The organism is Alsobacter sp. (assembly GCF_059501845.1).
Window position 1 is genome coordinate 1,846,893 of the sequence record NZ_JCACDK010000018.1, and the last position, 54,964, is coordinate 1,901,856.

Below are 54,964 nucleotides of genomic sequence, written 5' to 3' on the forward strand. Positions count from 1 at the left end.
GTGAGCGTGTGCTGGCCGAGCTTTTCCGGCGTGCAGCGGCGGGTCGTCAGCTCCCAAAGGGTCGACTTGGCGCCGTTCTCGCAGAACTCGAAGGGATTGGGACGGGCAGGCTTCGTCCACGCGCACGAGGTGCACATGAACCCGCCGGGCTTGTTCTGCCGCATCAGGGTGCGCCCGACCGCGGGCGTGTCGACCTCCTTCAGCAGCGTCTGGCTGATGCCGCGGACGGAGCCCCAGCCTCCGGCGGGGCCGTCGTAGTGCACCGTTTCGAGGGTCTCGTCTTCGGCCGGGTGGGAAGGGTCTTCGCGATGGGTCATGGCATCAACTCGCGTCTGTGAGAATCGAACGAACGGCTGCCGACGGCGTTCCAGGAGGGTCGATGAGCCGCAGGGCCTGCCTGCCGGCATGTACAGCGGGAGACCCCGTGGGCCTGCGCCTTGCGCTGCTCTGTCCGCCCCTCAGGGGGCATCTCGATCCCACGCTCGTCCTTGCCCGCGAGCTTGCCGCCCGCGGCCACGACGCCGTGCTGCTGCTGCCCCAGGGCGTCGAGCTTGCAGTCGAGGCGCCGGTTCGCGTCCACCACTTGCGGGGTCCCGGACGCCCGCCGCACGGCGAGATGCTGCGGAGGCTGGCAAGGCCGGCGCTGCCCTTCGGGATCATGCGGATTGTGCGCGACATGCGGCTGTCGCTCGAGGCGGCGTGCGACGAGCTTCCTGCACTCCTCGACCGGCTTGGCTGCGACGCATTGCTGTGCGACGAGCTGGAACCCGCCGGCGGCCTCGTCGCCCGCCGGATCGGCATGCCCTTCGTCTCGATTGCGACGGCCCTCCCTCTGTCCGCGGAACCAGGGGTTCCTCCGGCCTACGTCCCCTGGGATTTCGACCCGTCGGAAAGTGGACTGCGCAGGACCGCGGGAGCACGTAGGATCGGCGACGGGCTCATGTGGCCGCTGCATTCGGCCATCCGGAGCCGGGCACGAGCCTGGGGTCTGGGGCCGATCACGACGGTCGAGGATTGCCTGTCACCCCTGTTGCGCGTTACGCAAGGAGTTGAAGAGCTGGACTTCCCCGCTCGCCCCCGGGGACTGGTCTATGCCGGCCCGTTCAGGCCGGAACGTTCCGCGCCTGCGGCAGATCTGACTATTCCCGACGGCCCGGGACCGCTCGTCTTCTGTTCGCTGGGCACGCTGCAGGGGGCCCGGTTCCGGCTGTTTCGCGCTGTCGCAGAGGCCTGCGCGGTGCTCGGCCTGCGGCTCGTCATCGCCCATGGCGGACGGCTCACGGGCACGCAGATCCGCTCGCTGCCGGGCCGCGTCACGGCGCACGCCTTCGTCGACCAGACGGCCGTGCTCGACCGCTGCTTCCTGGCGGTCTGCCATGCGGGCTTCAATACCGTGTTGGATGCCCTCTCCGCCGGCGTTCCGGTTGCCGCCCTGCCGATCGGCTTCGAGCAGCCGGGAACGGCCGCCCGCATCCGGCACGCCGGCGTGGGTGAAATCGTGTCGCCGATGCACCTCGGAAAGCTCCGCGAGACCATGCGCCGCGTGCTGGACGAACCCGGGTACCGCGCGCGTGCTGCCGGCCTGGCTTCTGCAATCGCGGCGACCGGCGGCGCGGCGGCCGCTGCCGACGCGATCGAAGCTGCTCTCAGCGCAGCGACGGAAGCCTCCACCACGGCACCGATGGCTGTGCGTGATGCTCGTGATGATAGCCGAAGTGGAAGCAGGTGATGAGCGACAGCCAGGGCGGAAAAGCGTTGCTGCGGGCGTTGTGCCTGTCGCCGAACGGGTCCTCTCCGTGGCGGTGCGGCAGGTAGGTGCCGAACAGGAAAAGCTGCACCGACGACAGGATCGCAGGCAGTGCCCAGAAGGTGAGCAGGTTCGCCGGGCTGGCGCCCAGCACCAGGATGTAGGTCCACACGACCGCCGCGAGAACAGCGAACTCCCGCCAGCCGAAATACTCGCGAAAGAAGCTGACGTACCAGGGCCAGAAGGCCGAGGGATGGTTCTCGTCGAAATCCGGATCCAGCGCTGTCCCGGCGTGGCGGTGATGGGCGAAGTGCTTGGGAAGCAGCTTGTCGTATGAGAACCCGGCGTAGAGCGCCAGGCAGATCCGGCCGACCCAGCGGTTGAGCCCCGGCCGGAAAGGCGCAAGTGACCCGTGCATCGCGTCGTGCGCGACGATGAAGAGCCCCACATTCAGCCAGCATTGGACAGCCACCAGCAAGGGTGCCGCGAGGATCCAGCCGCCTGTCAGCGGGTAGAAGAACACCCCGGCAACGTGCAGCACAGCCCACGCGCACACCAGCGTGCCAGACGCCACGAGTCCGACCATTGCCTGGTGCTCCGGGCGGAGCCGGCTTCGGTCACGGGTTTGTTCCGTAGCGTGCGCTTGGGTCATGACCTGTTGGCGTGCTCAGAGTTACGTCGCTCTGATTTTAGAGCACCCGCCACAAAATTCGAGCCATCCAACCAGTCGTTTCCAAGAACAAACGGAAGCGCTGCCGTATTCGCGATCGACTGCGTACGATTTCCGCGGCGGATTGGCGCAGACGAAACGATTGTAGGCGGGAGTCATTGAGCCATCGGACGGGTGCATCGGGAAAGGGCCGGAATGCACTTGGCAGCCCCCGAGAGAAAGGGAACGCATGTCCGATACCGTCATGCTGGACACCTCCATCGTCCGCCACAAACAGGCGATGCCGGGCCAGGCTGCGGATTCTGCGACCGTAATCTCGCGTGCGCAGGCGGACATCGAGGCGCGCCTCTCGGCTTTGTCCATTCAGGACGGCGGCTCCGGCCAGCTTGGCGAAGCCATGCGCTACAGCCTGCTCGCGCCGGGGAAGCGGCTGCGTCCACTGCTCTGTGTGCTCGTCGGACGCGGGACGGGCGAAGCCGCGCGCGCGGCCCTGGACGCCGGCTGCGCCATCGAGATGGTGCACACCGCCTCGCTCATCTTCGACGACCTTCCCGCCATGGACGATGCGAGGCTGCGCCGCGGCCGTGCCTGCACCCATGTCGTGTTCGGCGAAAGCACCGCGATCCTGGCCGGCATAGCCCTGATGAACCGCGCCTTCGGCATCGTCGCCGGGCTGCGGGGCGTCGGGGACGGTGTCCGCAACCGTCTCGTACGCGAACTGGCCCAGGCTATCGGCCCGGGTGGCCTGTCCGGAGGCCAGCAGCGCGATCTCGCCGAACGGGCAGATTGCGGCGACCTCCGCAGCATCGAGGCCCTCAACCATTTGAAGACCGGCGTGCTCTTCGTCCTTGCGGCCCGCGCCGGCGGGCTCGCTGCCGGCGCCAGCGAAGCGGATATCGATCGGCTGGAGCGGTACGCCTGCCATTTCGGGCGCGCCTTCCAGAATGCGGATGACCTGCTCGACCGCGTGGCCGAGCCCTCGCTGGCTGGCAAGGACACCGGCAAGGATGCCGGCCGCCCGAGCCTTGCCTCCCTCGCCGGGCCTGCCGAGGCGCGGCGGCGCATTCTTGCGGATCTCGCGGAAGCAGCAGAGGCGCTGTCCGGGTGCAGGTTCGACGGCGGCCCCCTCTTGGCCTTGCTCGACCGTTTCGCCAGGAGCCTGCCGGCATGATCGGGGCGCTGGCGGCACTCGGCATCGTCGTTGCCACCGTCGTGGTGATGGAGGTCGCGGCGACGCTCATCCACCGCCATGTCATGCATGGCTGGGGATGGGGGTGGCACAAGTCTCATCACGAGCCTGGCGACGAGACGCTGGAGCGCAACGATCTCTATGCGGTCGTCTTCGCCGGTATTTCCGCGCTCCTCTTCATCGCCGGGGCGACCTGGGAACCTCTCTGGTGGGTGGGCGTCGGCACCGTCGTTTACGGAGTCCTCTACTTCGCCGTGCATGACGGGCTGGTGCATCAGCGCTGGCCGTTCCGGCACGTGCCGCGCCGCGGCTACCTGAAGCACCTCGTGCAAGCGCATCGCCTGCACCACGCGGTCCGGGCCCGGGAGGGCTCCGTCTCCTTCGGTTTCCTGTTTGCTCCGCCCCTCGCGTCCCTGCGCGCCCGGCTGCGGCAGAACGGCCGGCTTCCGGCCGGCAATGCAGCGGACGGGGAGGCCTGAGCCATGCCGACGGACATCAAAGCCGACATTGTCCTCGCGGGCGGGGGCCTCGCCAACGGTCTCCTTGCCTACCGGCTCTCGGTCACGCGGCCGGATCTCTCGATCCTGCTCCTCGAGCGGGACGAGGAGCCGGGCGGCAACCACACCTGGTCCTTCCATGCCGCCGACCTCGACACCAACCAGCACGCCTGGATCTCACCTTTCGTCACCTGCCGGTGGGGCGCGCAGGAGGTGCATTTCCCCAACAGGACGCGACGCCTCGCCGCCGGCTACCGCTCGATCGCGTCCGAGCGGTTCAGGGTCGTGCTGCGGGACAGGTTGCGGGACCGCATCGTCACGGGCGCAACCGTCGAGGAGTTGTCGGCGACGGAAGTCCGTCTCACCGATGGCCGCCGGATCGGTGCGCGGGCCGTCGTCGACGGCATGGGCCGGCCGCCCGAAGGACGGTTCATGCTGGGGTACCAGAAGTTCGTCGGGCTGGAGCTGGAACTCGCCGAGCCGCACGGCCTCGACGCGCCCATCATCATGGACGCCCGCGTCGAGCAGCAGGACGGCTACCGCTTCGTCTACGTCCTGCCGTTCTCGCCGAAATCGGTTCTCGTCGAGGACACCTACTACAGCGATGCGCCGGACCTCTCCCGCGACGTCGTGCGCCAGCGCGTGCGCGACTATGTCTCGGCTCGCGGCTGGCCGGTTCGCCGCATTCTGCGGGAAGAAGCAGGAGTGCTGCCCATCGTCATGGCCGGTGATTTCGAAGGCTTCCTCACCGACGGAACGCCGGGCGTGGCCCGCACGGGTCTTGCCGGCGCCTTCTGCCATCCCGTGACGGGCTACTCTCTGCCGGACGCCGTGCGGGTGGCCGATCTCGTCGCCGGGCTCTCCGACCTGTCCGGGCCCGCGATCGCCCAGGCGGTGGAGGCCTATGCGCGCGAGCGCTGGCGGCAGCAGCGCTTCCTGCGGCTCCTGTCGCGGATGCTGTTCCTGGCCGCCGATCCCGGCCAGCGCAGGCGGGTCATGGAGCGCTTCTACGGTCTGCCGGAGGCGCTCATCTCCAGGTTCTATGCGGGGTCGCCCACGTTTGGGGACAAGGCTCGGACGCTCAGCGGCCGGCCACCCGTTCCAATACGGCGGGCACTGCCGCTGCTTGACGAGGCGGCCGTTATGCGCCGGGCGGGGGTGGGACGATGAGAAAGCGTGCAATCGTCGTCGGATCGGGATTCGGCGGCCTGGCTCTCGCGATCAGGCTTCAGGCCTCCGGGGTGGCCGTAACCCTGCTGGAGAAACGCGACCGGCCCGGCGGCCGTGCCTATGTCTACGAGGATGCGGGCTATACCTTCGACGCCGGCCCGACTGTCATCACGGATCCGACCTGCCTCGAGGAATTGTTCGAGACCGCCGGGCGCCGCATGTCGGACTATGTCGATCTCGTGCCGGTGGAGCCGTTCTACCGGCTGCACTGGGACGACGGCACCCGCTTTGACTACGTCAACAGCCAGGACGAGCTGGACCGGCAGATCGCGGCCATCTCGCCTGAGGACGTTGAGGGCTATCGGCGCTTTCTGGCCTATTCTTCCGAGCTGTTGGAAACCGGCTATCTCGGCCTCGGCCACGTGCCGTTCCTCGACTTCCGCAGCATGGTGAAGGTGGCGCCGGATCTGATCCGCCTGCAGAGCTACCGCAGCGTGTACGCGCTCGTGTCGCGCTTCATCCGTCACGAGGCCCTGCGGCAGGCTTTCAGTTTCCACACGCTGCTGGTGGGCGGAAACCCGTTCTCGACGTCCGCCATCTATGCGCTGATCCACGCGCTCGAACGGCGGTGGGGCGTGTTCTTCCCGCGCGGCGGAACCGGGGCGCTGGTGCGGGGCCTCGTCAGGCTTTTCGAGGATCTCGGCGGCACCGTGCGCCTGGAGACCGCAGTCCGCCGCATTCTCACGCAGGGTGACCGGGTCAGCGGCGTCGAAACGGAGCACGGCGAAATGCTGGCCGCCGACATGGTGGCCAGCAACGCGGACGTGATGCACACCTATTCCGAGCTTCTCGGGCATCACCGCCGCGGCCAGAGCGAGGCGACGCGCCTGTCGTCGAAGCGCTTCTCGAACTCGCTGTTCGTGATCTATTTCGGCGTGCGCCGCGAGTATCCCGATCTCGCGCACCACACGGTCCTCTTCGGTCCGCGCTATCGCGCCCTGGTCGATGAGATTTTTGCCGGGCCCGGACTGCCGGAGGACTTCTCGCTCTACCTGCATTCGCCGTGCGCGACGGACCCCTCCCTCGCTCCACCCGGCTGCAGCGCCTTCTACGTGCTCTCGCCCGTTCCCCATCTCGGTGCGGCGCCGATCGACTGGTCGGTGGAGGGCCCGCGCTACCGCGATCGAATCCTCGACCACCTCGAACGCCACCACATCCCGGGCCTGCGGGACGCGATGGAGACCTGTCGCATCTTCACGCCCGAGGACTTCCGCGGCGAACTCAACGCTCATCTCGGCTCTGCTTTTGCAATGGAACCCATCCTGACGCAGAGCGCGTGGTTCCGGCCGCACAACCGGGATGCACGGCTCGGCGGCCTCTATCTCGTGGGCGCGGGTACCCATCCGGGGGCCGGCATACCCGGCGTCGTAGGCTCGGCCAAGGCAACGGCGGGGCTGATGCTGGAAGAGGCTGCCGCTGTGCCGGCGAAGATCCCGGCATGAGCGGCGACCTCACGCTCGATGCAGCCGAGACCGCCCTCCGTCAGGGGTCGAAGAGCTTCGCCGGAGCATCCCGCCTGTTCGACGCCCGGGTGCGCCGCAGTGCAACGCTGCTCTATGCGTGGTGCCGCCACTGCGACGATCTCATCGATGGCCAGTCTCTCGGCCGCGACAGCCCTTCATCCGGCTCGGCGACCGGAAGTCTCGACGAGATCCAGCGCGAGACCCGAGCGGCGCTGGCGGGCAGGCCCCGGCCGGGCACTCCGTATGAAGGGCTGGCCGAGGTCGTGCAGCGTCATCGGATTCCTGTCCGCTACCCGCTCGATCTCGTGGAGGGCTTCGCGATGGACGTAGGGGGCCGCCGGTACGACACCATCGAGGACACCGTCACCTATTGCTACCATGTGGCCGGCGCTGTCGGGGTGATGATGGCCCTGATCATGGGCACGCGCGACGAGGAGACGCTCGACCGCGCCTGCGACCTCGGCATCGCGTTCCAGTTGACCAACATCGCACGCGACGTCGCCGACGATGCGGCGGCCGGCCGCGTCTACCTGCCCCGTCGCTGGCTCGCGGAGGACGGCGTTGCTCCGGAGGCCCTGGCGCGTGCCGGGGAGGCCGTCAGGGCGGGACGCACGATCGGCCGGGTTCTCGACGAGGCAGAGCGCTACTACGCCAGCGCCTCGGCCGGCATCGGCCGCCTGCCGCTGCGCTCGGCGCTCGCCATCGCGGCGGCGAGGGAGATCTACCGGGCGATCGGTGTGAAGGCACGCACCGCGCAGCCGGCGGCAACGGGCACCAGGGTCTCGACAACCAGGGGCGAGAAGCTCGCGCTGGGTGCGATGGGGTGCGTGAAGGGCCTGGCGCTCTTCGCCGTTCCGGCGGCAGCCCCGCGTCCTGACGGGCTATGGACCCGGTCGGATGCGCTTCCCGCCCCCACGGTCCTCATTCGGGGGCGTAGGGCCGCGCCAGCTTCACAGCATCCCGGTTCAGCGTCAGGCCGAAGCCTGGCGCGTCAGTAACGGACACCCTGCCGTTCACCGGCACGGTCTCGCCCGCGAAGAGCGCCCCGAACACGGGTGCGACCTCGTCGCCTCCCGGCGAGGTGTTCACGTATTCGCTGAACGGAATGTGCGGCTGCGTGACCACGAAATGATACGAGTACGGGCCAGACCCGTGCGGCACGACCGGAATGTCGTAGGCCGAAGCCATGGCGGAGACCCGCAGCGCTTCCGTGAGCCCGCCCATCCACATGAGGTCGGGCTGCAGGATATCGATGCTCCGGCCCTCGATGAGCTGCCGGAAACCGTAGCGGGTGTACTCGTGCTCGCCCGTCGTCCAGCGTGTGTCGGGACAGCGTGCCTTGAGAATGCGATGGCCCTCGATATCGTCGGGTGGCAGCGCCTCCTCGATCCAGTGGATGCCGAGCGACTTCAGGGCACTGGCGAGGTCGACGGCGTAAGGCACGTCGAGCGACATGTAGCAGTCGACCATCAGCGGGAAATCCGCACCGACGGAGGCCCGGTGCGCCGCGAGGAACTCGACGTTCCGGCGCAACCCCGCCGGGCCCGCCTCCGGACCCTCGGGCAGGGGCACCTTGGCGCCGAAGAAGCCCTGTGCCTTGGCGACGGCGGGCTTGGGGCCCGTGCAGTAGAGGGCGAGGTCGTCGCGGACTTTGCCGCCGATCATGGCCCACACCGGCTCCTGCCGCAGCTGGCCGGCGAGGTCCCACAGGGCGAGGTCAACCGCGGAGATGGCCGCCACCGTCAGGCCCTTGCGCCCGTAGGGCATCGAGGCCCGGTACATCTGGTCCCACATCCGGTTGAGATCGCGCGGGTCGGAGCCGACGAGGAAGCGGCGGAAATGCCGTTCGATCATGAAGCAGGCCGGCGGCCCACCGAGGCCCGTGGCGACGCCGACGAGGCCGCCCTCCGTCTCGACCTCGACCAGTATGGAGCCCAGCACCGCGATGCCCCAGGAGGTCCGGGACGGCTTGTAGGGCGGGTACGCCGACATCGGCGTGGCGATCAGCGTGTCGATGAGCCAGTGTCCCTCGTCGCGGTCGTGGTAGTCGCCACCCGCGCCGCGCGAGTCGATCAGGCTGGCTCTGACATCGATGATGCGGTCGCGGCGCATGGCGGTCCTACTGGAGGTTGACGAACATGCCGCCGTCGACGAGGAGCGGTGCTCCCGTGACGTAGGACGCCATGTCTGAGGCAAGGAAGACGACGCATTTGGCGATGTCGCGCGGCTCGCCGATCCGCCCCAGCGGAATGCGCTTGTCGAAGTAGGCGCGCTTGCCCGGTTCGGACAGATCCTCGCGGTTGATGTCGGTGAGGATGGCGCCCGGCAGCACTGCATTGGCGCGAATGCCATGTGGCCCAAGCGCGATGGCGACCGACTGCATCAGTGACAGCACGCCCGCCTTGGTCGGCGTGTAGTGCGTCTGCATGGCGCCGCCCACGAGCGCGCTGATGGACGAAACGGCGACGATGGCACCGCCGCGTCCCTGCTTCACCATCTGCCGCGCGGCGGCCTGCGTCGTGAGGTAGGCGCCGGTGAGGTTGACGTCGATGGTCTGGCGCAGAACCTGCTCCGGCATGTCGAGGAAAGTGTGGAAGGGGCAGATGCCGGCATTGGACACGTGAATGTCGAGGCCGCCGAAGTGCTCCATTGCGGCGGTGACCAGCGCCCCGGCGGTTTGCGCTTTTGCCACGTCGCCGTGGACCAGCACGCCGCGCCCGCCCGCCGCTTCAACCTCCGCCAGGGCTTCGGATGCGGCTTGCATCCCGCCGAAGCCTGCGTCCGCGCCCTCGAAATGGTTCAGGACGACGCTGGCCCCATGACGCGCCAGCTCGACCGCGGTCGCCCGGCCGATCCCGCGCGAGGCCCCGGTGACGATGGCGACCTTTCCTTCCAGCAGCATGGGCGCCCTCCCTTCGTTCACGCCGGCAGTGCGGGCAGGCCGGCGGCTTCCCGCAAGCGCGGCTCGCGAATGTCGAGTTCCCGGCCCGTCCACTCCGCGCCGCCGGGCCCGCACAGAAATGCGATGGCGGCGGCCGGCTCGGAGGCAGAGGCAAGCTGCTCGCGCTTCAGCCGGCTCACGGGATTGATCCCGGATGCGCGGATTTCCGCCTGCATGCCGGTGTCGACGACGCCGGGGGCAAAGCCGATGGCGCGCACGCCCAGCGGGCCGTATTCGAGGTCGATGGAGCGCGTCAGCATGGCGAGCCCGGCCTTGGCGGCACAATAGGCGGACCAGCCTTCCAGGGGCTTGTGTGCCGCACCGGACGACAGGTTCACGACGACCCCACGCCCGGCCGCAGCCATGGCCGGCAGCACGGCCATCGCGGCGAAGGCGGCACCCGCGAGCGTGGTCCTGATCGAGCCGGCGAAAGCCTCGGGATCCACGTCCGCCAGACGCCCGATGGGGGCGATCGCGCCGGCATTGTTGACCAGGACCGTCGGCGAGCCGAAAGCAGCGCCTGCCTTTGCGACAGCGCGCCCGACCGAGGCCGGGTCCGACACGTCGCAGGCAAGGGCGAGCGTTCCGCTCAGACCTGCGGCCACCTCCTCCGCGTCGCCGAGCCGCCGGGCGGTGACGACGACCCTCGCGCCGGCGGCGGCGAGCGCCTGGCAGACTTCAGCCCCGATGCCGCGGGAGGCACCGGTGACGAACGCCACCTCGCCGGACAGATCTGGCCGGCTCATCGCGCTGCCTCCAGGTAGTCGTGGATGATCCGCCCGGGCACGAGGGTGAAGTCGGCCCGCCAGTGCAGGCCATCCAGCATCTCCACCACCGGCAGCCTGTGCACCGGGGCTTGCGCGTTGGGCCGCAGCTCGACAGTGCATGGGCCGCCCCAGCACTCGTGCACGATGACGTCGGCCAGCCGCCGCGCGGTGAGCTGGCGGATGGCCGGGCGCCCGTCGATATGATCGACGGCCTTGAGGTTGATGTTCTCCGCGAAGTCGAAGTGCCGGTTCAGGCTGGCCAGGCTGTCGGCGGCCTGCTTGGCCGGCATGGTGCCCGTCAGCACGTCGATGCCATTGCGTTCGACGACGCCAACCAGGAGGTCGCCGCGCATTTCCAGCCTCGGCTGTCCCAGCTTCTTCGGCTGGCCATGCATTTCGCGCCCATGCGCGACGCCGACGTCCGAGGAGAGGAAGAGGTAGGGCGAATAGGATCCGGCAATGCCGGTGCCCGGCAGCCGGCATCCGATCGAGACGTTGCTCTCGCCGTAAGCCCCCAGCCAGTCCACGTCGCTCATGCGGTAGATATGGGCGAGCACCACGTCGGACGCGGGCTCCAGCGGCGGCGGGAGAAGACGTGCGACGGCTGCCTCCGTTGTCCGCCAGGCCAGCGTCAGCACTTCGACATTGCGGAAGGTGAAGGGGTAGGGCGGCACCATCGGCGCGTCCCACGGCGTCGAGAAGCCCGGCTTCAAAATGTCGTCCACCGTGACGCCGGACAGGCCGCCCTGGCGCAGATCCTTCGACACCGTCATTGCCGCGCTCCCGGAAAGCAGGCCGCGCCCCGGTCGCCGTTCGCAGCGCCGCTCATGCCAGCCATGCCCGCACCTGGTCTCGCAGCAGGATGGTCTCGGTGAGGACGTCGTCGTAAAGCGTGTCCATGTAGTCCTGGTGCACATACTCAAGGGAGAGCCGCCCGCCATAGCCCGCCGCCTTCAGCGTCCCCAGCTGCGCCTCGATGTTGATCGTACCCTGGTGGGTCTTGGTCTGCAGGGCGCCGGGCCGGGCCTGCCGCAGATGCACATGGGCCGCGTGGGGCGCGAGCGCGTCGATCTCGTCCTGCCGCCAGCCCAGGCAGGTGAAATGCGCGTAGTCGAGGGTGAGCTTCAGGCCCGGCACGCGCGACAGCAGGTCGAGCGTCAGGGCCGGGCTTTCCAGGAAGGAGTGGACGTGCGGTTCGATGGTGAGCTGCACGCCCGCCTCGGCCGCGGTGGGCAGCAGCCGGCGGAGACTTTCGGCCGATTGCGCGAGCGCCGCGGCGCGATCCTGGGAGGAATTGCAGATGCCGGGCAGCACGAAGACGGTCGGGATACCGGCGCGGCTGCAGAAGCGCACCACATTGCGCAGGTCCGCCTCGTTCTCGGCGCGGTGGGCGGGGTCGGCGAGGTTCCGGCCGGCCAGCGTCGAGCCGAACAGATGGTAGAAGTTGGGCACCTCGATGCCGAGCCCCGCAACGCGGTCAGCCGCCCGGTCGGGGTCGGCGAGCAGGGCCGCCTTGTCCAGGGCGGGCCCATAGAAATAGCCGAGGTCCAGCGCGCCGATGCCGAGAGCCTTCGAGATCGCGGCCGCTTCGTCCAGCGAGCAGGCGCGCAGCGACCACGAGGTCAGGGACAGTTTCATGGCTCGGTCCTCCTCATGCGCTTCGCCTCACACCGTCTCCAGCCTGCCACTCGCGGCTGAGCGGTAGAGGGCGTCCAGAACCTCGACAGCGCGCATTCCGACGATGCCCGGCGAGGGGTTCTCCACCGGCCGGGCAAGGCAGAGATCCACCAGCACCTCGAGCGGCTTCTCGCAGGAATAGGCGCCGCTGCCCGGCGGCATGTCGACGACTGTGTCGCGGCCATCCCTGCGGCGCACCTCCAGCCTCTCGCGCTCGATGTCGAGGAGCAGCATGCCCTCCGAACCGAAGATGCGCAGGTCGATCTGGAAACCGCGGTGCTTGGGCACGGTTGCCGCGCCGGAGATGCTGGCCGAGGCGCCATTCCGGAATCGGACCACCGCTGCGTCGTAATAGTCGACCCCGGACGGCGACGCGCCGGTGAGGGCGAAAACGGACGCGGGCTCCAGCTCTGCGATGCGAAACAGCAGCCCGAGCGCGTGCACGAGCTGGCCCCAGCCATAGCCGCCCGCATGCTTCGGGTCGGCCCACGTCGACGCGGGAGGGCGGAACATCGAGCCTTCCGTCTCCTTCATCGGCTGGCCGGCGAAGAGATCTTCCAGCGCCGATGCCATCTGCAGGACGACGTGCTCCACGCGGCCGATCTCGCCCGCGGCGACGAAGTCGCGGGCCCGTGAGGTCCAGTCCTTGAAGTTCCATCCGTAGGGGACGATCACTGCCTTTCCCGCCGCCTCCGCCCGTGCGACCAGATCCCGGGCGTCGGCGGCCGTGGTGGTCAGCGGCTTCTCGACGAGCAGGTGGCAGCCCTTGGAGAGCGCCAGGATGGCGTGTTCATGGTGGAGGTCGTGCGGCGACGAGATGACGACGCCGTCCATCGGCACGCGCTCCAGCATCTCCGCCGCGTCCTCGAAGCCCTGATCCACGCCGAAGGTCTCCTGGACGGCCCGCAGCTCGTCCCGGCCCTTGCGGCTGACCGCGACGATCTCGCAGTCCGGATTGGCCTTCAGCAGCGGCAGATGATTGACCACTGCCCACCAGCCGGCGCCTACGACGCCGATGCGCGCCTTGCTGCTCATCCTGCCTCCATGGCGTCCGCAGTCGACTGACGGACGTTCCTCATATGACCTTCCATGGCGCGGGCCGCGGCATCGGGATCCCGGGCCTCCAGCGCCGCGACGATGGTCTCGTGGTCGGCGAGCGACTGCCGCAGCACCCCGGGTGTCTCCGACGCGATCCGCCGGTATTCCATGCCGAGCACGTACAGGCCGTTCGAGGTGCGGCTCAGGAACGGGTTGCCGATCGACTCGGAGATCGTGCGGTGGAATTCGAGATCCGAAACGCGAAAGCCGAGCGGGTCGAGCACGAGGTTGCGCTGGGTTACGACCATGCCTTTGAGGCGCTCGATGTCCTCGGCGGACAGCCGCGTCGCCGCCATGCGGGCGATGCCACCGTCCACCAGCACACGCGCCTCGTAGAGCGCGTCGACATTCTGCGTGTTGAGCGTGATCAGGAACTGCAGCGGAGCCAGCAGCTCGGACGCGTCGAGCGAGGAAACGAAGATGCCCGCGCCCTGGCGCACCTTGAGCACGCCCAGGATCTGCAGCCCCCGTATCGCCTCGCGCACGCTGGGTCGGCTCACCTGCATCATGGCTGCGAGCTCCCGCTCGGTCGGCAGGACGTCCCCCGGCTTCAGGTTGCGGGTTCGCACGAGTTCGAGCAGGCGCTTGGCCACCTGCTCGGCGACGGAGTTCCTTTCGATGGGGCCGTAATCCTCGGCGATGCTCATCGTCAGTCTCCCAGCGCCCGGGTGCGGATCTGGTCCAGGCTCACGGCGAGCATCAGCACGATGCCGCGGGTGACGTCCTGCCAGAAGCTGGAGACGTTGAGGAGGGTCAGGCCGTTCGCCAGCGTCCCAAGGATGAGCACGGCGAGAAGGCTGCCCCAGACGCTGCCGCGGCCACCATAGAGAGAGGTACCGCCCAGGATGATCGCCGCGATGACGGTCAGGAGGTGCTGCCCGGCAGCGTTGGGCGCCGCCGCCCCGAGCATGGCGGCAAGCATGGTGCCGGCGAGCGCGCCCGACAGCGCGGAGACGACGTAGAGCGTCACGACCGTCCGACCGACAGGGATGCCGATCAGACGGGCCGCCTCGGCATTGCCGCCGGACGCATAGACGAAGCGCCCGAACCGGGTTCGCGTGAGGACGATCCAGACCACCAGGAAGACGACGAGCATGATGATCATGGGAATGGGCACGCCGCCCAGGCGGCCCGATCCGATCCAGTTGAACCCGTCCACCATCATCGGCTTGGTGAGGCCGCCGGTGAGGACGAGTGCCAGCCCGGAGATGATCGACATCATGCCCAGTGTGACGATCAGCGGGTTGAGGCGCAGCCGCGTGGTGAAGAACCCGTTCACGAGCCCGATGCCGGCCGCGAGCACGAGCGCGATGCCCACCGCTCCCCAGATCGGAACGCCGGCCGTGTAGAGGAGCGAGATCACGACCCCGGTGAACCCGGCCACAGCGGCGACGGAGAGGTCGAGGCCTCCGGCAATGATCAGCGGCGTTCCGGTCGCGGCCATCAGGCCGATGAAGGCGACGTTGCCGCCTATCGACAGCATGTTGCGCACCGACAGGAAAAACGGCGACAGGACTGAAAACACCGCCACGAGCCCGACATAGAAGACGAGCAGCAGCACGACGCCCGAGGACGGCCTGTTGAGCAGGCCAAGAAGCGGGGAAGGGGCGGGGGCGCTATCGGCCGTACGGGACATGGGCAGGGACCTCAGGCGACATCGAGTGCTGGGCGCGACGCGGTCGCGGCCATGAGCGTTGCCGGCGGCGTGCCCCGGTCGAACCGCCCGACGACATGGCCCCGGTCGAGCACGAGACTGCGATCCGACAGGCCGGCGATTTCCTCCACGTCGGACGACAGCACGAGCACCGCAAATCCACTGTCGGCCAGTTCGCGCAGGCGCGAATAGATCTCGCGTCGCGCTCCGACATCGACACCGCGTGTGGGCTCCTCGAGGATCAGCAGGCGCACGCCGTCGACGAGCCACCTCGCGAGGCAAACCTTCTGCTGATTGCCCCCCGAGAGCGTCCGGATCTTCTGCTCGGGCCCGCGTGTGCGGATGGAGAGAGTGCGGATCCAGTGCGTGGCGTGGGCGGTTTCGGCGGCGCGGGAGACGAACAGGCCAGACACGAAGCGGTCCTGAAAGGGCAGGGCGACATTTTCTCGGACCGTCAGTTCGCCGATGATGCCCTCCTTCTTGCGCTCGGCCGCGACGAAGCCGACTCCGGCGGCCTTGGCCTCCATCGGGCTCGCCGGCTGGAACGGCTTGCCGGCCAGGGTAACGAGCCCGGCGGGCAACCGGCCGAGAACGCCGTAGAGCGCGCGGCCGAGCGTCTCCACGCCGGATCCCACCAGCCCGAAGACGCCGACGATCTCCCCTGCGTTGACGGACAGCGAGACGTCGGAAAGGCCGAAGGCCGTGAGATTCCCGACCTCGAGCACGTTTGCGCCCGCCCCGGATCCGCCGCCCTCGAAGAGCTCCCCCATCGCGTTGCCCAGCATGGCGGCAAGCACGTCGGACCGCGACGCGGAGGAGGTGGCCCACGTGCCCGCGTTGCGCCCGTCACGCAGCACGACGATGCGGTCGGAGATCTCGAACACCTCGGCGAGGTAGTGGGAAATGTAGACGATCGCGACGCCCTGCTCGGTGAGCCGGCGGATGATGCGGAAGATGAGCCTCGCTTCGTGCTCCGTGAGGGCGGCCGTCGGCTCGTCCATTACGAGCACCCGTGCGGAGCCGGTCAGCGCGCGGGCGATCTCGACGATGCGCTGCTCGGCGACCGAGAGCCGCTTGACCGGCGTGTCCGGGTCGATGCCGCCGAAGCCGAGCTGGTCGAGGAGTGCCGCCGAGCGCGCCCGCATCGCCGCATCGTCGACGACCGGGAAGCCCAGGCTCCGGCGCATGGGCAGGTCGCCCAGGAAGATGTTCTCCGCCACCGTCATGTCCGGCATGACGGAAATCTCCTGCGGCAAGAGCTTCACGCCAGCGGAAACAGCTTCGGCGGGTACGCTGAAGTCGACTTCCTCGCCGTCTACCCTCACCGTACCGGCGTCACGATTGTAGACCCCGGTGAGGATCTTCATCAGGGTCGACTTGCCGGCGCCGTTCGAACCCAGCAGCGCGACCACTTCGCCCCGCCCGACGGAAAAGTCGACATCCGCCAGCACGGCCACGCCGCTGAAGCTTTTGCGGATACCGCTCATCTCGAGGCGTGTGGAGGCTGCGGCCATGGCTTGCCTGGGCTGGAGCGCGGGAAACGCCGCCGGAGCCGGCCGGCGGCGTTGTGTCGGCAGCAGGGTCAGTTCGCCGGGATCAGGTTCTCGAAGCCCTTGAGCTCCGGCGACTTGCGGATCTCGGCCAGATGCGTCTCGAACGCCTGCTGCGGGAAGCTGAACTCCAGTCCCTTGGCGTCCGAGCACTTCAGGTCGGGGTAGTACTTGCAGATGTTCGCCTTGGTCACCATCACGTGGTTGACCAGCACGGTGGCGGGTGTCTCGACCCCCGCGAGCTGGGCAAGGGCGAGCGGGAGCAGATAGTTACCGTACCGCTCGGGGAAGTACCCGACGGACGCGACGAAGGCGGGCTCGGCGACCAGCGTCGCACCCTCGTCGGCACCCATGCCGACGACCACGAGGTCCGCCTCGCGGCCGGCCTGCTTCACTGCGCGCAGAATGCCGGTTGCCGACTGGTCGTTGATGGCGGTCGCCATGATCGGCACGCCGGCCGGAATGCGGCCGAGAACGTTGTTGGTCTGGGCGAAGCTCTCCTCGAGCGTGTTCTTGGTGTCGATCTTGATGACGTGGTCTGCCGGGAAGCCCGCCACCGTGGATAGGAAGCCCGCAATCTGTCCGCCCGTGCGCATGGCCGGGATGGCCCCCGACTGCGGCAGCTCGCCGACGATCAGATAGCCCTGCTTCACCTTGTCGGCGCCCCACTTCTCCAGGGCGGCCTGTCCGAGATAGCTGCCCCCCATGAAGCCCGAACGCGGATTGTTGGCGCCGAAGAACGTGGCGCCCGGCATCGGGATGTCGATGGCGGTCACCTTGGTGTCGCCGTCCTTCATCTTGCTCATGATCGTGGCGCCGAAATTGGCGTCCGTCTGAAACTCGATGACGTAGTCGACACCGCGCTGCAGGAAGCTTTCGGCGTTGGCCAGCGCGGTGGCGCCGTCGAGCCTGTTGTCGGCGATCTGCAGGTCGATGCCGGCAGCCTTCGCGTTCTCCACGAGACCCTGTTCCACCTTGGCGCAGAAGGTGATGTCGCGCTGAAGATTGGCGAAGCCGATGACGAGCTGCTTGCCGTTGCGGGGCGGGTGCTTTGCCGCCGCGTCCTTCACCATTGCTGCGAGCTTGTCGGCCGGGATCTGCGAGCCGTCGTGCTTTGCCGCGTCGAAGCCGTGGAAATCGGCCGCGCCCGCGGCGCCCGTGATTAGGGCGGCAGCCGCAAGTCCGGCCAGGTGAATGGAAAGGCGTCTCGTCAATTGCATCGGTTCCTCCCAAACAGGGCCGGCCTTGTCGCATTGGCCTGACCAATTGTATAATTGATGCGGACGGTACACCCCCTCTGATAGCTTGCCAAGGGGAATGTCCGACGCTGCAGCAGGGGGAGCCAGGGATGCGGATCACGGCGATAAGGCCATTCGTGCTGCGCTGGCCGGAGCCCAACGACTTCGGGCACGAGAGGATGGCCGTGCTGCTCGCCGTCGACACCGATGCAGGCGTGACGGGGTGGGGCGAGGCCATCGCCATGTGGCCTGAGGCCTGCCGTGCGACAGTGACAATCCTGGAAGAAGGATTCGCGCCGATTCTGGCGGGACGCGACCCGACGGACGTCCAGGGCGCCTGGGCCGCCATGAAGGCCCACACCTGGTGGTACGGCGAGGGCGGCATCGCCACACTGGCGCTCTCGGCCGTCGACATGGCCCTGTGGGACATCGCCGCCAAGGATGCCGGGGTGCCGCTGTTTGAACTGCTTGGCGGTGCCGTCCACGACGGCCTGCCCGCCTGCGCCAGCCTGCACGTGAACCAGCCCACCGTCGACGAAAGCGTGCGCGAGATCGCAGGGCATCTCGCGAGCGGCTTCCGCTCCACCAAGCTCGGGCTTGGAAAGAAGGGCCTCTCGCGCGCCGGACGAGATCCCGACTACGACGTGGCGCTCGTGCACGCCTTGCGGGAAGCAGCCGGGCCGGAGCCCGGCATCATGGTGGACGCCGGGAACGGCACGGTGTGGGACCTCGACACGGCTATCCGGACGGTCCGCCGGATGGAGGAGGCCGGCATTTCCTGGATCGAGGAACCCTTCCACCCCGCGCGCGTGGCCGACCATGTCGCGCTGGCCAGGGCAGTCTCGACGCCCGTCGCCGCGGGCGAGCGCGAGTGGGCGGCAGCGGGCTACAGGCGCTGGACGGAGACCGGCGCCATTTCCGTCTACGGGATCGATCCCGCGCGCGTCGAAGGCGTCACCGGGTTCAGGGCCGCAGCGGAGGTGATCGAAGCAGCGCACGGCACGGTGAATGCTCATGCCTGGTCGACGGCCGTGTTGACGGCCGCCAGCCTGCACCTGTCCCTTGCGTTCCGCTCGGCCAGGTTGTTCGAACTGAAGCCACTGCCGGGGCCGATGCAGTTCGACCTCGTGGCCGAGCCGTTCTGGCACGAGGGCGGGATGGTTCGCGCACCGCTGCGTCCAGGGCACGGGGCGGAGCCCCGCGCGTCCGTGATCGAGCGCTACCGGGTCCCGCACTGAGCGCGTGCGGAAACCGCTCCCGTCGAGGTGGGGCGGAGACCGGCGCGTGCGGCCCCCGCATTCCGGTTGAGCTCAGGAGGTGGGCGGAACGGCAGCGGCCGTCGTGGCCGCATGCGCCGCGAGCGCCTCGCGCAGCTGGGCCTCCTTCGTCTCGTCGAAGGACGTCTGCATCAGCGTGCCGCCGACGCCGCGCAGGTCCGCGAGCACCTTGTCGGTCGTCATTTTCTTGATGAGGAGGAACAAACCAGCCTGGCCCGGCTGCAGTGCGCTCGCGGCATCCTTCATGAACTTGTCGTCGATGCCGACGTCGCTGAGCTTGCCGCCCAGCGCGCCCGAGGCCGCGCCGAGCGCCGTGCCGAGCAGCGGCATCATGAAGATGAAGCCGATCAGGGTGCCCCACAGCGCGCCGGACGCTGCCCCCGTTGCTGTCAAGTTGATCAGCTGATTGAGCTTCACGTGCCCGTTCGGATCCTTGACCACGACGACGGCATCACCAAGCTCGATCAGATACTCCTTCTGCATCGCCAGGACCTTCTGGCGGACTTCTTCGGCCTTCTGCTCGTTCGGGAAGGCGATGAAAACGAGATCGCTCATGAGGGTGCTCCGGTGTCGCGGACTTCATTTGCAGCGCTTGATCTGCGCTACCGACATGCTTCTAGAACGGCTGCGCCCGGCAGGAAACATGTCATCCGCACGGTGGCGGACAAGCTGCGCATTTCGCCTGCGGCGAAGCGGCCCGGAAGCAGTGCACGACCAATGCGCAGTCCAGGTGACGCGCTGCAGATCTCATCGTCGCGACCGGGCGCGCGGATCCCCTCGGCACTTCCTGACAGTGGATCAGGCGGACAAGGCAGCAGGTAAAACGCGCCGCCGGACCTTGAACCAGAGCGCGATGGCGAGCACCGGGACGGCGATATCCGTGATGAACGGCACGCCGGCATTCCCCGGCGCGAAGTTGCCGGTGGCCATCATCTGGTGGACATGACCGACGGCGTCGCCGAGGAAGAACACGGATGCGGCCAGGATAGCGGCCGCCTTGAATTCCATGCCGCGCCAGAACGCGACGATCGCCGTCACCCCGATGGCGAGGTCGGCCATGCCGACCTCGAACTGGAACGGACTGGGCTGCCAGCCGATATACGCGGCGGCCATCTCTCCGAACGCGACATGGTAGAAGGCCGACCAGAGTCCCGTGAAGCCGAAGGCGAGCAGCAGGGTCCAGTCCAGCAGCCGCGCGGGAAAATCGTGGACGCCCGGGACGGCAGCCGCCAGCACGAAGGCGAGCACCAGCATGATGGCGGGCAGGTTGGTGAGCACGAAGGTGATGGTGGCGGCGATCATGGGCAATCGGTCCACGGCGCCGAAGCGACGCCCGGGCCAGTGGACGCCACCGCAGGTTGAGGCAGCGTCAACAAGCGCGGGCGTGGCCTTGTCCTCGCCTCAGGCGAAAGCGCGTTTGAGCGCCGTCGCGATGTCCGGCACCACCTGCTTCAGCACGAGTTCGCCCTTCTCGGCGGTGGCGCTTGCCGCCGAGGAGAGGACGCCGTCCGGGGGGATCGGCCCGGTGTCGAAGGGGTAGGTATCGTAGGGCGGGAAGTCGGCCGGCGGGTGGTCGGGAATCCTGTCGGCGCGCACGAGATCCGGCCGCAGGTGGAGCATGACGGACGTCTCCATTACCGCCGCGTGCTCCAGTTCCCAGCTGGGCTTGCCGGTGGGGAACAGCGCCTTCTCGGTTTCGGGCGAGATCAGCTCCCAATAGCCGAGCTTGACGATCTTGAGGTCCTTTACGCCGAGCATCGCCTGGTCGCGCAGGGCGAGGTCGGCGGCTTCCACGAGGAACCACTGGTTCTCCATGTGGCCGTCGAACAGCACGACCTTGCGCACGCCATGCCGAGCCAGCTCGTTCACGACGTTGCGCACGAGCCCCACGAACACCGAGGCGTCGAGGCTGAGCGTCCCGGGAAAGTGGTTGCCGCCGCCCGACTTCGGCTGCGACTTGAAGCCGTAGGTGATCGGCGGCGCAACGAGTGCGCCGATGTGCTCGGCCACGCGCTCTGCCACCGCGACCGGCAGGACGACATCTGTGGAGAGCGGCAGGTGCGGCCCGTGCTGCTCGGTCGACCCCGTGGGCAGGAGCACGATGGGGTTTGTCTTCACCCGGTCGGCGAACTCGTACCAGGTCATGTCGGCGATGCGGAATGGCGCGGTCATCATGCGCCTCCTCAACCCGGCCACATGTCGCTGAGACCGACCAGCCGGTGAACGCCGATGTCGGTGGCGTTACAGCGGCGGTGGACCTCGTCGAAATAGGGCCGGAAGGCATGGTTCCTGGCCTCGACGCTGGCATGGTACTCGTTGAACGCGGGCATGAGCGTGCGGAGCTCGGCGAGCAGCTCCTTCTCGTCTACCCGCGTGAGCTTGCCGTCCTGCACCACGATCTCGCCGTTGACGAACACCTTCTCGATCGATGAGCCGTTCTCGCTGTAGACGATGTGGTTGAGCACGTCCTGGCGCGGCGTGAAGTTCACCGTTTCCATGTCGAGGACGAGCAGGTCGGCCCTCTTCCCGGCCTCCAGCGAGCCCGTCTCGTGGTCGATCAGCGCGCTCTTCGCGCCTGCAAGCGTGCAGGCGTGGAGCACTTCCTCCGAGGTCAGCCAGCGGCCGTAGTCGGGCGTCGTCACCTTGTGGATGAGCCCGCAGGCTTTCATCACGTCGAACATGCGCGGCGTGTCGTTGGTGCTGATGCCGTCCGACCCCAGCGCGACGTTGACGCCGGCCTCCAGCAGCTCGCGGACGGGAGCGACGCCGGCGCCGAGCTTCTGGTTCGAGATGGTGTTGTGGATGATCGAGACGCCCGCCTCGCCCATCAACGCGATGTCGTCGGGCGTCACCCAGATCGAGTGAGCGATGGCGATGCCGGGATGCATCAGGCCGAGATCGGCCATGTAGCGCATCAGGCTCTTGCCATAGAGCGCCGGCCCCGTGCAGCCCTGCACCTTCGTCTCGACGATATGGGTGTGGAACGGGACTTTCCACGCGCGGGCCAGTTCGTCGGCCGCCTGCATCAGCTCGGGCGTGCAGCGCTGCGGCGCCGAGGGCGCGACCATGAACCGGATCCGCCCCGACCGTCCGTGGAAGGCGGAATGCGCCTCCTTCGCGAAGGCCACATAGTCCTGCCACGTGGGAGGGGTCAGCTTGCCCACCTCCGCCTGCAGGTCGGCCGGTACGTAGTCCCGGGAGAAGGGGATCGTGTCGAGGAAGTTGCGGTCCATGACGTGGCCCGACACCGTCGCGCGGATGCCGATGTCGTCATAGGCCTGCACGGCAGCGCCGAGCTGCGCCAGCGATTGGCGCGGCGCCTCGAAGATGTCGTCGGTCAGGCAGGTGACGCCGGTCTTCAGTGCCTCGATAGCGACGAGCATGCTGCGCAGGTAGATCAGCCGGTCGCTGATCGCCTTCGCCCCGAGGATCGGGTAGGCGTAGAGCATCCAGATCTCGAGCGGCATGTTGTCGTAGCGGCTCTTGAAGAGCGCCTCGCCCGAGTGCAGGTGGGCGTTGACGAGGCCGGGCATCACCAGCTTGCCGGAGCCGTCGATCAATGTCGCGCCTGCGGGGGCCGTGAGCCCTGTCCCGATCGCCGAGATCTTGTCGCCCTCGATCAGGACGTCGCCGGTGAAGGGCGCCGACCCGTGCGGGCCGCCCATCGCCACGATCGTGGCGCCACGGATGAAATAGGCCATGTCACTCCCTCCCAGTCTCGTTGGCCGGCGACGCCGGCAGTCATTCAGGACGGCACGAAGAAGCCTTCGTCCGCCGACCACCGGGCGACGACGGGCTGCCCGACCTCGAGCGGCGTGGCCTCCATGTCGTGCAGGGATCTCTGCAGGCTGAGCTCCGCCCCGCCCTCCGTCTCGAGAAACACCGTCACGGACGAGCCCACGAACTCCACCGTCGTGATGCGCGCGGAAACTTCGTTTCCGCCCTGTCCGGCCTCGCCGGCGAGCCGGATCCGGTCGGCGGGCACGACGAGCGTCACGGCATCTCCGGCAGCGGGGGCATGGTCTGCCGGAGCGGGAGCCGTCACCGTCCCCACCGGGCCGGCGATGGTCACCTTGCCGTTCGCCACCTGCTGCACGGTTCCGGCCAGGATGTTGTTGCCGCCGACGAACTCGGCGACGAACCGGTTGGCGGCACGCCGGTAGATCTCCTGCGGGGAGCCGATCTGCTGGATGCGGCCCTCGTTCATGATCACCACGCGGTTGGCCATCGCGAAGGCCTCGGAGTGGCTGTGCGTGACGCAGATGAAGGTGATGCCGAGCTGCCGGTGCAGCCGTACGAGCTCCGCCTGCATGCGGACGCGCAGATGCGGGTCCAGCGCGCTCAGCGGCTCGTCCAGCAGAAGCATCTCCGGCTCCAGCACGAGAGCGCGGGCGAGCGCCACGCGCTGCCGCTGGCCGCCCGAGAGCTGGTCGACGCCACGATCGGCGAACTGCGCGATGCCGAGCCTCTCCATCCACTCGTCGGATTTCTGTTTCCGGACAATCGCCGCAACGCCGCGCTGCTTCAGCCCGAACTCGACGTTCTTGCGGACGCTGAGAAACGGGAACAGGGCGTAGCTCTGCCACACCAGCGGCGCGTCCCGCTTCCAGGGCGCCTCGTCGTTCAGGCGCCGGCCCCATAGCCGGATCTCCCCGGACGTAGGCTGGTCGAGCCCGGCCAGCATGCGCAGTGTCGTGGTCTTGCCGCAGCCGGATGGCCCCATGAGCGCGATGAACTCGCCCTTGGAGATGGAGAAGGTCACGTCGGCCACGGCGACGTGCTCGCCATAACTCTTGGCCACGCGGTCAATCTCGATCATGGGTGCGGCCATGGCGGTTCCCGGTTCAGGCCTGCCTGCGCACGACGCGACCGACGAAGCGGCTGCCGACGAGGAGCTGGGAGAGGACGATGAGGGTGATGCTCACCCCGAAGACGATGGCGCCGATGGCGTTGATGCGCGGACTCACCTGGCCCTGCAGCATGGCCAGCACGCGCACCGGCAACGTCTCGTTCAGGCCCGAGACGAACCAGGCGATCATGAACTCGTCGAACGACACCGCCGCCGTCAAGAAGACGGAGGCGAGGATGGACGGTGCGCAGAAGGGCACGATGACGCCGAACAGCGCCCGCCACGGTGTCGCCCCCAGGTTCCACGCGGCGCGCTCGAGATCGGGGTCGAGGTCGGCGAGGCGCATCCGCACCAGCGCCATGGCGAAGGGCGCAGCCAGCACGACATGGGCGACGACGATGCCGGTGAGGGTGCCGGAGAGGCCCACCCGGCCCTCGAAGGTCAGCATGGCGACGCCCAGGATGACCACCGGCACGGTGGGCGGCAGCGAGACCAGCGCCAGGTAGGCGGACTTGCCGATGAACTGGAAACGGTAGTCGACATAGGCCGCCGCGAAGCCCAGCACGGTGGCGATCGCCGAGGTGAACACCGCCACGATCAGGCTGTTCACGAGGCCGCGCTGGATCGTCGCGTCGGCGAAGATGGCCTCGTACCACACCAGGCTGAACCCGCCCCAGGGCAGGCTGGGGAAGCGGTCGGCATTGAAGGAGAACACGATCGTCGAGACGATGGGCGCGAAGATGAAGGCGAAGACCAGCGCCGTCCACGCGACGAGTGCCGTCTTGCGGAGCACGTCGCCACTCATCGCCTTGCTCCGGCGCGGCGATAGGCAAGGCCGAGCATGACGAGGATCACCGCCATCAGCGTGACGATCATGATGACGGCGACGACGGAGGCACGTGGCCAGTTGTTGCCGGACTTCACCTGGTCCGCGATGAGGATCGACAGTGTTGGAGGCTTCGATCCGCCAAGGTAAAGCGGCGCCACATAGTCGCCGAAGGCAAGCACGAAGGCGAAGGTTCCGGCGACGATGAGCCCGATCCGGGCGCTCGGAACGATGACGGTGAAGATCGTCCGCAGGCGCCCGCATCCCAGATTGTGCGCGGCCTCGATGATGATGCGCGGCACGTTGGAAAGCGCGAAGGTCTGCAGCAGAACCACCAGCGGTAGCACCAGCACGAGGTACCCGACGATCGTGCCTGTCGGTGTGTTCAGCACCTTGATCGGGCCGAGCCCGATGGGCTCCAGCAGCGTGTTGATGATGCCTTGCGGGCTGAAGAAAATCTGCGTGGAGTAGATGCGGACGGGGTAGCTCGTGAAGAACGGCACGACCAGCAGCAGGATCAGCGTACGCCGTGTCGCGGCGCCGAGCTTGTAGGCCAGCGTGTAGGCCACGGGGAAAGCGATGATGCTCGCAATGGCGGCGGTGAGCGCCGCCATCCAGAACGTATAGACGTAGGCGTTGCGGAAGAAGCCGGCGTTCAGGATGAAGATCCAGTTGGCCAGCGTGGAGTCGGGAGCGAGCTTGAAGCTCTTCACCGACCAGAACGTCATCACCACCAGGAAGCCCAGCGGCACGACGAAGAAGGCGAGCTGCCACAAGAGCGGCGGCGCCACGAACGCCGTGAAGAACTGGATGCGCGCGCGCTGCACGCCCGAGGGACGGGCAGGCGCGGCTTCCTGCGATTGCTGCACGACGACGGTCATGGAGTCCTTCGTCAGGGACGGAAGGGGAAGCGGCCCGTGGGCCGCCCCGCTTTGGCTTTGGTCGAAATCCCCGCGGGTCATTGCGAGGAGCCAGGCGACGAAGCAACCCGGTCGCGGGTTGCGGTCAGGCGAACAGGCCTGGGTTGCTTGGCTTCGCTCGCAATGACGACTACCGGCCTGCTTCGGCCAGCGGGAGCCTCGTTACATCGACTTGAATTCCGACCAGGTGTCGTTCCAGGCCTCGATGCTTTGCTTCACCGGCGTCTTGCGGATGAAGATCTTGCCATCCTTGTACTCGTCCATGACGTTGCGCTCGGTGAAAGTGTGGCGCAGCGTCTTGGCGTCGGCGGGGAACTCCTTGTTGAGCTGGTCCCAAGCCTTCTTGTTCGGGATCGACGCCCAGTAGGCCGGCATGCGGGCGGACCGGACCTGGCCTTCCACCGACGACATGTACTGGATGAACGCCTTGGCGAGGTCCTTCTTCGGCGAAGACGAGACGATGGACATCGACTCCGTCCACTGAACGCCGCCCTCGTCCGGCACCGTCGCGGTGACGGGAACGCCGTTCTTCTGCAGCAGCAGCACCACCCAGTCGCCCACGCCGGGGATGGCCGCGGCCGTGCCGTTGGTCAGCATCGAGAACTGGTCGGCCATCGAGTAGAAGCCGCTCGCCTGCGGCTTGAGCGAGAACAGCGTCTCCTTCAGCTTGGCGAACTTCTCGTCGGAGATGTCGAAGGGCGGCTTGTTGCCGTTGTACAGGCTGAGGCAACCCATCGTCGGCAGGTACCAGTCGAAGAAGCCGACCTTGCCCTTGATCTTGGGGTCCCACAGCACCTTGTAGGACTTCACGTCCGCCTCGGTCAGCACGTCCGTGCGATAGGCAATGCCGAGATAGCCGAAGCGGATCAGGACCGAGTAGAGCTTTCCGTCGGGCCAGTGGGGCTCGAATTTCTGGAACTCCGGCCAGTAGTCGCCCATGGCATAGTCGGCCGGGTTCATCTCGTCGATGAAGCCGCCCTGCTTCAGCATGGTGATGTACTCGGCGTCGGCGAGCACGACGTCGAAGGAGCCGGGAGGCGACTGGTTCATCAGGGCCAGCATCGGCTCGCCACCGACATACTCCTTGGCGACGACCTTGACGCCGTACTTGTCCTCGAAGGGCTTCACGACGGCGGGATCGCCATGGCCGGGCCAGGACAGCAGGTTCAGCACCTTGTCCTGCGGATAGGCCGTGGTCGGCAGCGCGGTGCTGGCCGCGGCGGCGCCGACGAGGCCGCCGGTCGCCTGCAGGAAGCGGCGGCGATTGATCGGGTGCAGCAGCGCGCGGAAGTCGGTGATCGGCTCGTCCTGTTCGCTCATGTCGTCATCCCCTCTCAGATTGACGGGTTTCGGTCTTGCTTCCGCGGTCTTGCGCCGCTTCACTGGAAGGTGCTGAAAGCCGGCGATGCGGCCCATTCGTCGAGCACGGCGCGGGCCTCGGCGGGCAAGACCCGCGAGGCCGGCAGGGACCGGCTCTCGACCTCGCTGCGGACCATGGCGCGCAGGGGCTCAAGGTTAAAACCGAGCTCCTCGCAGTCCTTCAGCGTGTTGGCGTAGTACATCTTCGAAATCTTCGCCCAGAACATCGCGGAGACGCACATCTCACAAGGTTCGCAGGTGGTGTAGAGCTCGCAGCCGCTGAGGTCCCACGTCTTCATGTTGCGTCCGGCGTCACGGATCGCCTCGACCTCGCCGTGAGATGTCGGGTCGTGATTGTTGACGACGTTGTTCACGCCTTCGCCGACGATGGCCCCGTCCTTGACGATGACGCACGCGAACGGTGCCGATCCGTCTGCGCGCATCTTCGCCCGGCTGAGCTCGATCGCACGGCGCATGAAGTCCTCGGGCGTGCTCATCGACGTCCTCTCTGCGTTGTAAAGTGGGGAAAATCGGCCCGCGTCAGGCCCTTCGGCCCGACCGCACCGCGAAGCTGTCCAGCGCCTCCGGGCGTCCCTCGAGGGTGAGCCGGGTGGCCACGCGAGGCGTTTCGGCGATGACTTTGCCGCGCCTGATGACGGCGAGGCGGGCCGGCCGCAGACGGATCGCCTCGAAGGGGTCCGCTGCCTGCAGCACGACGAGGTCGGCGTTCTTGCCCACCTCCAGCCCGTAGCCTTCGAGCCCCATCACCCTGGCCGGCAACTCGGTGATCAGCTTGAAGCAGTCGCGCATGGCGTCATGGCTGCTCATGTGCGAGGCGTGGACGGTCATGAAGGCAACGTCGAGCATGTCGGCGCGCCCCAGCGGGTACCAGGGGTCGAGCACGCTGTCGTGGCCCGTGGCGCAGATGCAGCCCGCCTCCATCAGCTCGGGAAGGCGGGTCAGTCCGCGGCGCTTCGGATAGGTGTCGAAACGGCCCTGCAGGAACATGTTGGCCAGCGGGTTGGCGATGACCGTCACTCCCGCCGCTGCCATCATCACGATCAACCGGGCCGCGTAGAAATTGTCCATGGAGTGCATGGACGTCAGGTGCGAGCCGGCAGCCCGCCCCTGCAGCCCGAGCCGCTTGGTCTCGAAGGCCAGCTGCTCGACATGGCGGGAGATGGGGTCGTCGTTCTCGTCGCAGTGCAGGTCGGCCATCAGCCCGCGCTCGGCGGCGATGGTGAGGAGCGTGGTGACCGACTGGCGCCCGAGCTCCATCGTCGGCTCGAGATGCGGAATGCCGCCGACCACGTCGACGCCCATGTCGAGCGCGCGCTTCAAATTGCCGGGTGTCTCGGGGGCGCCGAAGTAGCCCATCTGGGGAAAGGCGACGAGCTGCAGGTCGAGATAGGGCGCGACCTGCTTCTTGACGTCGAGCAGCACCTCGACCCCGGTCAGCTTGGGGTCGGTGACGTCGACATGGGTGCGAATGGCCAGCAGGCCTTGCGACACGGCGAGGTCGCAATACTCCAGCGCACGTTTGCGGAAGTCCTCGGCCGGAATGCGCGAGCGGATCGTGTTCCAGATCCTGATGCCCTCGGCCAGCGTGCCGGACTCGTTGTGGTGCCCGTCGAAACCCAGCGCCAGCGTCGCATCGAGGTGGAAATGCGCGTCGACGAATGGCGAGGTCACGAGGTGCCCCGTCGCATCGACCTCACGCTGTGCCGTGGCGTCGAGCTTCGGCGAAATCTCGGCGATACGGCCGTCCTTGACGCCGATATCGATGCCCGTGCGGCCGTCGGCCAGTGTGGCTCCGCGCACGATGAGGTCCAGCATCCAACCCTCCCAAGTTGCGATCACTCCTCAAGCATTTGGCATGCCAGAACCCGTGGCCGTGCCCGCAGGGGGGCTTACGGCCTGAGTCCATTTTTTGGAGTGGACTACAAACTGATCAGATGCCTAGGATTTCAGCAGTGTCAGCGTGTGGCGGTCACCGGTCAAGGCTTCGCTTGGGCCTGCGGCGGAATAGGAGCCATCGGCGCCGGTGCCGGCGCCGGGCTCAGTATCCGCCCCTGCCGCCGCCGCCCGTTCCTCCACCTCCCATGCCTCCACCTCCCATGCCTCCTGTCGAACCGGATGCAGGTCCCGCGGATGGCGGAGAGCTGGCACCGCTCATTGTCGGGGGCGAGGACGTGTTGCAGCCAGCAAGGGCAAGCACCATCACGATGGCGAATGCGCGCAGCATGGCGACCTCCTTCGAGGACTGCCGGGAAAGCCGGCTGAAGAGCCGAGGGTGAACCTCCGGCTGGGGCTTGGCGAGGCGCAGCCGCGCACAAGGACGTGACCGGCGAACTGGCAGGAGCCGCAAAGCTGGCCGCAGCCCCGGTCCCGGGTGTGAGCCTGCTTACAGCCGCGAATCCCGGCCTCGGCCAGTCTGGACCTTCGCCCGCCGGCCCCGCCATGGAGGCGGTGCGCCGGGCGACAGGAGAGCGACATGACTGAAGGATACAACATGCCGGGAGTGGTCCACGCTCCCGAACCCACTGGCGAGCATCACGGCGCACCCGGCATATGGGCCGGGGAACCGCATGACCCGATGCCGCACTTTCCCGGGCCCGATATGCCTGGTCTGCCGGTCGACCGCGGTGCGATCGTCGAATGGATGCACGACATGATCGAGGCCCGCCTGCCGGAGGGGTTCCCGCTTCCCTGGGACCATGGCGGCCCCTGCCACGACCCTGGCCCGGTGGTGGTGCCGGTGTGAGCCAGAGGGCCCTGCCGGCCAGCCGGCGGGGCCCGCCTGCCTCAGTCGCGCGTCGCCAGAATGCGCGTGCCCATCCAGCAGAGCGCGGCCTTGCCGAGGCCGACCGCGATGGTGAGTTCTTCGGCCGGGTAGTGAGGGCGTTGCGTCACTCCCAGCGCAGTGAGGGTGAGTGTGCCGACGCAGGCGACGAGCGCGAACAGGAACGCCCCGTTGAGCGCGGCGGCGACGAGCATCAGTGCCATCATGCGGTGTCCCTCCTGCACGGCCTTTGTCGAAAGCGTTCTGGGCCTCAAAATGGCCAAAGCGTGCAGCAAATCGGAAAGCAGGCACTCTGGTTCCATTCTTGCGCTCGCGGTTCGCCGGAGCATCCCGCCCTTGGATTGTCACCGGCAAGGAGCGCTCCTCTGATTGACTCCGCCGCCCCGACCTGTTCACATTATGTTCTCAATGTGAGTCCTGCCGTGATGCCGCAATCGAGCCTGCCCCCGTCCGAACTCTGGCCGACCGAGCAGGACATCGACGAGTTAGTGGAGGAGTTCGGCGGCGATCCGCGCGCGGCGATCAGGGCGCTTTTGCAGGACCTCGCCACGCTCGCCGACGACCGCGAGGCCAGCGTGTCCCGCGGCTATGTGCGCGGGAAGCGCTTCGGCATCCACGGCCGGCAGTGAGTGCTTGGTTCGCTCCCGGCGCGATCGTCTCAGGAACAGCCGAGCGGCCTCAGAGAGGGTTCTCCGGATGCGGCGCGCCGTCATAGGCGCCCCAGACGGATTGGTCGTACTGCACGACCGACCCCGTCATCAGCCCCGACTCCTCGCTCGCCAGGAACGCCACGGCGCGCGCCACTTCCTGGGGGTCGATGAGCCGCCCCCAGGGCTGCTTGGGGGCCGCCTTGTCCAGCCAGTCGTCGGGCGAGCCGTCGAGCTTCTGGATGCGCATCTCGCCGTCGCTCGCCATCCAGCCGATGTTGAGCTGGTTGACGCGAATGCGGTTGCGCAGGAGCGCATAGGCCGTGTTCTCGGTCAAAGTGGCCAGCGCGCCCTTCGATGCGCAATAGGCGGCGAGGAAGGGCTGGCCTGCCTTGGCCGACATCGAGCCGATGTTGACGATCGTGCCCTCCACCTTGTCGCGCCGCATCAGCTTGATGGCGTCCTGCATCAGGAAGAACGGTCCACGGACATTGACGTCGAACATCGCGTCGAAGAGTTCGGGCGTGGTGTTGAGGATGTTGCCGCGGTCGGTGATCGCGGCGGCGTTGACGAGCACGTCGAGCCGGCCGAACGCGCTGTCGGCGGCGGCGATGACGCGGCGGCAATCTTCCACCTTTCCCTGGTCGGCCTGCACGAAAACCGTGCGAACGCCGGTCTCCGCCTCGATCGAGCGGGCCACGGCCTCGCCCTTTTCCGTCGACCGTCCGCAGGTGATCAGGCCCTTGGCGCCGCGCTCCGCGAAGAGCCGGGCGATGGCCGCGCCGAGCCCTTGCGTGCTTCCCGTGACGACTGCGACCTTGTTGTCGAACTGCCCCATCTCACCCCTCCACCGTGTATCCGGCCGCCGCCATCACGCGCAGCAGCTCCTTGTGCCCGATCTTCGCCATGTCGAGGGGAGGAGCCTTCTTGGGATCCTGCTCGGCCTCCACGACGAACCAGCCCTCGTATCCGTGAGCGGCGAGGCGCTTCACGATCGCCTCGAAGTCGAGGCTGCCGTCGCCGGGCACCGTGAAGGCGCCTTTCACCACGGCGTCGAGGAAGCTCTCCCTGGACCGGTCGAGAGCGTCGATGACGGGTCGCCGGATGTCCTTCGTGTGGACGTGGCTGATGCGGGCATGGTGCTTGTCGATCACACGCAGCACGTCCCCGCCGGCGAAGGCCATGTGCCCTGCGTCGTGGAGCAACGGCAGCGCCTCGCCGGAGTGCTTCATGAGGAGGTCGACCTCCTCCTCGGTCTCGATCGCGGCGGCCATGTGGTGGTGGTAGGAGATCGGCATGCCCTGGCCGGCGCACCATTCGGCGAAGGCCGTCATCTTGCGGCCATAGGCCTTGATCTCGTCCTCTGTGAGCTTCGGCTTGGTCGCCAGCGGCCTGGAGCGGTCACCCTGGATGGAGCGCGCGGTCTCGCCATAGACGATGCAGGGGGCTCCGGCTGCCTTGAAGAACGCCATCTGTGCGGCGATGCGGTCCTTTTCGCGCTCGATATCCCCGTCGAGCAGGAGGCCGGAGAACCACCCGCCGCAGACGGAGATGCCATACTTCGCGAGGATCGGACCCAGCTCGGCCATGTCCATCGGGAAACGCCGGCCGGTTTCCATGCCGGTGAAGCCGGCTGTACTCGCCTGGCGCAGGCATTCTTCCAGCGAGACGTCGTCGGAGAGTTCCGCGAGGTCGTCGTTCCACCATGCGATGGGGGCAATGCCCAGCCTGGCCTTCATCCTTGCGTCTCCATCCCTTGTCGCGCCGGCTCGCCTGCAGGCCGCGGCCGTTCCGCGCGGTTGCTAGGATTGCCCGCGCGCCCTGTCAACGAGCGGCGCCGCTTCAGACGGCAGCCTGCGTCAGCTTCACGTTGAGGTAGTCGAGGATGCCCTCGGCGCCGCCCTCACGGCCCATGCCGCTCTGCTTGATCCCGCCGAACGGAGCTTCGGCGGAGGCGAGCGCGAAGCTGTTGATCCCGACCATTCCGGCCTCGATCCGCGCCGAGGCCTCGCGGGCCCTCGCCATGTCCCGCGTGAACACATAGGCGGCCAGCCCGTGCTCGCTGGAGTTGGCGCGCTCGTAGACCTCCTCGGTGTCGCGGAAGGGCGTAATGGCCGCGACGGGGCCGAAGTTCTCCTCGGCAAGGGCCATGGCGTCGTCGGGCAAGCCGGTGATCACCGTGGGTGAGAAGAAATGCCCCTTGTTCTCACCGGCCGGGCGGGCGCCCCCGTGCACGACCGTGCCGCCCCGCCTGCGCGCATCCTCGACCACGCGCTCGATGGCATCGACGCGACGCTGGTTGATGAGCGGGCCCATCTGCGTCGTCTCGTCGAGCCCGTTCCCGAGCTTCAGTGCGGCAGCACGGCGCACGAAGCCGGCGACGAAGTCGTCGTGCAGGCTTTCGTGGACGTAGAACCGGTCCGGGGAGACGCAGACCTGGCCGGAATTGGCGAACTTGGTGGGAACGGTGAGATCGAGGGTCGCGTCGAGATTGGCGTCGGGGAAGACGATCACCGGCGCGTTCCCGCCGAGCTCCATGCTCACCCGTTTCATGGTGGCGGCCGCGTCGCGCACCATCTGCTGGCCGACCGTGGTTGATCCCGTGAGTGAGACCTTGCGCACCTCGCGAGAGGCCATCAGCGGCCCGTAGGTCGTCGAGGTCGGCCCGACGACGAGGTTCACGACCCCCTTGGGCACGCCGGCCTGCCGGATGCATTCGACCATCAGCATGGCCGTTCCCGGCGTCTCGATGGAGGGCCGCGCAACGACGGTGCATCCCGCGGCGAGAGCGGGGGCGATCTTCCGGGCGACGAGGAAGGCCGGGAAATTCCAGGCCGTGAAAGAGGCGACGACGCCCACGGGCCCGTGCGTCACCTCGATGCGGCCCCCTGGGGCCCGGCTCTCGAGGATACGGCCGTAGATGCGGCGGGCCTCCTCCGCATACCAGCGGAACTGGTCCACCGACAGGCCCCACTCGCGCCGCGACTGGGCGAGCGGCTTGCCCGTCTCCAGCGTCACCACGCGCACGGCCTCTTCGGTCCTGTCCTGCATGGCGTCGGCGACGGCATGCAGGATGTCGGCGCGCGTCCAGGCCGGTGTGGTCCGCCATGATTGGAGCGCGGTCGACGCGGCGGCGATGGCCGCCTCGGTGTCTGCGGCACCGGCCGACGGCACGACGCCCAACGTCTGCATCGTCGCGGGATCGATGACCTCGACCGTGTCCCCGCTGTCGGCCGTACGCCATGCGCCGTCGATGAAAAGACCGTAGCTCGCGTACATGCCGCCCTCGCCCGTCCAGCCGACGGAGACCGGCCGTCAGGACCCGCGGGCCGCTCCCGGGAAGGTGCGGCACACCGGACCAGCGCCGTTTCCTCCCCGCGCCTCTTGCAACAGAATTTGTTGCGCGAGATCGTCCTGCAACGCAAATTGCTTGTCAAGGCGATGCCGGCTCTGCCGGCAAGTGAGCGGCGGACGGGGAGGACACGCGATGGTGGGCGACGACCGGGGAGCCGGGGACACGACACCGCGCAACTACGAAGGCATCGTCAATCGCATCACCGCGGAATTTCCGACGCTTCCGGCATCGTTCCAGCAGGTCGCACGCTTCTTCACCCAGAACCCCAACGTGGTCGCGCTGGAGTCCATCAACGCCATCGCCGCGAAGTGCGGCGTGCACCCGTCGAGCCTTGTCCGCTTCGCCCAGAACTTCGGCTATTCCGGCTTCAAGGAGTTGCAGGCCATCTTCCAGACGAGGCTTGCCACGGCCGCGCCAGGGTTTCGCGAACGCATCCGTGCGCTGGAGACGGAACTGTCCCGCAACGAGGAGCGGGGCAATCTGGGCTACCTCCAGGCGCTCGTGCTCAGGGATACGGCTGCTCTCCAGACCCTGCTGGGGAGCATCAGGGAAGAGGATCTCGCCGAAGCCGCCAGGCTCCTGACGGAGTCGCAGACGATCTATGTCGCCGGCCAGCTCCGCTCCGAGCCGATTGCCATGCTTCTGCGCTACCTCCTCACCATGCTGAGGAGAAAGGTGATCCTGCTCGACCCCGCCGGCGGACTCGCGCAGGAGATGGCGACCACCATCACCCGCGCCGACGTGCTCGTCGGCATTTCCTTCCGCCACTACGCCAAGGAGGTCGTGACGATCGTGGAAGGGGCCGCCGCGTCCGGCGCACCCGTCATCGCCATCACCGACAGCCAGCTCTCGCCCTTGGCGAAGGACGCAACAGTGCTCTTCACCGTGCCGGAGGAGGAGTACAGCTTCTCCCGCTCCCTCGCTGCCCCGATGTGCCTCGTCCAGTGCCTCGCCGTGGCCGCGGCAGCACGCCTCCAGCCCAGCGACGCGGACGCGCCCCGCATCCCCACCGTGACCGAGATCGCCCTCTCGCGCTCGGACGGCGCCTCGGGGCCGGGCCGGAGGTCCGCACGCCAGCGCGCGGGCCGGACGTGACCGGCTAGCCTTGACGGCCGCGTTCCAGCACCCGCGTACGGGCCCACAAAGATCACGGCTCAGTGATTGTACGGACCTGAAGGCGCTCTACTTTTGAACGTCTCCAGACTGCAGTTTTGAAACGCTATAATGTTTGTCCGTTTGCTTGACCCGGAGGTTCCGGCATGGAAGACCTTGCCTGCAAAGACAAGGGATCAGTCCATGCACCGGCCGTTCGTCCTCGCCGCCGCCTGCCTTGCCGCCGCTCTGCTGGCGGCTCCGGCGTCGGCCGAAGACACCCCCGACGCCGAGATCACGCTGAGCGGCGACGTGTTCAACCCGCACGAGGTCCGTGTGCCTGCCGGCCGCAACCTCGTGCTGAAGTTCATCAATGGCGAGACGGCACCGGCCGAGATCGAGGGCAAGGAGCTCAAGATCGAGAAGGTCGTGCCCGCGGGCGGCACCATCGTCGCGCGCGTCAAGGCGCTGAAGCCCGGCCGTTACCTGTTCGTCAACGAGTACCGCGAAGACGTGGCCAAGGGCTACGTGGTCGCCGAGTGAGGCCGGTTCGATGCTCGCAGCTGCCATCATCGTCTTCCGCGAACTGCTCGAGGCCGGGCTGATCGTCGGCATCGTCATGGCCGTCACCCGCGGCGTGCCAGGGCGTGCCGGGTGGGTAGCGGCGGGCGTTGCCGCGGGCGTCGCGGGGAGCTGCCTGATCGCGCTCTTCACCGGCGCCCTGTCGGAGGCTTTCAGCGGATCGGGCCAGGAGCTGTTCGATGCCGCGATCCTCGGCACGGCCGTGCTGATGCTGGCCTGGCACAACATCTGGATGGCCAAGCACGGCCGCGAGATGGCGACCGAGCTGAAGGACGCCGGACGCGAAGTCGCGGCCGGGACGCGCTCTCTGCTGGCGTTGGCGGTGGTGGTCGGTATCGCCGTGCTGCGCGAGGGCGGGGAGGTCGTGCTCTTCCTCTACGGCGTGCTCGTCTCCAATGCGGGGTCTTCCGCGGCGTCGATCATGACCGGCGGCCTGATCGGGCTGGGGCTGGGCGCTGCCGTTTCCGTGGCGACCTATCTCGGCCTCGTCCGAATCCCGGCCAAGGCCCTGTTCGGTGTCACCAGCATGCTCATCACCTTGCTGGCGGCCGGCATGGCGGCGCAGTGCGTGTCGATGCTGGAGCAGGCCGGTGTGGTCGAGTGGCTCGGCTCGCCGCTGTGGGACACGTCGGCGATCCTCTCGGAGAAGAGCCTTGTCGGGCGCGTCTTGCACACGCTCGTCGGCTACAGCGACCAGCCGAGCGAGTTGCAGTTCCTGGCCTATGCCGCCGTCGCGCTCGGCATCATCGGGCTGACCCGAATGATGGCTCCCCAGCCTCGCAGGGCCGCTACCGCCTCCGCCTGAGGTCGACCGGCGCGACGTGCCGTGCTTTAAGCCGCACGGCGACGCGGCGGAAGACCAATGACGCACGACCACAATCACGACCACGGTGAGGAACCCGGCCACGGGCCCCGTCATGATGACCCACGGCAACCCAGTGACGGCGCAGCCGGTTCACCTCGCGCAGCTGACGGACACCGTCATGGCAGCCATGGAAGTCATGGTGGGCATGGCAGTCATGGAGGACATGGCGGCCACGGCCATGTGCACGCGCCCGCATCGTTCGGGCGTGCCTTCGCCATCGGCATCGGCCTCAACACGGCCTTCGTGGCGATCGAGGCCGGTTACGGCCTTGCCTCGAACTCGATGGCGCTGCTGGCAGACGCCGGCCACAATCTCTCGGACGTTCTGGGCCTGGTGGCGGCCTGGGCCGCTGCTGTGCTCGCCCAGCGCCCGCCATCGCAGCGCTACACCTATGGGTTGCGGTCCTCGACCATCCTCGCCGCGCTGTTCAACGCCGTCTTCCTCCTGATCGCCGTCGGCGCGATCGCCTGGGAAGCTTTCCAGCGTCTGTTTCATCCACAACCCGTCGCGGAAACGACGGTCATGGTGGTCGCCGCCATCGGCATCCTGATCAATGGCGCCACGGCGTGGCTCTTCGCCTCCGGCCGCGAGCACGACCTCAACATTCGCGGGGCGTACCTCCACATGGCCGCCGACGCAGCCGTATCACTGGGCGTCGTCGTTGCGGGGCTGGTCATTCTGGGAACGGGCTGGCTGTGGCTCGATCCGGCGGTCAGCCTCGCCATCGTGGCCGTGATCGTGTGGAGCACCTGGGGACTGCTGCGCGACAGCGTGGCACTCGCCATGAACGCCGTGCCGCCGGGTATAGAGCCGGAGCAGGTCCTCGCCACCCTCGAAAAGCAGGATGGCGTAGCCTCCGTGCACGACCTGCACATATGGCCCGTCAGTACGACGGACGTGATCCTGACTGCCCATCTCGTCATGCCGGGAGGGCATCCTGGCGACGCGTTCCTGCTGCGGACCTGCGAGGAGCTGCGCCGCGTCTTCGGCATCCAGCACGCGACGCTGCAGGTGGAAACCGACCCGGCGACGCCGTGTCCGCTGAAGCCTGCTGACGTGCTCTGACTCCGACTAATGCCTCATGCGAAGCTGTGCGGGCGCCACCGGAGTGGCGCCCGCCTCGGCGGGTGTCAGAAGCTTTCCCAGCTTCCGCCCGCCACTTTCCGTGGCCGCGGCGCCGTTTCGCGGCCCGTCTCGCGCCTGGAGAAGGCGGCGGCGGCCTGTTCCCTGAGCCTCGCGGCCGTGGCGGCTTCCGAAAGCCTGAACTGGGCGACGACCTCGTTGAGGCGAGCGACCTGGTCGGTCAGTGCGGTGGCCGAGCCTGCGCTCTCTTCGGCGAGAGCGGCGTTCTGCTGGGTCATCTGATCCATGTCGGCGACGGACTCGCTCATGCTCTCGATGCCGTTGGCCTGTTCGCCCGAGGCAGTCGAGATCTCGGTGACGGTCTGCGCGACCCGGCGCGACGCATCGACGATCTTGTCGAGCGCCTCGCCGGCTGAGCGCACGAGTTTCACGCCGCCCTCGACCTCGGAGACCGAGGCGTCGATGAGAGCGGTGATCTCCTTTGCCGCCTCCGAGGACCGCTGCGCCAGCGTGCGCACCTCAGACGCGACGACCGCGAAGCCCTTGCCGGCATCGCCAGCCCGGGCCGCCTCGACGGCGGCATTAAGCGCCAGCAGGTTGGTCTGGAAGGCTATCTCGTCGATCACGTCCGTGATGTCCGAAATCTTCTGGCTGGCCGTCTCGATCCGCGCCATCGCCTCGACGGCCCGGCCGACGATAGAGCCGCCTTCCTGGGCGACGCCCGTCGCCTCGTTGGCGAGGGCGACCGCGTTGCGGGACGACTGGGCGGAGGCCTTCACGGATGCGGCGAGTTGCTCGGTGGTCGCCGCGGTCTCCTCCAGAGAGGCCGCCTGCTGCTCCGTGCGCATCGACAGGTCGCGCGCGCCGGACTGGATGGCCTCGGCCGACGACGCGACCTCGGAGGAGATGCCGCGCGCCGTCTGCATGACCTCGCCGAGGGCAACGACCGCCCTGTTGAAATCCTGGCGCATGGGCTCGAAGGCCGGGGGCACCTCGTCGGTGAGCTGCACGGTGAGGTCGCGGTCGGCGAGGGCAGAGAAGGCACGGCCGAAGGTAGCGACGACTGCCGTCTGCGCGTTCTCCACGGCCTTGGCCGAGGCCTCCGCCTGGGCCGCCTCGGCATCGAGACGCGCCTTCTCGGAAAGCTCGAAATAAACGTTCAGCGAAAGTTCGACATCGAGGAGCATGGCCTGCACGAAGGCGATGATCTGCTCGGCCGCGTTTGTTTTCGGCTTGCGCGAAAAGAAGCCTGCGCCCTTCTCGGCATCCGCCGTGATGGCGCGGATCACATGCGCGCTCAGGAACGCATAGGCGCCGATATACCATTTCGGCTCTAGGCCGATCCTGGCGTGAACGGCGCCGATGCGCTGCACAGATGCTGCGTAGTCCGTCGAGAACTGTCCGCTACAGATCCGCTGCCAGTGTGCCAGCTGCGCCGTCTTCGCCCGGGACTTGACATCTCCGGTGTTGAACTTCGAACGCGTTTCGGTGAAGCGGTCGATGTGCTCGTAGAAGGTGTCAAGTGCGCCGGGCATCTGCTCGGCGACAGTCTTGCCCAGCTTCACGAGCTGCTGGCGGGTTTCCGGCGTGATGCCGACGAAGGCGAGGCGGTCTTCCATCCGGAAGGAGCCAGCCTCAGCGCTGCTGCTTTCGCGTGTGCTGTTCATAGGGCTCTCTGGCAGGCGGGGACGTCTCTGCCGTGCATCAGTGCAGGGCCGCAACTGGCTAGCGGTCCGCATTGAAGTAAGAGTAAATACCTACATGAAAAGCCCGAGCTGAAGCTTAACTGCGTCACTTTGTCTCAGATTGTGCAGGCATGCGGAAGAGTTCGAGCCGGAATGTGTGAGGTGGATCACAGATCTGACCGCAGTCTTGCGGCACTCTCGCAGTCAGTTCCTCCCCTCCGACTGGCCGGCCCCTCGGGCCGGCCTTTTCTTTTCCGGATCCGCGACCGAAGGGTCGAGAGCAACGGCCGACAGCCGGAGCGCGAACACGAAGGCGCGGGTTTCATCGCGCGTCACGACCAGCCAGTTGCGCCAGTCCTCCTTCGCAGCTTCGGCGGCCGTCCGGAGGAGTTCGCAGCGGCGCAACGCCTCGCGCATGGCGGCCCCGACGTCGGTCGCCTCGACCCCGACGTCGTCGCGGCCAGTCTCCTCGCCACGAACCACGTCGAAAAAGTAGTTCGGCATGCGCGTGTCCCCACACCCCGGACCAGAGGGTGGCCTTGCCGGCGGCGGGCGTCTTTGACCGAAGTCATCGTCCGCGCTCGCGCTAACGCTGGTCAGCCCCGGCGAAGCGGCCGGCGACGGACGTACTCGACCACGGTTTCCCGAGCTGTTGGGCTTCCCATGCGCGGCGCGATGGAGATGGTCGGACGCTGACGGGTGACGAGCGGCTTAACCTCCTCGACGGGAACGCCCATGAAACCCGCGGCGATGGCTGCGATCTCGGCCGGATCGGTTGCGAGGTCGCGCGCGGCCGCAATGGCCTCGTCAATGACGGGCTGCTCCTGCCGGACCTTCACGGGTCCCTTGTGCCAGTTCTGCTTGGCCCGAACCATCGGGAAACTCCGCCAATTGCTCTTTCGATTCAGCGCTATTGTGCACTGCAATATGAAAGTGGCAAGGCAATTCGAAGTTTCAAGAGATGCAGCTACGGTCTGGCTGGGTTGCCTCGTTCTAGACCGGGCTGGACGGACGCCCCGTATTCGCCAGCACGGGAACGGCAATCTCGACGGCGAACCACAGGACCTGTGTCGCCCACATCGCAAAAATGACGTTCAGCACCGCCAAGGCGAGCCCTCTTCTCCCCGGCTGACTTAAGCACGTCTGCATGCAATGCGACAGTACGTTAACAAACTCCTGAACAGGTCTGTTGCATTGGACCGGGCTGTCACCAGGTGGGGTGGGACCGCCTGGTGACGCCCAGGCATTCAGGCGCGGTGCGGGGCGACATAGATCCTGACAGGACGCCCGCCGATCCTGCGCTGCGTTCGCTCCCATCCCTTGGCCTGCAGAATGCGGCCCACGCGCTGGCCGAAGGCACTCTGGCTGTCGCCGGGTGGCAGGCCGAGATGCTCCAGCACCTGCGCGACGCTGACACTGTCGCGCTCCCGGAGGAGGGCCTCGATCCTGTCGTCCCACGCGTCGCCCGCGGCAGCCTGGCCGGTGCGGGCCGCTGCGGCGGGAAACTGCGCCAAGGTGCCGGACGGAACAGAACCTGCCCCCTCGGGCTGCAGCAGGGAATCGAGCACGCGGCCGGCCGCCTCGATGTCTTCGATCAGGCCAGTGCGCACCATGTCGGGATCCCGAGCCGTCAGCCCGGCCAGCATCTGAGCGTGCTTCTCCTTTGCCTGATGAAAGTTGCCGGAAGAATAGAGGAAATGAAAATAGGGGCTAACCTGGAGCCAGAGGTTTTCTATGATCGCAAACAGTGCTTCGGATCCAGAAGCCCGGTAGATCAGAAAGTGGATGGCTCTGTTCAGCCGCAGGTATTCGTCGCGCGCGCCTTCGTCAGCCGCCTTCTCGGCCCGGCGTAGAAGGCCCTCGAGTACAACGAGGTCTGCCGGGCTGATCCGTGCCGTGGCCCATTCCGCGGCAAGGGCCTCGACTTCCAGACGCACCCGGCGGAGGTCGATCATCCGCTCACGGCTGAGCGGAGGAATACCGATTGATCGCCCGGAGATGACCTGCAGCACCCGTGCCGCGGTGAGGCGCTGCAGGGCCTCGCGCACCGGCATTGCGCTGACCCCGAAGGCGTCCGCCAGGGCCTGGATGGTGACGGACTGTCCGGGCGCGATGCCGCCGTCGAGGATGAGTTCGCACAGCTCGCGGTAGACGTGGTCCTGCAGAGTGCCGCGAGGTGCACGCGAGACCTTGAGGACGGAAGCGGGTGCGGTATCGGACATCGGCCGCTCGTACCACGGTACAGGGCGCGTGCAAGGCCGTGCCCTGGCGGAGAATGCCTCACGCCACCCGCTTGCACAACGGCCGATCATTGATCTATGATCAAATAACCTAGTGACGGCCCAGACAATGGGCCGCATCTCGGGTCGACCGGTCCCGCAGCGGGGCGAGGGGAGGAAACGATGAAGCGCATGATTTCGGGACTTGCCGCGGGTGTCGGTGCCGCGGCCCTCGCCTGGGGGTGCCTGACCGGTGCCGCCGTGGCCGCCGATAAAAAGTTCAAGGTTTTCCTGTCGATGAGCTACATCGGCAATGACTGGCAGGCCGAGGCCGCGAACATGGTCAAGGCCATGGCCGCCCACAAGAACTTCGCCGACAAGGTCGACCTGCAGGTGCAGGTGGCCGGCCCCAACGCCCAGCGCCAGATCCAGCAGATCAACGCCATGGTGCAGCAGGGCGCCCAGGCCATCGTCGTCTACCCGATCTCTCCCACCGCACTGAACCAGGCCGTCAAGAACGCCTGCGACAAGGGCGTGATGATCATCGCCTATGACGCCGAGATCACGGAGCCCTGCGCCTACAACGTCTCCATCGACCAGGAAGAGGCCGGCCGCGTCACGGCCGAGTGGCTCGCCAAGAAGCTGAACGGCAAGGGCAACATCGTCGCGGTCACCGGCGTCCCCGGCACATCGGTCGATACGCTGCGCACGAAGGCCGCCAAGGAGGTCTTCGCAAAGTATCCGGACATCAAGATCGTCGCCGAGGCGGTCGGCATGTGGAGCCAGGCGGTCGCGCGGACCGAGATGTCCAAGATCCTCGCCACCCGCAACTGGGACCAGATCGACGGGCTGTGGATGCAGGTCGGCTGCTACACCGCCAACACGATGCAGGTCGAGGCGGGCAAGAAGCCGGCTGACCTGAAGCCCTGCGCGGGCGAAGGCTCGAATGGCGGCCGCATCCAGACGCTGCCGATCGGCGCCGAGGTCGAGGGCGCCAACGGCACCTACACTCCCATGGGCGCGCCGCGCATCTCCTACGCCTCGCCTCCCTATGCAGGCGGATACGCGCTGAAGCTCGCGGTCCAGAAGCTCGAGGGCAAGGACGTGGCGAAGCGCATCACCCTGCCGTTGCCGCTCGTGACGAACGACACGATCAAGTACTGCAAGGAAGGCACCTGGGAGGAGATGAAGAACGGCTGCAACGCCTTCCCGCCGTCCCTCGTGCCCAACCCGGGCTGGTTCGCGTCGATCTACTCGCCCGAGACCCCCGAGATCGGCCTGCAGGCTGCCCTCGTCGGCCAGCCCGAGCCTTGATCGGCTCGTAGCGTTGCGGCCGGCCGCTCCCACTGGCGGCCGGCCCCTTTCCGCCGGGCGTTCCCCTCCGCGCCCGGCGGCCCCCTTCTCCGGCAGGTGCCGCATGGCTGATCCGTTCCCCGTCGAAAGCGGCCGCGCCGCTGTCTCCGTGGACCATTTGCGGAAGGCCTACGGCGCCACCGTTGCCGTCGACGACGTCTCGTTCGACATTCGCGAGGGCAGCGTCCACGCCCTGCTAGGCGAGAACGGCGCGGGCAAGTCGACCATCGTCAAGCTCCTCTCCGGCCTCGTGCTGCCTGATACCGGAACGCTCGAGGTCTTTGGGGAAACCGCGCGCCTCGCCACCCCCCGGGCCTCGCACTCGCGCGGCATCCAGACGGCGTTCCAGGAGATGACGCTGGTCGGTGACCTCACGGTTCTCGACAACATGCTCCTGCCCTACGGGCCGGTCGGTCCGCTCGGCACCATCCGCCGCCGCCGCGCCCGGGATCTCGTGAGCCGCCATTTCGAGTCGCTCGGCATGGGCGACGTGCCGCTCGACGAGGACATGGCCGAGCTCGATCTTGCCGTACAGCAGAAGATCGAGATCGCTCGCGCCATCTTCCGCGAGCCGCGCATTCTGCTGCTGGACGAGCCCACCTCGACCCTGTCGGGCCGTGACGTCGACTGGCTGGGCGAGATCATCGCCGGCCAGAAGCGCAAGGGCGTCACGACCGTCTTCATCTCGCATCGGCTGCGCGAGGTCCGTGACTTCTGCGACACGATGACGGTGCTGCGCAACGGCAAGCACATCGCCACCGGTCCCGTCTCCTCCTACGACGATGCCGAGGTGATCCGCATGATCGCCGGGCGCTCGCTGGCCCACGCCTTCCCCGCCAAGCGTGAGGCAGCCGCCACCGCGTCGGGCCCCGAGGTGCTCGGCGCCGACCGGCTGGGCACGACGGGCAAGCTGCGCGAGGCGTCCTTCAGCCTCAGGGCGGGCGGGATTCTGGGCGTCGCCGGCCTGCAGGGCATGGGCCAGCTGGACCTCTTCCTTGCCTGCTTCGGAATGGCCGACCTCACCGGCGGCCAGCTGAGGGTCGATGGCCAGCCCATCGTGATCTCCTCGCCCCTCGATGCCGTGCAGGCCCACATTGGCATCAGCCTCGTGCCGGAGGACCGCAAGACCGAGGCCCTGTTCCTTAAGCTGACCGGAAAGCACAACGCGTCTCTCCCCGTCATCGACCGGTTCTCGAAAGGCATTCTCATCGACGGCCGCGCGGAGAGCGAAGCGGTGGAGCGCGTCTTCGACCAGGTGGAGGTCGACAGACGCGCGCTCTGGACACGGGTCGGCGCTTTCTCCGGCGGAAACCAGCAGAAGATCGCCATTGCCAAGTGGCTGCTGGCCGAGAGCCGGGTCCTGCTGCTCTTCGATCCCACCCGCGGCATCGACGTGGGCACGAAGAACGAGCTCTACCGGCTGATCCGCGCCTATGCCGACGCCGGCGGCGCGGTGCTGTTCCACTCCACCGAGATCCCGGAGCTCGTCCATCTCGCCGACCGGGTCATGGTGTTCTACGCCGGCCGCGTGGCGGGGGAGCTCACCGGGGAAGCCCTGACCGAGGAAGACATCCTGCGTCTTGCCCTGGGCGGCGGGCATGAGGGGGAGAAGGCGGCGTGACGTCGACCAACATCGGCACCTACGCGTCCGCCACGCCCGCATCATCCGGGTTTTCCCGCCGGCTGGGCCGGTTGCGCGGCCTGCTGATCGCGATCGCCGTGTTCCTCGTGTTGCTGGGCGCCGTCTCCTCGATGGGGACGGTCTCGCTCACCTATTACGACCTGTCCCAGATGGCGATGAGCGGTGCGACGCTAGCCCTCGCCGCCGCCGGCCAGACCATCGTCATCCTCTCCGGCGGCTTCGACCTGTCGGCGGCTGCCGTCATTTCGCTCGTCAACGTCGTCCTTGCCTCGACATTCCAGGATCCGGGCGCGTCGCCCTGGCTGGTGCTGGCGACCGGCGTCGGCATCGGCGTGCTGTCCGGCGCCTTCAATGGCTTCTTCGTCGCCGTGCTGCGCATGCAGCCCATCGTCGTGACGCTCTCGACCATGTTCATCCTGCAGGGCATCACGCTGCTCGTGATGGACAAGCCGGGCGGCATGGTCTCGCCGGGGCTGAGCGAACTCCTCATCGGCGACGCCATCCCGAACCTGTTGCCCAAGCCCATTCTGCTCATCGCCGTCCTGCTGCTGCTGTGGGCCTGGCTGAAGCGCACGCGCTTCGGCGTGGCGATCTACGCCATCGGAAGCGACTTCGAGTCGGCACGTGCCGCAGGCGTCTCGACGCGCTTCGTGCAGTTTATGGTCTACGTCATCGGCGGCGGCTGCTACGGGCTCGCCGGCGCCTTCATCTCGGCACAGACCGGCTCGGCCGATCCTTTGGTCGGCAATCCCATGCTGCTGCAGATGTTCGCGGCCGTCGTTGTGGGGGGCACGGTGCTGGGTGGCGGCAGAGGCGGCCCGCTCGGCACGGTGTTCGGCGCCTACATCCTCATGATGGTCGTCAACATCCTGCTCGTGCTGAACGTGTCGGCCTACTACTCGACCGTGGCAGAGGGCACGATCCTGATCCTCGCCGTGCTCGCCGGCTCGCTGAACCGCTCCTCGACGCTCGCCCGCCAGATCCGCCACGCGCTGATGCGTGCCTCGGCCCGCAGCCAGGGCCTGCTGCCCAGCCAGCGCGACGGTGCGCCGAAGTTCCTGCGCCTGCCGAAGCTGGCCTCGATGCGGGAAGCCAGGGCGGGCACGGTCGATCCGGGCTTTTTCTCCCGCCATGCCGAGACGCTGCGCTTCGCAGTCCCCGCCTATGTCTGCTTCGCCATCGTGCTCCTGGTGACGCAGGCCACGCTCGGCCATGCGTTGACGAGCTGGAGCTACTTCAACTCGCTGATCGTGCTGTCTTCGTTCCTCGCGGTGCTCGCGCTGGGGCAGGGATCCGTGATCCTGACGGGCGGCCTCGACCTGTCGCTGCCCTGGACCATCGGCCTCTGCGGCATCCTGCTGGCGGGGATGGTCAAGGGCTCTGACGCGGCGCTCATCTACGCCTTGCCGGCCGTGCTGCTCATCGGCCTCTTCATCGGCTTCGTGAACGGCGCCGGCATCGTCATGCTGGGCATCTCGCCCATCGTCATGACGCTCGCCGTCAACGGCATCCTGCAGGGCATCGCGCTCGTCTATTCCAACGGCACGCCGGACGGCTTCTCATCGCCCCTGCTGCGCCGGTTCATGACGGACCGCGAGCTGTTCGTGACGCCCGTGGTCATCTTCGTCGGCCTGTTCGTCGTCGCGGCCGTGACGCTGCTCGGCCGCACCGTGTTCGGCCGCCGCATCTACGCCGTCGGCAACGGCGAGCGCGTCGCCGCGCTCTCCGGCGTGCCGGTCGGGCGGACGCTGATCGGTGTCTACATGCTGTCCGGCCTGTGCTCGGCCATCGTCGGCACGCTGCTCACCGGGTTTTCCGGACAGGCCAGCCTCGGCATGGGAGACGAGTACCTGCTGCCGTCCATCGCGGTCGTCGTGATCGGCGGCGCGCTGATCACCGGCGGGCGAGGTCACTACCTCGGCATGCTCGGTGGCGTCCTGCTGCTGACCGCATTGCAGACGCTGCTGGCCGGAACCACACTGCCCTACGCCACCCGCGCGATCCTCTTCGGGGTCGTCATTCTCGTCGCCGTGATGGCCTTGCGCGAGCGGCGCGCCTGAACACCGGAGCCAAAACGATGTCCCAAGCCGACACCTTCGCCATCAAGCCCGGCCTGCGCGCCCTCGTGACCGCCGGGGCCTCCGGCATCGGCCGCGCCATCGCCGACACGCTCATCGCCCACGGCGCGAAGGTGCATATCTGCGACGTTTCCGACGAGTTCCTGGACGAGTTCCGGAAAACCTACCCCTCCGCCGGTGTCACCAGGGCGGACGTGTCGTCCGAGGCTGACGTGGAGCGCCTGTTCGCCGACCTCCACGGGACGCTGGGCGGGCTCGACGTGCTCGTCAACAATGCCGGGATCGCCGGCCCCACGGGCGGCGTGGAGCAGATCAGCCCGGCCGACTGGCGCCGTACCATCGACATCTGCCTCACCGGCCAGTTCCTGTGCGCGCATCATGGGGTGCCGCTCCTCAAGGCGGCGGGCGGCGGCGTGATCGTCAACCTGTCCTCCGCGGCGGGCCGCTTCGGTTATGCGTTCCGCACCCCGTATTCGGCGGCGAAGTGGGGCGTGATCGGCTTCACCCAGAGCCTCGCCAAGGAACTCGGGCCGGACAACATCACCGTCAACGCCATCCTGCCCGGCATCGTCGAGGGGCCGCGCATGACCAACGTCATCGATGCCCGCGCCAAGCAGACCGGCGTGTCCTACGCCGAGATGGAGAAGACTTATCTCGACCGCGTCTCACTGCGGCGCATGGTGACCGCAGGCGACGTCGCCGGCATGGTCGCTTTCCTCGTCTCGGCGGCGGGCCGCAACATTTCGGGCCAGTCGCTCGGCGTCGACGGCAATGTCGAGGCGCTCTGAGCGCCGGGAAGGGTAAAAAGCATGGGCAAGGTCGCCATCATCGGCTCGGGGTTCGTCGGACGCGCCTGGGCCATCAGCTATGCCCGGGCCGGGCATGAGGTCGCGCTGTGGGACGAGCAGTCCGACGCACCCGCCAAGGCGCTGACCTACATCGAGGGCATCCTTCCCGACCTCGAGGGCAACGACCTTCTCGAGGGCGCTTCGGCTGCGACGGTGCGAGGCCGCATGCATGGGGTCGCAACGCTGGAGGAGGCGGTCGCAGGCGCCGAACACGTCCAGGAGAATACCCCCGAGAACGTCGAGGTGAAGAAGGCGGTCTTCGCGAGGCTGGATGCCGCCGCGGGGCCAGACACGGTGCTGGCGAGCTCGACCTCGGCGATCCTGCCCTCCGCCTTCACGGAGGAGCTGAAGGGCCGCGCGCGCTGCCTGGTCGTGCATCCCATCAATCCTCCCTACCTGATCCCCGCCGCGGAGGTCGTTCCGGCCCCGTGGACCGATCCGGCCGTGCTGGATCGGACCGCCGCCTTCCTCCGCGCTGCCGGCCATGCGCCTATCGTGATGAAGAAGGAAATCGACGGCTTCGTCATGAACCGGATGCAGGGCGCGCTGCTGGAGGAAGCCTTCCGGCTCGTGGCCGAGGGCTATGCCAGCGTCGAGGATGTCGACATCGGCATCCGCGAGGGTATCGCGCTGCGCTGGTCGTTCATCGGGCCTTTCGAGACCATCGACCTGAATGCTCCCGGCGGCATCCGCGACTACGCCGAGCGTTACGAGAGCATCTATTCCAACATCTTCCCCAGCGTGCAGTGGCGGGTGGACTGGAACGGCCCCGTGATGGACACGATCGAGGACGAGCGCCGCAAGCTGCTGCCCCCCGACCGCCTTCAGGAGCGTCAGGCCTGGCGCGACCGCCGGCTGATGGCGCTCGCGGCCCACAAGAAGCGTGCATCGAAGGACATCGGGCGCTGAGCGCCCCAACGAAAGAGGCGAAGATCATGGCGTCCAGCAACAAGGTCATCATCACCTGCGCCGTCACCGGCGCGATCCACACGCCCTCCATGTCGCCGTACCTCCCGGTGACGGCCGAGGAGATCGCCGACGCCGCCATCGGCGCGGCCGAGGCGGGCGCCGCCATCGTCCACCTCCACGCCCGTGACGAGCAGACCGGCAAGCCGGACCAGACCCCGGAGGCGTTCGCGAAGTTCCTGCCCCGCATCAAGCAGGCGACAGGCGCGGTCGTGAACCTGACCACCGGCGGTGCGCCCTACATGACGGTGCAGGAGCGCGTGAAACCGGCCGAGACCTTCCAGCCCGAGGTGGCGTCCCTGAACATGGGCTCGATGAACTTCGGCCTGTTCCCGATGCTGAAGCGGTTCAAGGATTTCAAGCACGACTGGGAGGAGCAGGCGCTCGAGAACTCCCGCGACCTCGTCTTCCGCAATACCTACAAGGACATCGAGTTCGTGCTGCGCACGCTGGGCGGCGCCGGCACGCGGTTCGAGTTTGAGTGCTACGACACGGCACACCTCTACAACCTCGCGCACTTCCTGGAGCGCGGCCTCGTGAAGCCGCCGCTCTTCGTGCAGACGGTGTTCGGCATTCTCGGCGGCATCGGCCCGCATCCCGAGGACGTGATGCACATGAAGCGCACGGCCGACCGCCTTTTCGGCAACCAGTACAAGTGGTCGGTGCTGGGCGCCGGGCGCAACCAGCTGGCGATCGCCGCCCAGGCGGCCGCCATGGGCGGCAACGTCCGCGTCGGTTTGGAGGACTCGCTCTGGATCGGGCCCGGCAAGCTCGCCGAGTCCAATGCCCAGCAGGTGCGCTCCGCCCGCCAGATCGTCGAGGGCCTCGGGCTCTCCGTGGCGACACCTGACGAGGCGCGCGAGATCCTGGAGCTGAAGGGCGCCGACAGGGTCGCCTTCTAGGTCACCGCCGGAGCACGCCCCCATGCTGCGCATCGAACTCATCGCGGACGCGCGCGCCGAGCTCGGCGAAGGTCCCCTCTGGGACGTCGCCGAGCAGCGCCTCTACTGGATCGACAGCCTCGGCGCCAAGGTGCACTCCTGCGACGCGGCGGGTGGTGATGCCCGCACCTGGGACGTGCCGGAGCACATAGGCTCGCTCGCCCTGCGCGAGCAGGGTGGTGCCGTGGTGAGCTTGCGCGACGGCTTCTACACGCTCGACTTCGGCTCGGGCGCCTGCCGGAAATGGGTCGATCCCGATCCCGGCAAGCCGCGCATCCGTATGAACGACGGCAAGGTGGACCGGCAGGGTCGCTTCGTCGCCGGCTACATGGACTACGAGGAGAGCGACCCGCTCTGCGCGGTGTTCCGGCTGGACCCCGACGGCTCGGTCGAAAAGCTCGACGACGGCATCGTCTGCTCGAACGGGCCGTGCTGGAGCCCGGACGGCCGCACCTTCTACTTCGCCGACACCTACACCCGCGACATCTGGGCCTATGACTACGACACCGCGACGGGCCGGGCGACGAACCGGCGGACGTTCTGCTCCTTCCCCGGCTCGGGCCTGAAAGGGCTGCCGGACGGGGCGACGGTGGACGCCGAAGGCTTCGTCTGGAGCGCGTCGGTTTACGAGGGCAAGCTCGTGCGCTTCGCACCGGACGGCTCCCTCGACCGCTGCGTCGGGCTGCCGGTGGAGAGCACGACGAGCCTCAGCTTCGGCGGCCCGAACCTCGACATCGCCTATGTCACGTCCATGGCGAGAACGGTGAAGGGCGTGCCGCCGAAGGAACGCGAGGCGGGCGGGCTCTTCGCCGTCCACGGCCTCGGCGTGCGCGGGCTGCCCGAGCCGCGCTTCCGGGGCTGAACGGGAACAGAAAAAAGGGGAGGGACGAATGCGCATCGAAGTTCTGATCGACGTGAAGACCATCCTGGGCGAAGGCCCGCTCTGGGACGTCGAGGAGCAGCGGCTCTATTTCATCGACAGCTTCGGCTGCAACGTCTTCCGGTGCACTGCCGATGGCGGCGAGGTGCGGGCCTGGGACTTGCCTGCGAAGATCGGTTCGATGGCGCTGCGCAAGCAGGGCGGCGCGGTGCTGTCGCTCGCAACCGGGTTCCACTTCCTCGACTTCAAGACCGGCGAGACGCAGCTGATCGTCGATCCCGAGCCCGACAAGCCCAACAACCGCATCAACGACGGCAAGGTCGACAAGCGCGGCCGCTTCGTCGCGGGATCGATGGACACGATGGAGGAGGGCCCCAATGGCGCGCTGTACCGCCTCGATCCCGACCTGAAGCTCACCACGCTGGACGACGGCATCATCGTCTCCAACGGCCCGTGCTGGAGCCCGGACGGCAGGATCCTCTATTTCGCCGACAGCTGGTCCGGCGAGATCTGGGCCTATGACTACGACCTCGATACCGGCAACGTCTCCAACCGGCGCACCTTCACGAAGATCGACACCTCGAACGGCGGCGCGGCCGACGGCGCGACGGTCGACGAGGAAGGCTACGTGTGGAGCGCGCTCGTCTACGACGCCAAGCTCGTGCGCTACGCCCCGGACGGCTCCGTGGACCGCATCATCGACATGCCGGTGAAGAAGGTGACGAGCTGCATGTTCGGCGGTCCCAACCTCGACATCCTCTACGTCACCTCCATGGCCAAGCCGCCGCTGCCGCGCTTCCCCACGGACGGCGTTCAGCGTGGCAGCCTCTTCGCCATCCATGGCCTCGGCGTACGCGGCGTGCCCGAGCCCCGCTTCGCGGGGTGAGGCGCAGAGCCTCTCGTCATTGCGAGAAGCGTAGCGACGAAGCAACCTAGGAACAGGTACCGGACGAGCCGAACCCGTCTGGGTTGCTTCGCTGCGCTCGCAATGACGCAAGCGCGGCCGGAGTGGAGATGAGCGTATGAAACGAGCGATCGTGACGGGGGGAGCGCGGGGCATCGGCTGGGGCGCCGCGCTCGCGCTGCTCGATGCGGGCCATGCCGTCACGGTGACGGGTCTCACCGACGACGAGGTCGCGGCCGTGCCTTCAAGGGATGGCATCTCGGCAAGGCGCCTCGACGTCACCAACGACGGCGACGTTGCCGCGCTGGTCGGAAGCCATGAGCGCATCGACGTCCTCGTGAACTGCGCCGGCATGATCCTGCGTGGCGGGGCGGAGTTCGAGGTCGAGAACTTCCGCAAGGTCATCGACGTCAACCTCACCGGCACGATGCGGCTGTGCGTCGCGGCAAGGGAGAAACTGGCGGCATCGGGCGCGGGCTCGATCGTCAACCTGGCGTCCATGTACTCCTTCTTCGGCGCGCCCATGACGCCCGCCTATGCGGCCTCCAAGGGGGGCGTCGCCCAGCTCACCCGTTCGCTGGCGACGGCTTGGGCGAAGGACGGCATTCGCGTGAATGCCGTCGCGCCGGGCTGGATCCGGACCGAGCTCACCAGCTCCATTCCGCCCGAGCGCTCCGCCGCGATCGAGGCCCGCACCCCGATGGGCCGCTGGGGAACGCCGGACGACATCGGCCCGACCGTGGCCTATCTGTGCTCTGATGCTGCCCGCTTCGTCACCGGCACCGTGTTGCCCGTCGACGGCGGCTACTCGATCGCGTGAGGAGACATCGCATGGCGACCACCGTGAACCGCAAGCGCCTCGGCGAGGACGACGACAACCGCCGCGTGCCCTACCGCCATCCGCAGCCCAAGGAATCGCCGCCGGAGATCGTCATTCCGCACGCCATTCCGGAAGACGAGCGGTTGTGGGTTCCGCAGCAGGAGAACGTGTGGTTCCGCCCGCTCTGCCTCAGCGCCTCGCGCGGCTACTGGATGAACCTGCTGCGGGTGCGCAAGTCGGGCGTGCTGTCACGCCACCGGCATCCCCAGCCCGTGCACGGCTACGTGCTCAAGGGCAGCTGGCGCTACCTCGAGCATGACTGGGTGGCGACCGAGGGAGCCTATGTCTACGAGGCGCCCGGCGAGACCCACACTCTCGTGGTGGACGAGCACGTGACCGAGATGATCACGATGTTCCAGGTGAATGGCGCCATGATCTACGTCGATCCCGACGGGGCGGTGCTGGGCTACGAGGACGTGTTCACGAAGATCGACATGTGCCGCCGCCATTTCGCTGCGGCCGGCTTCGGCGAGAATTTCGTCGACCAGTTCGTTCGCTAGAGCGCCTGATCGGCGCTGGCCGGTCCGTCCGGAGCTGCATGGCGGTTCGGCACGGTCCGGCTGTCTTGTTTCAGAGCTGGACTTGTTCCATGTCTGGCGCACCGCCGACGGCGGCGCGGCTGCCCGCGCCGGCCGCGCTCCCCCGCCGCCGGAACCGCACGCCGCATGAGCGTAGCCCTCCTGCCACTCGTCCCGCTCGCGGGAGCCATCCTTCCCGCGCTCGCCGGCAGGGCGGGGAAGGGCGTCTGTGCCGCGCTCTCGGCGGCGGTGACCCTTGCCGCCATCGCCGTGCTGGCGGCCTCGGCCGGCGCCGTATACCGCGGCGAGGTGGTCATGCAGGGCGTCCCGTGGATGCCCCAGCTCGGCCTGTCTTTCTCGGCGTTCCTCGACGGGCTCGGCTTCTTCTTCGCGGCAATGATCCTTCTGATCGGCCTGCTGATCATCGTCTATGCCGGTTCCTACCTCTCGCCCAGGGATACGCCGGGCCGCTTCTTCGCCTTTCTGCTCCTGTTTCAGGGCTCGATGCTCGGCGTTGTCACCAGCGACAACCTACTGCTGCTCGCCATCTACTGGGAGCTGACGAGCCTGAGCTCCTTCATGCTCATCGGCTACTGGAGCCACCTCCCGGAGGGCCGGCAGGGCGCCCGGATGGCGCTGACGGTGACCGGGGGAGGCGGCCTGCTGCTGGTCGCGGGCTTCGTCCTGCTCGCCCAGGCAGCCGGCAGCTGGAACATGACGGAGATCCTGCAGCGCGGCGAAATCGTGCGGGCCTCGCCCCTCTACGTCCCGGCCCTGTTGCTGATCGTCGGCGGCGCCTTCACCAAGTCGGCGCAGTTTCCGTTTCATTTCTGGCTGCCGCACGCGATGGCCGCACCGACGCCCGTGTCGGCCTACCTGCACTCGGCGACCATGGTGAAGGCGGGCATCTTCCTGCTGGCCCGGCTTTGGCCTGTCCTTGGCGGCACCGACCTGTGGTTCGCCATCGTCGCGCCGGTCGGGCTGGCGACCATGCTCGTCGGGGCGTGGATCGCCCTGTTCCGGACCGACCTGAAGGCCATCCTCGCCTATTCGACCGTCAGCCATCTCGGCCTGATCACCATGCTGCTCGGCTTTGCGACACCCTTCGCGGTGGTCGCGGCCGTGTTCCACATCCTCAACCACGCGACCTTCAAGGCCGCGCTCTTCATGAGCGCCGGCATCGTCGACCACGAGGCCGGCACGCGCGACATCAACCGGCTCGGTGGCCTGGCGCGGCTGATGCCGCTCAGCGCCACGCTCGGCCTGCTCGCCGCAGGCTCCATGGCCGGCATACCCCTCCTCAACGGCTTCCTGTCGAAGGAGATGATGCTCGAAGCGGCTGCGCACACGCCGCTGGCCGGCAATGACTGGCTCGTCGCGGCGCTGGCGACGGCTGGCGCCGTCCTCTCGGTAGCCTATTCCGTCCGGTTCGCCTGGGGCGTCTACCTCGGGCCCGTCCGCAGCGACTATCCGCACCATCCCCACGATCCGCCTGCCGGGCTGTGGCTGCCCGTCGCCGTGCTCGTGGCGGCGGTGGTCGCCATCGGCATCGCGCCGGCGCTCGTCGCCGGCGCCGTGGTCGAGCGGACTGCGCTCGGCGTGCTCGGGCCCGTGCCACTCCCCGAGTATTCCCTCGCCATCTGGCACGGGCTCACGCCCGCGCTGGCCCTGAGCCTCGCGGCCTTCGTGCTCGGCGGGCTGGCATTGGCCATGTGGAGCCGGCTCGATTCCGTGCGGCTAGCCCTGCCCAGGCTCGATGCCAAGGCGATCTTTGATGCGACGCTGGCAGCAGCGACCGGCTTGGCGCGGCGGATCACGTCGGCTCTGCATTCGGGTTCGCTGCCCGCCGACCTCGGCTTCATCATCGCCACCCTCGTCGTCCTCGGCGCCGCCGCGTTCCTGACCGGCGAGCATGCCGCGGGGACCCGGCCGCTCCTCGGCGTCAACGCACCCGCCTTGCTCGTCTGGGCCAGCGTGGTGATCTCCGGTGCCGCGGTCGTCGCGATCCAGCGCAACCGGCTCCTGACGCTGGTCGTCACCAGCGTCATCGGGCTCGGCGTGTCGCTGCTCTTCGTGCAGTTCTCGGCGCCCGACCTCGCGCTCACCCAGATCACCGTCGAGGTGGTGACGACGGTGCTCCTGCTGCTCGCCCTCAACCTCATCCCGCGCGAGCCACCGCGGGAACGGATCTCTGGCAAGACGCTGGTGCAGTCGGTTCTCGCCATCGTCTGCGGACTGGGGCTGGGCGGGCTCGCCTACGCCGTGATGACGCGCGACGGGACGTCGATCTCCGGCTTCCACATCGCCGAGGCCAAGCCCGGTGGCGGCGGGACCAACGTCGTAAACGTCATCCTCGTCGATTTTCGCGGCTTCGACACCTTCGGCGAGATCATCGTGCTCGGCATCGCCGCGATCACGATCTACGCCCTGCTCGACGGAGCGCTGAAGGGAGCCGCCGCGCGGCGCCTCTCGGAGATGCGCCAGGGCCGGGAAGCCGCCGACGCCCATCCCCTCCTGCTGGTCGTGGTGACGCGCGCGCTGCTGCCGCTGGCGCTCATGGTGGGCGTCTACATCTTCCTGCGCGGCCACAATCTGCCCGGCGGCGGGTTCATCGCCGGGCTGGTGGTCGCCATCGCGATCCTGATGCAGTTCCTCGCCAGTGGCTACGCCT

Annotated in this window: 54 protein-coding genes (2 of these 54 only partly in view); 24 read left to right on the plus strand and 30 right to left on the minus strand. The window is 67.8% G+C overall.

Annotation, left to right across the window (positions count from 1 at the left end; all coding sequences use genetic code 11):
- Positions 1-317, minus strand: partial view of an FdhF/YdeP family oxidoreductase gene (locus tag AC5JCN_RS23560; protein ID WP_495757524.1) — the 5' end (the start) only. Its footprint begins 1,993 nt before the window's first position; 317 of the gene's 2,310 nt are visible here — the first part of the coding sequence; the start codon lies at positions 315-317; its stop codon lies off the left edge, out of view.
- 62 nt (positions 318-379) lie between these two features.
- On the opposite strand from AC5JCN_RS23560, the gene AC5JCN_RS23565 reads away from it, so the two are divergent.
- Positions 380-1,729 (plus strand): glycosyltransferase, encoded by a 1,350-nt coding sequence (locus tag AC5JCN_RS23565; RefSeq protein WP_495757525.1) that lies wholly within the window; start codon positions 380-382, stop codon positions 1,727-1,729.
- Here the strand turns inward: AC5JCN_RS23565 and AC5JCN_RS23570 are convergent.
- A complete protein-coding gene (locus AC5JCN_RS23570) occupies positions 1,647-2,333 on the minus strand; it encodes a fatty acid desaturase (RefSeq protein ID WP_495757526.1) in 687 nt (228 codons plus the stop codon). The two genes, AC5JCN_RS23565 and AC5JCN_RS23570, sit on opposite strands and share 83 nt — an antisense overlap.
- Positions 2,334-2,646: 313 nt before the next feature.
- On the opposite strand from AC5JCN_RS23570, the gene AC5JCN_RS23575 reads away from it, so the two are divergent.
- Genes AC5JCN_RS23575 through AC5JCN_RS23595 form a run of 5 tightly spaced genes read left to right on the plus strand, consistent with a single transcriptional unit; the run spans position 2,647 to position 7,794 of the window.
- Positions 2,647-3,588: a polyprenyl synthetase family protein gene (locus AC5JCN_RS23575; protein ID WP_495757527.1), complete on the plus strand. Its 942-nt coding sequence runs from the start codon at positions 2,647-2,649 to the stop codon at positions 3,586-3,588.
- Positions 3,585-4,085 (plus strand): sterol desaturase family protein, encoded by a 501-nt coding sequence (locus AC5JCN_RS23580; RefSeq protein WP_495757528.1) that lies wholly within the window; start codon positions 3,585-3,587, stop codon positions 4,083-4,085. The genes AC5JCN_RS23575 and AC5JCN_RS23580 overlap by 4 nt, the downstream gene beginning before the upstream one ends.
- A 3-nt stretch (positions 4,086-4,088) precedes the next feature.
- The gene (gene crtY / locus AC5JCN_RS23585; RefSeq protein WP_495757529.1) at positions 4,089-5,273 is read left to right on the plus strand and encodes a lycopene beta-cyclase CrtY; all 1,185 of its coding nucleotides are present in this window, start codon (positions 4,089-4,091) and stop codon (positions 5,271-5,273) included.
- Positions 5,270-6,775 (plus strand): phytoene desaturase, encoded by a 1,506-nt coding sequence (locus AC5JCN_RS23590; protein ID WP_495757530.1) that lies wholly within the window; start codon positions 5,270-5,272, stop codon positions 6,773-6,775. Before crtY ends, AC5JCN_RS23590 begins: the two co-directional genes overlap by 4 nt.
- The gene (locus AC5JCN_RS23595; protein WP_495757531.1) at positions 6,772-7,794 is read left to right on the plus strand and encodes a phytoene/squalene synthase family protein; all 1,023 of its coding nucleotides are present in this window, start codon (positions 6,772-6,774) and stop codon (positions 7,792-7,794) included. The genes AC5JCN_RS23590 and AC5JCN_RS23595 overlap by 4 nt, the downstream gene beginning before the upstream one ends.
- Here AC5JCN_RS23595 and rhmD read toward each other — a convergent pair.
- The 10 genes from rhmD to AC5JCN_RS23645 all read right to left on the minus strand — a co-directional run bounded on the left by rhmD (position 7,718) and on the right by AC5JCN_RS23645 (position 17,703).
- Positions 7,718-8,908 (minus strand): L-rhamnonate dehydratase, encoded by a 1,191-nt coding sequence (gene rhmD / locus AC5JCN_RS23600; protein ID WP_495757532.1) that lies wholly within the window; start codon positions 8,906-8,908, stop codon positions 7,718-7,720. The genes AC5JCN_RS23595 and rhmD overlap by 77 nt on opposite strands.
- Positions 8,909-8,915: 7 nt before the next feature.
- Positions 8,916-9,698, minus strand: a complete 783-nt coding sequence (gene lra1, locus AC5JCN_RS23605) for an L-rhamnose 1-dehydrogenase Lra1 (RefSeq protein WP_495757533.1) — start codon at positions 9,696-9,698, stop codon at positions 8,916-8,918.
- Between the two features lie 17 nt (positions 9,699-9,715).
- The gene (locus AC5JCN_RS23610) at positions 9,716-10,483 is read right to left on the minus strand and encodes an SDR family NAD(P)-dependent oxidoreductase (protein WP_495757534.1); all 768 of its coding nucleotides are present in this window, start codon (positions 10,481-10,483) and stop codon (positions 9,716-9,718) included.
- Entirely contained in the window at positions 10,480-11,277 is a 798-nt protein-coding gene (locus AC5JCN_RS23615; RefSeq protein ID WP_495757535.1) for an acetoacetate decarboxylase family protein, read from the minus strand. The genes AC5JCN_RS23610 and AC5JCN_RS23615 overlap by 4 nt, the downstream gene beginning before the upstream one ends.
- A 52-nt stretch (positions 11,278-11,329) precedes the next feature.
- Complete coding sequence (locus AC5JCN_RS23620; RefSeq protein ID WP_495757536.1) at positions 11,330-12,142, minus strand: sugar phosphate isomerase/epimerase family protein; 813 nt, start codon at positions 12,140-12,142, stop codon at positions 11,330-11,332.
- Between the two features lie 27 nt (positions 12,143-12,169).
- Positions 12,170-13,216, minus strand: coding sequence for a Gfo/Idh/MocA family protein (locus AC5JCN_RS23625; RefSeq protein WP_495757537.1), 1,047 nt, complete (start codon positions 13,214-13,216; stop codon positions 12,170-12,172).
- A complete protein-coding gene (locus tag AC5JCN_RS23630) occupies positions 13,213-13,926 on the minus strand; it encodes a FadR/GntR family transcriptional regulator (RefSeq protein ID WP_495757538.1) in 714 nt (237 codons plus the stop codon). Before AC5JCN_RS23630 ends, AC5JCN_RS23625 begins: the two co-directional genes overlap by 4 nt.
- A gap of 2 nt (positions 13,927-13,928) precedes the next feature.
- Positions 13,929-14,915, minus strand: coding sequence for an ABC transporter permease (locus AC5JCN_RS23635; protein WP_495757539.1), 987 nt, complete (start codon positions 14,913-14,915; stop codon positions 13,929-13,931).
- An 11-nt stretch (positions 14,916-14,926) separates the two neighbouring features.
- The gene (locus AC5JCN_RS23640; RefSeq protein ID WP_495757540.1) at positions 14,927-16,447 is read right to left on the minus strand and encodes a sugar ABC transporter ATP-binding protein; all 1,521 of its coding nucleotides are present in this window, start codon (positions 16,445-16,447) and stop codon (positions 14,927-14,929) included.
- 68 nt (positions 16,448-16,515) lie between these two features.
- Positions 16,516-17,703 carry a sugar ABC transporter substrate-binding protein gene (locus AC5JCN_RS23645; protein ID WP_495757541.1) on the minus strand — a complete coding sequence of 396 codons (1,188 nt, stop codon included), beginning with the start codon at positions 17,701-17,703 and terminating at the stop codon, positions 16,516-16,518.
- A gap of 128 nt (positions 17,704-17,831) precedes the next feature.
- On the opposite strand from AC5JCN_RS23645, the gene AC5JCN_RS23650 reads away from it, so the two are divergent.
- Positions 17,832-18,959 carry a mandelate racemase/muconate lactonizing enzyme family protein gene (locus tag AC5JCN_RS23650; RefSeq protein ID WP_495757542.1) on the plus strand — a complete coding sequence of 376 codons (1,128 nt, stop codon included), beginning with the start codon at positions 17,832-17,834 and terminating at the stop codon, positions 18,957-18,959.
- 72 nt (positions 18,960-19,031) lie between these two features.
- Here the strand turns inward: AC5JCN_RS23650 and AC5JCN_RS23655 are convergent, their stop codons facing one another.
- The 10 genes from AC5JCN_RS23655 to AC5JCN_RS23700 form a co-directional block, all read right to left on the minus strand.
- Complete coding sequence (locus AC5JCN_RS23655; protein WP_495757543.1) at positions 19,032-19,553, minus strand: DUF1269 domain-containing protein; 522 nt, start codon at positions 19,551-19,553, stop codon at positions 19,032-19,034.
- A gap of 243 nt (positions 19,554-19,796) precedes the next feature.
- Entirely contained in the window at positions 19,797-20,300 is a 504-nt protein-coding gene (locus AC5JCN_RS23660; RefSeq protein WP_495757544.1) for a DUF6790 family protein, read from the minus strand.
- Positions 20,301-20,399: 99 nt separating this feature from the next.
- Positions 20,400-21,170, minus strand: a complete 771-nt coding sequence (locus tag AC5JCN_RS23665; RefSeq protein ID WP_495757545.1) for a creatininase — start codon at positions 21,168-21,170, stop codon at positions 20,400-20,402.
- A gap of 11 nt (positions 21,171-21,181) precedes the next feature.
- Positions 21,182-22,699 (minus strand): amidohydrolase family protein, encoded by a 1,518-nt coding sequence (locus tag AC5JCN_RS23670; protein WP_495757546.1) that lies wholly within the window; start codon positions 22,697-22,699, stop codon positions 21,182-21,184.
- Positions 22,700-22,743: 44 nt separating this feature from the next.
- On the minus strand, positions 22,744-23,829 hold the full coding sequence (locus AC5JCN_RS23675) for an ABC transporter ATP-binding protein (protein WP_495757547.1): 1,086 nt from the start codon (positions 23,827-23,829) through the stop codon (positions 22,744-22,746).
- Between the two features lie 13 nt (positions 23,830-23,842).
- Positions 23,843-24,652: an ABC transporter permease gene (locus tag AC5JCN_RS23680; RefSeq protein ID WP_495757548.1), complete on the minus strand. Its 810-nt coding sequence runs from the start codon at positions 24,650-24,652 to the stop codon at positions 23,843-23,845.
- The gene (locus AC5JCN_RS23685) at positions 24,649-25,554 is read right to left on the minus strand and encodes an ABC transporter permease (protein WP_495757549.1); all 906 of its coding nucleotides are present in this window, start codon (positions 25,552-25,554) and stop codon (positions 24,649-24,651) included. Before AC5JCN_RS23685 ends, AC5JCN_RS23680 begins: the two co-directional genes overlap by 4 nt.
- Positions 25,555-25,755: 201 nt before the next feature.
- Positions 25,756-26,913, minus strand: a complete 1,158-nt coding sequence (locus AC5JCN_RS23690) for an ABC transporter substrate-binding protein (protein ID WP_495757550.1) — start codon at positions 26,911-26,913, stop codon at positions 25,756-25,758.
- A gap of 59 nt (positions 26,914-26,972) precedes the next feature.
- A complete protein-coding gene (locus AC5JCN_RS23695) occupies positions 26,973-27,449 on the minus strand; it encodes a nucleoside deaminase (RefSeq protein ID WP_495757551.1) in 477 nt (158 codons plus the stop codon).
- Between the two features lie 43 nt (positions 27,450-27,492).
- A complete protein-coding gene (locus AC5JCN_RS23700) occupies positions 27,493-28,788 on the minus strand; it encodes a cytosine deaminase (protein ID WP_495757552.1) in 1,296 nt (431 codons plus the stop codon).
- A gap of 658 nt (positions 28,789-29,446) precedes the next feature.
- Between AC5JCN_RS23700 and AC5JCN_RS23705 the strand changes: the two genes are divergently transcribed.
- The gene (locus tag AC5JCN_RS23705; RefSeq protein ID WP_495757553.1) at positions 29,447-29,716 is read left to right on the plus strand and encodes a hypothetical protein; all 270 of its coding nucleotides are present in this window, start codon (positions 29,447-29,449) and stop codon (positions 29,714-29,716) included.
- A 41-nt stretch (positions 29,717-29,757) separates the two neighbouring features.
- Here AC5JCN_RS23705 and AC5JCN_RS23710 read toward each other — a convergent pair whose 3' ends face one another.
- Entirely contained in the window at positions 29,758-29,961 is a 204-nt protein-coding gene (locus AC5JCN_RS23710; RefSeq protein WP_495757554.1) for a hypothetical protein, read from the minus strand.
- A gap of 219 nt (positions 29,962-30,180) precedes the next feature.
- On the opposite strand from AC5JCN_RS23710, the gene AC5JCN_RS23715 reads away from it, so the two are divergent.
- Complete coding sequence (locus AC5JCN_RS23715; protein WP_495757555.1) at positions 30,181-30,384, plus strand: hypothetical protein; 204 nt, start codon at positions 30,181-30,183, stop codon at positions 30,382-30,384.
- A 49-nt stretch (positions 30,385-30,433) separates the two neighbouring features.
- On the opposite strand, the gene AC5JCN_RS23720 is transcribed toward AC5JCN_RS23715, so the two are convergent.
- The 3 genes from AC5JCN_RS23720 to AC5JCN_RS23730 all read right to left on the minus strand — a co-directional run bounded on the left by AC5JCN_RS23720 (position 30,434) and on the right by AC5JCN_RS23730 (position 33,681).
- Entirely contained in the window at positions 30,434-31,240 is an 807-nt protein-coding gene (locus AC5JCN_RS23720; RefSeq protein ID WP_495757556.1) for an SDR family oxidoreductase, read from the minus strand.
- Position 31,241: 1 nt separating this feature from the next.
- Positions 31,242-32,141 (minus strand): myo-inosose-2 dehydratase, encoded by a 900-nt coding sequence (iolE, locus tag AC5JCN_RS23725; RefSeq protein WP_495757557.1) that lies wholly within the window; start codon positions 32,139-32,141, stop codon positions 31,242-31,244.
- Between the two features lie 103 nt (positions 32,142-32,244).
- Complete coding sequence (locus AC5JCN_RS23730) at positions 32,245-33,681, minus strand: NAD-dependent succinate-semialdehyde dehydrogenase (RefSeq protein WP_495757558.1); 1,437 nt, start codon at positions 33,679-33,681, stop codon at positions 32,245-32,247.
- Positions 33,682-33,889: 208 nt separating this feature from the next.
- On the opposite strand from AC5JCN_RS23730, the gene AC5JCN_RS23735 reads away from it, so the two are divergent.
- The 4 genes from AC5JCN_RS23735 to AC5JCN_RS23750 all read left to right on the plus strand — a co-directional run bounded on the left by AC5JCN_RS23735 (position 33,890) and on the right by AC5JCN_RS23750 (position 37,361).
- Entirely contained in the window at positions 33,890-34,852 is a 963-nt protein-coding gene (locus AC5JCN_RS23735) for a MurR/RpiR family transcriptional regulator (RefSeq protein WP_495757559.1), read from the plus strand.
- A 201-nt stretch (positions 34,853-35,053) separates the two neighbouring features.
- On the plus strand, positions 35,054-35,392 hold the full coding sequence (locus tag AC5JCN_RS23740) for a cupredoxin domain-containing protein (RefSeq protein WP_495757560.1): 339 nt from the start codon (positions 35,054-35,056) through the stop codon (positions 35,390-35,392).
- 10 nt (positions 35,393-35,402) lie between these two features.
- The gene (locus AC5JCN_RS23745) at positions 35,403-36,236 is read left to right on the plus strand and encodes an FTR1 family iron permease (protein ID WP_495757561.1); all 834 of its coding nucleotides are present in this window, start codon (positions 35,403-35,405) and stop codon (positions 36,234-36,236) included.
- 57 nt (positions 36,237-36,293) lie between these two features.
- Positions 36,294-37,361, plus strand: coding sequence for a cation diffusion facilitator family transporter (locus AC5JCN_RS23750; RefSeq protein ID WP_495757562.1), 1,068 nt, complete (start codon positions 36,294-36,296; stop codon positions 37,359-37,361).
- A gap of 65 nt (positions 37,362-37,426) precedes the next feature.
- Here AC5JCN_RS23750 and AC5JCN_RS23755 read toward each other — a convergent pair whose 3' ends face one another.
- From AC5JCN_RS23755 to AC5JCN_RS23770, 4 genes are all read right to left on the minus strand, one after another.
- Complete coding sequence (locus AC5JCN_RS23755; protein WP_495757563.1) at positions 37,427-39,046, minus strand: methyl-accepting chemotaxis protein; 1,620 nt, start codon at positions 39,044-39,046, stop codon at positions 37,427-37,429.
- A 222-nt stretch (positions 39,047-39,268) separates the two neighbouring features.
- Entirely contained in the window at positions 39,269-39,568 is a 300-nt protein-coding gene (locus AC5JCN_RS23760) for a DUF6894 family protein (RefSeq protein WP_495757564.1), read from the minus strand.
- A gap of 92 nt (positions 39,569-39,660) precedes the next feature.
- The gene (locus AC5JCN_RS23765) at positions 39,661-39,939 is read right to left on the minus strand and encodes a hypothetical protein (protein WP_495757565.1); all 279 of its coding nucleotides are present in this window, start codon (positions 39,937-39,939) and stop codon (positions 39,661-39,663) included.
- 372 nt (positions 39,940-40,311) lie between these two features.
- Positions 40,312-41,286 carry a GntR family transcriptional regulator gene (locus AC5JCN_RS23770; RefSeq protein ID WP_495757566.1) on the minus strand — a complete coding sequence of 325 codons (975 nt, stop codon included), beginning with the start codon at positions 41,284-41,286 and terminating at the stop codon, positions 40,312-40,314.
- A gap of 180 nt (positions 41,287-41,466) precedes the next feature.
- On the opposite strand from AC5JCN_RS23770, the gene AC5JCN_RS23775 reads away from it, so the two are divergent.
- The 11 genes from AC5JCN_RS23775 to AC5JCN_RS23825 form a co-directional block, all read left to right on the plus strand.
- On the plus strand, positions 41,467-42,597 hold the full coding sequence (locus AC5JCN_RS23775; protein ID WP_495757567.1) for a sugar ABC transporter substrate-binding protein: 1,131 nt from the start codon (positions 41,467-41,469) through the stop codon (positions 42,595-42,597).
- 103 nt (positions 42,598-42,700) lie between these two features.
- Positions 42,701-44,257: a sugar ABC transporter ATP-binding protein gene (locus AC5JCN_RS23780; RefSeq protein ID WP_495757568.1), complete on the plus strand. Its 1,557-nt coding sequence runs from the start codon at positions 42,701-42,703 to the stop codon at positions 44,255-44,257.
- Positions 44,254-46,338: an ABC transporter permease gene (locus AC5JCN_RS23785; RefSeq protein WP_495757569.1), complete on the plus strand. Its 2,085-nt coding sequence runs from the start codon at positions 44,254-44,256 to the stop codon at positions 46,336-46,338. Before AC5JCN_RS23780 ends, AC5JCN_RS23785 begins: the two co-directional genes overlap by 4 nt.
- 17 nt (positions 46,339-46,355) lie before the next feature.
- Complete coding sequence (locus AC5JCN_RS23790) at positions 46,356-47,144, plus strand: SDR family oxidoreductase (RefSeq protein ID WP_495757570.1); 789 nt, start codon at positions 46,356-46,358, stop codon at positions 47,142-47,144.
- Positions 47,145-47,165: 21 nt separating this feature from the next.
- Positions 47,166-48,113 carry a 3-hydroxyacyl-CoA dehydrogenase gene (locus tag AC5JCN_RS23795; protein ID WP_495757571.1) on the plus strand — a complete coding sequence of 316 codons (948 nt, stop codon included), beginning with the start codon at positions 47,166-47,168 and terminating at the stop codon, positions 48,111-48,113.
- A gap of 26 nt (positions 48,114-48,139) precedes the next feature.
- A complete protein-coding gene (gene kce / locus AC5JCN_RS23800; protein ID WP_495757572.1) occupies positions 48,140-49,072 on the plus strand; it encodes a 3,5-dioxohexanoate:acetyl-CoA acetone transferase in 933 nt (310 codons plus the stop codon).
- 22 nt (positions 49,073-49,094) lie between these two features.
- Entirely contained in the window at positions 49,095-49,973 is an 879-nt protein-coding gene (locus tag AC5JCN_RS23805) for an SMP-30/gluconolactonase/LRE family protein (RefSeq protein ID WP_495757573.1), read from the plus strand.
- A 28-nt stretch (positions 49,974-50,001) separates the two neighbouring features.
- Positions 50,002-50,877, plus strand: coding sequence for an SMP-30/gluconolactonase/LRE family protein (locus AC5JCN_RS23810; protein WP_495757574.1), 876 nt, complete (start codon positions 50,002-50,004; stop codon positions 50,875-50,877).
- A gap of 136 nt (positions 50,878-51,013) precedes the next feature.
- Positions 51,014-51,715: an SDR family NAD(P)-dependent oxidoreductase gene (locus AC5JCN_RS23815; RefSeq protein WP_495757575.1), complete on the plus strand. Its 702-nt coding sequence runs from the start codon at positions 51,014-51,016 to the stop codon at positions 51,713-51,715.
- Positions 51,716-51,726: 11 nt separating this feature from the next.
- Positions 51,727-52,275, plus strand: a complete 549-nt coding sequence (locus AC5JCN_RS23820) for a 2,4'-dihydroxyacetophenone dioxygenase family protein (RefSeq protein WP_495757576.1) — start codon at positions 51,727-51,729, stop codon at positions 52,273-52,275.
- 165 nt (positions 52,276-52,440) lie between these two features.
- Positions 52,441-54,964 carry the 5' portion of a monovalent cation/H+ antiporter subunit A gene (locus AC5JCN_RS23825; protein ID WP_495757577.1) on the plus strand. 353 nt of this gene lie beyond the right edge of the window, so the window shows 2,524 of its 2,877 coding nt (coding positions 1-2,524); it begins with the start codon at positions 52,441-52,443; its stop codon lies off the right edge, out of view.

What these genes read in the sequence shown, in the direction of transcription:
- AC5JCN_RS23565 (WP_495757525.1), top strand. Translation starts at nt 380, where the DNA reads ATGAGCCGCAGGGCCTGCCTGCCGGCATGTACAGCGGGAGACCCCGTG.
- AC5JCN_RS23570 (WP_495757526.1), bottom strand. Translation starts at nt 2,333, where the DNA reads ATGGTCGGACTCGTGGCGTCTGGCACGCTGGTGTGCGCGTGGGCTGTG.
- AC5JCN_RS23575 (WP_495757527.1), top strand. Translation starts at nt 2,647, where the DNA reads ATGTCCGATACCGTCATGCTGGACACCTCCATCGTCCGCCACAAACAG.
- AC5JCN_RS23580 (WP_495757528.1), top strand. Translation starts at nt 3,585, where the DNA reads ATGATCGGGGCGCTGGCGGCACTCGGCATCGTCGTTGCCACCGTCGTG.
- crtY (WP_495757529.1), top strand. Translation starts at nt 4,089, where the DNA reads ATGCCGACGGACATCAAAGCCGACATTGTCCTCGCGGGCGGGGGCCTC.
- AC5JCN_RS23590 (WP_495757530.1), top strand. Translation starts at nt 5,270, where the DNA reads ATGAGAAAGCGTGCAATCGTCGTCGGATCGGGATTCGGCGGCCTGGCT.
- AC5JCN_RS23595 (WP_495757531.1), top strand. Translation starts at nt 6,772, where the DNA reads ATGAGCGGCGACCTCACGCTCGATGCAGCCGAGACCGCCCTCCGTCAG.
- rhmD (WP_495757532.1), bottom strand. Translation starts at nt 8,908, where the DNA reads ATGCGCCGCGACCGCATCATCGATGTCAGAGCCAGCCTGATCGACTCG.
- lra1 (WP_495757533.1), bottom strand. Translation starts at nt 9,698, where the DNA reads ATGCTGCTGGAAGGAAAGGTCGCCATCGTCACCGGGGCCTCGCGCGGG.
- AC5JCN_RS23610 (WP_495757534.1), bottom strand. Translation starts at nt 10,483, where the DNA reads ATGAGCCGGCCAGATCTGTCCGGCGAGGTGGCGTTCGTCACCGGTGCC.
- AC5JCN_RS23615 (WP_495757535.1), bottom strand. Translation starts at nt 11,277, where the DNA reads ATGACGGTGTCGAAGGATCTGCGCCAGGGCGGCCTGTCCGGCGTCACG.
- AC5JCN_RS23620 (WP_495757536.1), bottom strand. Translation starts at nt 12,142, where the DNA reads ATGAAACTGTCCCTGACCTCGTGGTCGCTGCGCGCCTGCTCGCTGGAC.
- AC5JCN_RS23625 (WP_495757537.1), bottom strand. Translation starts at nt 13,216, where the DNA reads ATGAGCAGCAAGGCGCGCATCGGCGTCGTAGGCGCCGGCTGGTGGGCA.
- AC5JCN_RS23630 (WP_495757538.1), bottom strand. Translation starts at nt 13,926, where the DNA reads ATGAGCATCGCCGAGGATTACGGCCCCATCGAAAGGAACTCCGTCGCC.
- AC5JCN_RS23635 (WP_495757539.1), bottom strand. Translation starts at nt 14,915, where the DNA reads ATGTCCCGTACGGCCGATAGCGCCCCCGCCCCTTCCCCGCTTCTTGGC.
- AC5JCN_RS23640 (WP_495757540.1), bottom strand. Translation starts at nt 16,447, where the DNA reads ATGGCCGCAGCCTCCACACGCCTCGAGATGAGCGGTATCCGCAAAAGC.
- AC5JCN_RS23645 (WP_495757541.1), bottom strand. Translation starts at nt 17,703, where the DNA reads ATGCAATTGACGAGACGCCTTTCCATTCACCTGGCCGGACTTGCGGCT.
- AC5JCN_RS23650 (WP_495757542.1), top strand. Translation starts at nt 17,832, where the DNA reads ATGCGGATCACGGCGATAAGGCCATTCGTGCTGCGCTGGCCGGAGCCC.
- AC5JCN_RS23655 (WP_495757543.1), bottom strand. Translation starts at nt 19,553, where the DNA reads ATGAGCGATCTCGTTTTCATCGCCTTCCCGAACGAGCAGAAGGCCGAA.
- AC5JCN_RS23660 (WP_495757544.1), bottom strand. Translation starts at nt 20,300, where the DNA reads ATGATCGCCGCCACCATCACCTTCGTGCTCACCAACCTGCCCGCCATC.
- AC5JCN_RS23665 (WP_495757545.1), bottom strand. Translation starts at nt 21,170, where the DNA reads ATGACCGCGCCATTCCGCATCGCCGACATGACCTGGTACGAGTTCGCC.
- AC5JCN_RS23670 (WP_495757546.1), bottom strand. Translation starts at nt 22,699, where the DNA reads ATGGCCTATTTCATCCGTGGCGCCACGATCGTGGCGATGGGCGGCCCG.
- AC5JCN_RS23675 (WP_495757547.1), bottom strand. Translation starts at nt 23,829, where the DNA reads ATGGCCGCACCCATGATCGAGATTGACCGCGTGGCCAAGAGTTATGGC.
- AC5JCN_RS23680 (WP_495757548.1), bottom strand. Translation starts at nt 24,652, where the DNA reads ATGAGTGGCGACGTGCTCCGCAAGACGGCACTCGTCGCGTGGACGGCG.
- AC5JCN_RS23685 (WP_495757549.1), bottom strand. Translation starts at nt 25,554, where the DNA reads ATGACCGTCGTCGTGCAGCAATCGCAGGAAGCCGCGCCTGCCCGTCCC.
- AC5JCN_RS23690 (WP_495757550.1), bottom strand. Translation starts at nt 26,913, where the DNA reads ATGAGCGAACAGGACGAGCCGATCACCGACTTCCGCGCGCTGCTGCAC.
- AC5JCN_RS23695 (WP_495757551.1), bottom strand. Translation starts at nt 27,449, where the DNA reads ATGAGCACGCCCGAGGACTTCATGCGCCGTGCGATCGAGCTCAGCCGG.
- AC5JCN_RS23700 (WP_495757552.1), bottom strand. Translation starts at nt 28,788, where the DNA reads ATGCTGGACCTCATCGTGCGCGGAGCCACACTGGCCGACGGCCGCACG.
- AC5JCN_RS23705 (WP_495757553.1), top strand. Translation starts at nt 29,447, where the DNA reads ATGACTGAAGGATACAACATGCCGGGAGTGGTCCACGCTCCCGAACCC.
- AC5JCN_RS23710 (WP_495757554.1), bottom strand. Translation starts at nt 29,961, where the DNA reads ATGATGGCACTGATGCTCGTCGCCGCCGCGCTCAACGGGGCGTTCCTG.
- AC5JCN_RS23715 (WP_495757555.1), top strand. Translation starts at nt 30,181, where the DNA reads ATGCCGCAATCGAGCCTGCCCCCGTCCGAACTCTGGCCGACCGAGCAG.
- AC5JCN_RS23720 (WP_495757556.1), bottom strand. Translation starts at nt 31,240, where the DNA reads ATGGGGCAGTTCGACAACAAGGTCGCAGTCGTCACGGGAAGCACGCAA.
- iolE (WP_495757557.1), bottom strand. Translation starts at nt 32,141, where the DNA reads ATGAAGGCCAGGCTGGGCATTGCCCCCATCGCATGGTGGAACGACGAC.
- AC5JCN_RS23730 (WP_495757558.1), bottom strand. Translation starts at nt 33,681, where the DNA reads ATGTACGCGAGCTACGGTCTTTTCATCGACGGCGCATGGCGTACGGCC.
- AC5JCN_RS23735 (WP_495757559.1), top strand. Translation starts at nt 33,890, where the DNA reads ATGGTGGGCGACGACCGGGGAGCCGGGGACACGACACCGCGCAACTAC.
- AC5JCN_RS23740 (WP_495757560.1), top strand. Translation starts at nt 35,054, where the DNA reads ATGCACCGGCCGTTCGTCCTCGCCGCCGCCTGCCTTGCCGCCGCTCTG.
- AC5JCN_RS23745 (WP_495757561.1), top strand. Translation starts at nt 35,403, where the DNA reads ATGCTCGCAGCTGCCATCATCGTCTTCCGCGAACTGCTCGAGGCCGGG.
- AC5JCN_RS23750 (WP_495757562.1), top strand. Translation starts at nt 36,294, where the DNA reads ATGACGCACGACCACAATCACGACCACGGTGAGGAACCCGGCCACGGG.
- AC5JCN_RS23755 (WP_495757563.1), bottom strand. Translation starts at nt 39,046, where the DNA reads ATGAACAGCACACGCGAAAGCAGCAGCGCTGAGGCTGGCTCCTTCCGG.
- AC5JCN_RS23760 (WP_495757564.1), bottom strand. Translation starts at nt 39,568, where the DNA reads ATGCCGAACTACTTTTTCGACGTGGTTCGTGGCGAGGAGACTGGCCGC.
- AC5JCN_RS23765 (WP_495757565.1), bottom strand. Translation starts at nt 39,939, where the DNA reads ATGGTTCGGGCCAAGCAGAACTGGCACAAGGGACCCGTGAAGGTCCGG.
- AC5JCN_RS23770 (WP_495757566.1), bottom strand. Translation starts at nt 41,286, where the DNA reads ATGTCCGATACCGCACCCGCTTCCGTCCTCAAGGTCTCGCGTGCACCT.
- AC5JCN_RS23775 (WP_495757567.1), top strand. Translation starts at nt 41,467, where the DNA reads ATGAAGCGCATGATTTCGGGACTTGCCGCGGGTGTCGGTGCCGCGGCC.
- AC5JCN_RS23780 (WP_495757568.1), top strand. Translation starts at nt 42,701, where the DNA reads ATGGCTGATCCGTTCCCCGTCGAAAGCGGCCGCGCCGCTGTCTCCGTG.
- AC5JCN_RS23790 (WP_495757570.1), top strand. Translation starts at nt 46,356, where the DNA reads ATGTCCCAAGCCGACACCTTCGCCATCAAGCCCGGCCTGCGCGCCCTC.
- AC5JCN_RS23795 (WP_495757571.1), top strand. Translation starts at nt 47,166, where the DNA reads ATGGGCAAGGTCGCCATCATCGGCTCGGGGTTCGTCGGACGCGCCTGG.
- kce (WP_495757572.1), top strand. Translation starts at nt 48,140, where the DNA reads ATGGCGTCCAGCAACAAGGTCATCATCACCTGCGCCGTCACCGGCGCG.
- AC5JCN_RS23805 (WP_495757573.1), top strand. Translation starts at nt 49,095, where the DNA reads ATGCTGCGCATCGAACTCATCGCGGACGCGCGCGCCGAGCTCGGCGAA.
- AC5JCN_RS23810 (WP_495757574.1), top strand. Translation starts at nt 50,002, where the DNA reads ATGCGCATCGAAGTTCTGATCGACGTGAAGACCATCCTGGGCGAAGGC.
- AC5JCN_RS23815 (WP_495757575.1), top strand. Translation starts at nt 51,014, where the DNA reads ATGAAACGAGCGATCGTGACGGGGGGAGCGCGGGGCATCGGCTGGGGC.
- AC5JCN_RS23820 (WP_495757576.1), top strand. Translation starts at nt 51,727, where the DNA reads ATGGCGACCACCGTGAACCGCAAGCGCCTCGGCGAGGACGACGACAAC.